General features: G+C 45.9%; 63 protein-coding genes and 1 riboswitch (2 of these 64 cut by a window edge). Of the genes, 42 read left to right on the forward strand and 21 right to left on the reverse strand.

Features of this window, described 5'->3' with window-relative positions:
- The 3 genes from D1B31_RS00280 to D1B31_RS00290 all read left to right on the forward strand — a co-directional run.
- Positions 1-1,202: the 3' portion of a M48 family metallopeptidase gene (locus D1B31_RS00280; RefSeq protein WP_118918760.1), read on the forward strand. 70 nt of this gene lie to the left of the window's left edge; only the last 1,202 of its 1,272 coding nucleotides appear in the window; the start codon falls outside the window, past its left edge; the stop codon is at positions 1,200-1,202.
- 199 nt (positions 1,203-1,401) lie between these two features.
- Positions 1,402-2,592, forward strand: coding sequence for a M14 family metallopeptidase (locus tag D1B31_RS00285; protein WP_118918761.1), 1,191 nt, complete (start codon positions 1,402-1,404; stop codon positions 2,590-2,592).
- Positions 2,593-2,759: 167 nt separating this feature from the next.
- Positions 2,760-3,428: an SOS response-associated peptidase gene (locus D1B31_RS00290; RefSeq protein ID WP_118918762.1), complete on the forward strand. Its 669-nt coding sequence runs from the start codon at positions 2,760-2,762 to the stop codon at positions 3,426-3,428.
- Between the two features lie 157 nt (positions 3,429-3,585).
- Here the strand turns inward: D1B31_RS00290 and D1B31_RS00295 are convergent, their stop codons facing one another.
- The gene (locus D1B31_RS00295) at positions 3,586-3,822 is read right to left on the reverse strand and encodes an IDEAL domain-containing protein (RefSeq protein WP_118918763.1); all 237 of its coding nucleotides are present in this window, start codon (positions 3,820-3,822) and stop codon (positions 3,586-3,588) included.
- Between the two features lie 200 nt (positions 3,823-4,022).
- Between D1B31_RS00295 and D1B31_RS00300 the strand changes: the two genes are divergently transcribed.
- Positions 4,023-4,598, forward strand: a complete 576-nt coding sequence (locus tag D1B31_RS00300) for a competence protein ComK (RefSeq protein WP_275670679.1) — start codon at positions 4,023-4,025, stop codon at positions 4,596-4,598.
- On the opposite strand, the gene D1B31_RS00305 is transcribed toward D1B31_RS00300, so the two are convergent.
- Complete coding sequence (locus D1B31_RS00305; protein ID WP_118918764.1) at positions 4,595-4,978, reverse strand: YhjD family protein; 384 nt, start codon at positions 4,976-4,978, stop codon at positions 4,595-4,597. The genes D1B31_RS00300 and D1B31_RS00305 overlap by 4 nt on opposite strands.
- Positions 4,979-5,191: 213 nt before the next feature.
- Between D1B31_RS00305 and D1B31_RS00310 the strand changes: the two genes are divergently transcribed.
- The 6 genes from D1B31_RS00310 (at position 5,192) to addA (ending at position 16,907) form a co-directional block, all read left to right on the forward strand.
- Positions 5,192-7,183: a S9 family peptidase gene (locus D1B31_RS00310; RefSeq protein ID WP_240035092.1), complete on the forward strand. Its 1,992-nt coding sequence runs from the start codon at positions 5,192-5,194 to the stop codon at positions 7,181-7,183.
- Positions 7,184-7,324: 141 nt separating this feature from the next.
- A complete protein-coding gene (locus tag D1B31_RS00315; RefSeq protein ID WP_118918765.1) occupies positions 7,325-8,257 on the forward strand; it encodes an LCP family protein in 933 nt (310 codons plus the stop codon).
- Between the two features lie 75 nt (positions 8,258-8,332).
- Positions 8,333-8,941: a TVP38/TMEM64 family protein gene (locus tag D1B31_RS00320; RefSeq protein ID WP_118918766.1), complete on the forward strand. Its 609-nt coding sequence runs from the start codon at positions 8,333-8,335 to the stop codon at positions 8,939-8,941.
- Positions 8,942-8,962: 21 nt separating this feature from the next.
- Positions 8,963-9,514 carry a signal peptidase I gene (gene lepB, locus D1B31_RS00325; protein ID WP_275670680.1) on the forward strand — a complete coding sequence of 184 codons (552 nt, stop codon included), beginning with the start codon at positions 8,963-8,965 and terminating at the stop codon, positions 9,512-9,514.
- A gap of 132 nt (positions 9,515-9,646) precedes the next feature.
- Entirely contained in the window at positions 9,647-13,144 is a 3,498-nt protein-coding gene (gene addB / locus D1B31_RS00330) for a helicase-exonuclease AddAB subunit AddB (protein ID WP_118918767.1), read from the forward strand.
- A complete protein-coding gene (gene addA / locus D1B31_RS00335; RefSeq protein ID WP_118918768.1) occupies positions 13,137-16,907 on the forward strand; it encodes a helicase-exonuclease AddAB subunit AddA in 3,771 nt (1,256 codons plus the stop codon). The genes addB and addA overlap by 8 nt, the downstream gene beginning before the upstream one ends.
- 62 nt (positions 16,908-16,969) lie before the next feature.
- Here the strand turns inward: addA and D1B31_RS00340 are convergent, their stop codons facing one another.
- The 6 genes from D1B31_RS00340 to D1B31_RS00365 are packed head-to-tail and all read right to left on the reverse strand — an operon-like array spanning position 16,970 to position 18,879.
- Positions 16,970-17,188: a spore germination protein gene (locus D1B31_RS00340; RefSeq protein ID WP_118918769.1), complete on the reverse strand. Its 219-nt coding sequence runs from the start codon at positions 17,186-17,188 to the stop codon at positions 16,970-16,972.
- A gap of 36 nt (positions 17,189-17,224) precedes the next feature.
- Positions 17,225-17,593, reverse strand: a complete 369-nt coding sequence (locus D1B31_RS00345) for a spore germination protein GerPE (protein ID WP_118918770.1) — start codon at positions 17,591-17,593, stop codon at positions 17,225-17,227.
- Between the two features lie 4 nt (positions 17,594-17,597).
- Positions 17,598-17,777, reverse strand: coding sequence for a spore gernimation protein GerPD (locus D1B31_RS00350; RefSeq protein WP_118918771.1), 180 nt, complete (start codon positions 17,775-17,777; stop codon positions 17,598-17,600).
- Positions 17,774-18,370, reverse strand: a complete 597-nt coding sequence (gene gerPC, locus D1B31_RS00355; protein ID WP_118918772.1) for a spore germination protein GerPC — start codon at positions 18,368-18,370, stop codon at positions 17,774-17,776. Before gerPC ends, D1B31_RS00350 begins: the two co-directional genes overlap by 4 nt.
- Positions 18,371-18,410: 40 nt before the next feature.
- Positions 18,411-18,644 carry a spore germination protein GerPB gene (locus D1B31_RS00360; protein ID WP_118918773.1) on the reverse strand — a complete coding sequence of 78 codons (234 nt, stop codon included), beginning with the start codon at positions 18,642-18,644 and terminating at the stop codon, positions 18,411-18,413.
- Positions 18,645-18,657: 13 nt separating this feature from the next.
- The gene (locus D1B31_RS00365; RefSeq protein WP_118918774.1) at positions 18,658-18,879 is read right to left on the reverse strand and encodes a spore germination protein; all 222 of its coding nucleotides are present in this window, start codon (positions 18,877-18,879) and stop codon (positions 18,658-18,660) included.
- 183 nt (positions 18,880-19,062) lie between these two features.
- Between D1B31_RS00365 and D1B31_RS00370 the strand changes: the two genes are divergently transcribed.
- The 14 genes from D1B31_RS00370 to D1B31_RS00435 all read left to right on the forward strand — a co-directional run bounded on the left by D1B31_RS00370 (position 19,063) and on the right by D1B31_RS00435 (position 29,925).
- Positions 19,063-20,250: a DUF418 domain-containing protein gene (locus tag D1B31_RS00370; RefSeq protein WP_240035093.1), complete on the forward strand. Its 1,188-nt coding sequence runs from the start codon at positions 19,063-19,065 to the stop codon at positions 20,248-20,250.
- The gene (locus D1B31_RS00375; protein ID WP_118918775.1) at positions 20,247-20,741 is read left to right on the forward strand and encodes a DNA topology modulation protein; all 495 of its coding nucleotides are present in this window, start codon (positions 20,247-20,249) and stop codon (positions 20,739-20,741) included. Before D1B31_RS00370 ends, D1B31_RS00375 begins: the two co-directional genes overlap by 4 nt.
- A 118-nt stretch (positions 20,742-20,859) precedes the next feature.
- Positions 20,860-20,946: riboswitch (cyclic di-GMP riboswitch) on the forward strand.
- A 98-nt stretch (positions 20,947-21,044) separates the two neighbouring features.
- Positions 21,045-21,386 (forward strand): DUF192 domain-containing protein, encoded by a 342-nt coding sequence (locus tag D1B31_RS00380; protein WP_240035135.1) that lies wholly within the window; start codon positions 21,045-21,047, stop codon positions 21,384-21,386.
- A gap of 21 nt (positions 21,387-21,407) precedes the next feature.
- On the forward strand, positions 21,408-21,584 hold the full coding sequence (locus D1B31_RS00385; RefSeq protein WP_118918777.1) for a Flp family type IVb pilin: 177 nt from the start codon (positions 21,408-21,410) through the stop codon (positions 21,582-21,584).
- A 153-nt stretch (positions 21,585-21,737) separates the two neighbouring features.
- Positions 21,738-22,253, forward strand: a complete 516-nt coding sequence (locus D1B31_RS00390; protein WP_118918778.1) for an A24 family peptidase — start codon at positions 21,738-21,740, stop codon at positions 22,251-22,253.
- On the forward strand, positions 22,250-22,633 hold the full coding sequence (locus D1B31_RS00395; protein WP_118918779.1) for a TadE/TadG family type IV pilus assembly protein: 384 nt from the start codon (positions 22,250-22,252) through the stop codon (positions 22,631-22,633). The genes D1B31_RS00390 and D1B31_RS00395 overlap by 4 nt, the downstream gene beginning before the upstream one ends.
- A gap of 6 nt (positions 22,634-22,639) precedes the next feature.
- Positions 22,640-23,545: a pilus assembly protein TadG-related protein gene (locus D1B31_RS00400; RefSeq protein ID WP_240035094.1), complete on the forward strand. Its 906-nt coding sequence runs from the start codon at positions 22,640-22,642 to the stop codon at positions 23,543-23,545.
- A 17-nt stretch (positions 23,546-23,562) separates the two neighbouring features.
- Positions 23,563-24,294 (forward strand): Flp pilus assembly protein CpaB, encoded by a 732-nt coding sequence (gene cpaB, locus D1B31_RS00405; RefSeq protein WP_118918781.1) that lies wholly within the window; start codon positions 23,563-23,565, stop codon positions 24,292-24,294.
- 37 nt (positions 24,295-24,331) lie between these two features.
- Positions 24,332-25,171 carry a CpaE/TadZ family protein gene (locus tag D1B31_RS00410; RefSeq protein WP_118918782.1) on the forward strand — a complete coding sequence of 280 codons (840 nt, stop codon included), beginning with the start codon at positions 24,332-24,334 and terminating at the stop codon, positions 25,169-25,171.
- Between the two features lie 134 nt (positions 25,172-25,305).
- Positions 25,306-26,607, forward strand: coding sequence for a TadA family conjugal transfer-associated ATPase (locus D1B31_RS00415; protein ID WP_118919198.1), 1,302 nt, complete (start codon positions 25,306-25,308; stop codon positions 26,605-26,607).
- A gap of 2 nt (positions 26,608-26,609) precedes the next feature.
- Positions 26,610-27,572, forward strand: coding sequence for a type II secretion system F family protein (locus D1B31_RS00420; protein WP_118918783.1), 963 nt, complete (start codon positions 26,610-26,612; stop codon positions 27,570-27,572).
- Positions 27,573-27,629: 57 nt separating this feature from the next.
- On the forward strand, positions 27,630-28,493 hold the full coding sequence (locus tag D1B31_RS00425; RefSeq protein ID WP_240035095.1) for a type II secretion system F family protein: 864 nt from the start codon (positions 27,630-27,632) through the stop codon (positions 28,491-28,493).
- Between the two features lie 88 nt (positions 28,494-28,581).
- On the forward strand, positions 28,582-29,493 hold the full coding sequence (locus D1B31_RS00430; protein WP_118918785.1) for a fumarylacetoacetate hydrolase family protein: 912 nt from the start codon (positions 28,582-28,584) through the stop codon (positions 29,491-29,493).
- 90 nt (positions 29,494-29,583) lie between these two features.
- A complete protein-coding gene (locus tag D1B31_RS00435) occupies positions 29,584-29,925 on the forward strand; it encodes a YisL family protein (RefSeq protein ID WP_118918786.1) in 342 nt (113 codons plus the stop codon).
- Between the two features lie 35 nt (positions 29,926-29,960).
- Here D1B31_RS00435 and D1B31_RS00440 read toward each other — a convergent pair whose 3' ends face one another.
- Positions 29,961-30,527, reverse strand: coding sequence for a DUF2777 domain-containing protein (locus D1B31_RS00440; protein ID WP_118918787.1), 567 nt, complete (start codon positions 30,525-30,527; stop codon positions 29,961-29,963).
- Positions 30,528-30,941: 414 nt separating this feature from the next.
- Between D1B31_RS00440 and D1B31_RS00445 the strand changes: the two genes are divergently transcribed.
- Positions 30,942-32,483, forward strand: coding sequence for an alpha-amylase family glycosyl hydrolase (locus D1B31_RS00445; RefSeq protein ID WP_118918788.1), 1,542 nt, complete (start codon positions 30,942-30,944; stop codon positions 32,481-32,483).
- Between the two features lie 61 nt (positions 32,484-32,544).
- Here the strand turns inward: D1B31_RS00445 and D1B31_RS00450 are convergent, their stop codons facing one another.
- Together D1B31_RS00450 and D1B31_RS00455 are read right to left on the reverse strand one after the other, a co-directional pair.
- On the reverse strand, positions 32,545-33,414 hold the full coding sequence (locus tag D1B31_RS00450) for an SDR family oxidoreductase (protein WP_118918789.1): 870 nt from the start codon (positions 33,412-33,414) through the stop codon (positions 32,545-32,547).
- A 305-nt stretch (positions 33,415-33,719) separates the two neighbouring features.
- Complete coding sequence (locus D1B31_RS00455; RefSeq protein WP_118918790.1) at positions 33,720-34,211, reverse strand: YajQ family cyclic di-GMP-binding protein; 492 nt, start codon at positions 34,209-34,211, stop codon at positions 33,720-33,722.
- 215 nt (positions 34,212-34,426) lie between these two features.
- Between D1B31_RS00455 and D1B31_RS00460 the strand changes: the two genes are divergently transcribed.
- Positions 34,427-35,290 carry a CvfB family protein gene (locus tag D1B31_RS00460; protein WP_118918791.1) on the forward strand — a complete coding sequence of 288 codons (864 nt, stop codon included), beginning with the start codon at positions 34,427-34,429 and terminating at the stop codon, positions 35,288-35,290.
- Between the two features lie 620 nt (positions 35,291-35,910).
- Here the strand turns inward: D1B31_RS00460 and D1B31_RS00465 are convergent.
- Together D1B31_RS00465 and D1B31_RS00470 are read right to left on the reverse strand one after the other, a co-directional pair.
- Positions 35,911-36,042, reverse strand: a complete 132-nt coding sequence (locus tag D1B31_RS00465) for a DUF3941 domain-containing protein (RefSeq protein WP_118918792.1) — start codon at positions 36,040-36,042, stop codon at positions 35,911-35,913.
- A gap of 101 nt (positions 36,043-36,143) precedes the next feature.
- Positions 36,144-37,004: a DegV family protein gene (locus D1B31_RS00470; RefSeq protein ID WP_118918793.1), complete on the reverse strand. Its 861-nt coding sequence runs from the start codon at positions 37,002-37,004 to the stop codon at positions 36,144-36,146.
- A gap of 179 nt (positions 37,005-37,183) precedes the next feature.
- Here D1B31_RS00470 and D1B31_RS00475 point away from each other — a divergent pair, with 179 nt between their 5' ends.
- Both D1B31_RS00475 and D1B31_RS00480 read left to right on the forward strand, forming a co-directional pair.
- Positions 37,184-38,026 carry a YitT family protein gene (locus tag D1B31_RS00475; RefSeq protein WP_118918794.1) on the forward strand — a complete coding sequence of 281 codons (843 nt, stop codon included), beginning with the start codon at positions 37,184-37,186 and terminating at the stop codon, positions 38,024-38,026.
- A gap of 47 nt (positions 38,027-38,073) precedes the next feature.
- Positions 38,074-38,877, forward strand: coding sequence for a BsuPI-related putative proteinase inhibitor (locus D1B31_RS00480; protein WP_118918795.1), 804 nt, complete (start codon positions 38,074-38,076; stop codon positions 38,875-38,877).
- Between the two features lie 126 nt (positions 38,878-39,003).
- Here D1B31_RS00480 and D1B31_RS00485 read toward each other — a convergent pair whose 3' ends face one another.
- The 3 genes from D1B31_RS00485 to D1B31_RS00490 form a co-directional block, all read right to left on the reverse strand.
- Positions 39,004-39,189: a DUF3813 domain-containing protein gene (locus tag D1B31_RS00485; RefSeq protein ID WP_118918796.1), complete on the reverse strand. Its 186-nt coding sequence runs from the start codon at positions 39,187-39,189 to the stop codon at positions 39,004-39,006.
- A 1-nt stretch (position 39,190) separates the two neighbouring features.
- Complete coding sequence (locus tag D1B31_RS24555; RefSeq protein WP_192894714.1) at positions 39,191-39,343, reverse strand: hypothetical protein; 153 nt, start codon at positions 39,341-39,343, stop codon at positions 39,191-39,193.
- Positions 39,344-39,541: 198 nt separating this feature from the next.
- The gene (locus D1B31_RS00490; protein ID WP_118918797.1) at positions 39,542-40,366 is read right to left on the reverse strand and encodes a Cof-type HAD-IIB family hydrolase; all 825 of its coding nucleotides are present in this window, start codon (positions 40,364-40,366) and stop codon (positions 39,542-39,544) included.
- Between the two features lie 214 nt (positions 40,367-40,580).
- On the opposite strand from D1B31_RS00490, the gene D1B31_RS00495 reads away from it, so the two are divergent.
- From D1B31_RS00495 to D1B31_RS00515, 4 genes are all read left to right on the forward strand, one after another.
- A complete protein-coding gene (locus tag D1B31_RS00495; RefSeq protein ID WP_338036444.1) occupies positions 40,581-41,387 on the forward strand; it encodes an alpha/beta fold hydrolase in 807 nt (268 codons plus the stop codon).
- 307 nt (positions 41,388-41,694) lie between these two features.
- The gene (locus D1B31_RS00505; protein WP_118918800.1) at positions 41,695-42,003 is read left to right on the forward strand and encodes a metal-sulfur cluster assembly factor; all 309 of its coding nucleotides are present in this window, start codon (positions 41,695-41,697) and stop codon (positions 42,001-42,003) included.
- Positions 41,975-42,367 carry a sulfurtransferase-like selenium metabolism protein YedF gene (gene yedF / locus D1B31_RS00510; RefSeq protein WP_118918801.1) on the forward strand — a complete coding sequence of 131 codons (393 nt, stop codon included), beginning with the start codon at positions 41,975-41,977 and terminating at the stop codon, positions 42,365-42,367. Before D1B31_RS00505 ends, yedF begins: the two co-directional genes overlap by 29 nt.
- 453 nt (positions 42,368-42,820) lie before the next feature.
- Complete coding sequence (locus D1B31_RS00515; RefSeq protein WP_240035096.1) at positions 42,821-43,978, forward strand: TIGR04053 family radical SAM/SPASM domain-containing protein; 1,158 nt, start codon at positions 42,821-42,823, stop codon at positions 43,976-43,978.
- Between the two features lie 203 nt (positions 43,979-44,181).
- Here D1B31_RS00515 and D1B31_RS00520 read toward each other — a convergent pair whose 3' ends face one another.
- A complete protein-coding gene (locus tag D1B31_RS00520; RefSeq protein WP_118918802.1) occupies positions 44,182-44,886 on the reverse strand; it encodes a Crp/Fnr family transcriptional regulator in 705 nt (234 codons plus the stop codon).
- A 377-nt stretch (positions 44,887-45,263) separates the two neighbouring features.
- Between D1B31_RS00520 and moaA the strand changes: the two genes are divergently transcribed.
- A complete protein-coding gene (gene moaA / locus D1B31_RS00525; protein ID WP_118918803.1) occupies positions 45,264-46,280 on the forward strand; it encodes a GTP 3',8-cyclase MoaA in 1,017 nt (338 codons plus the stop codon).
- 140 nt (positions 46,281-46,420) lie between these two features.
- Here the strand turns inward: moaA and ric are convergent, their stop codons facing one another.
- Positions 46,421-47,116 carry an iron-sulfur cluster repair di-iron protein gene (ric, locus tag D1B31_RS00530; RefSeq protein ID WP_118918804.1) on the reverse strand — a complete coding sequence of 232 codons (696 nt, stop codon included), beginning with the start codon at positions 47,114-47,116 and terminating at the stop codon, positions 46,421-46,423.
- A 228-nt stretch (positions 47,117-47,344) separates the two neighbouring features.
- On the opposite strand from ric, the gene D1B31_RS00535 reads away from it, so the two are divergent.
- The 4 genes from D1B31_RS00535 (at position 47,345) to D1B31_RS00550 (ending at position 50,544) form a co-directional block, all read left to right on the forward strand.
- Positions 47,345-48,610, forward strand: coding sequence for a molybdopterin molybdotransferase MoeA (locus D1B31_RS00535; protein ID WP_118918805.1), 1,266 nt, complete (start codon positions 47,345-47,347; stop codon positions 48,608-48,610).
- Entirely contained in the window at positions 48,598-49,110 is a 513-nt protein-coding gene (mobB, locus tag D1B31_RS00540; protein ID WP_118918806.1) for a molybdopterin-guanine dinucleotide biosynthesis protein B, read from the forward strand. The genes D1B31_RS00535 and mobB overlap by 13 nt, the downstream gene beginning before the upstream one ends.
- 150 nt (positions 49,111-49,260) lie before the next feature.
- A complete protein-coding gene (locus D1B31_RS00545) occupies positions 49,261-49,686 on the forward strand; it encodes a respiratory nitrate reductase subunit gamma (RefSeq protein ID WP_118918807.1) in 426 nt (141 codons plus the stop codon).
- A 135-nt stretch (positions 49,687-49,821) separates the two neighbouring features.
- Entirely contained in the window at positions 49,822-50,544 is a 723-nt protein-coding gene (locus D1B31_RS00550) for a YwiC-like family protein (protein WP_118918808.1), read from the forward strand.
- Between the two features lie 58 nt (positions 50,545-50,602).
- Here D1B31_RS00550 and D1B31_RS00555 read toward each other — a convergent pair whose 3' ends face one another.
- Positions 50,603-51,295 (reverse strand): Crp/Fnr family transcriptional regulator, encoded by a 693-nt coding sequence (locus tag D1B31_RS00555; protein WP_118918809.1) that lies wholly within the window; start codon positions 51,293-51,295, stop codon positions 50,603-50,605.
- A gap of 239 nt (positions 51,296-51,534) precedes the next feature.
- Between D1B31_RS00555 and D1B31_RS00560 the strand changes: the two genes are divergently transcribed.
- Positions 51,535-51,714, forward strand: coding sequence for a YjzC family protein (locus D1B31_RS00560; RefSeq protein WP_118918810.1), 180 nt, complete (start codon positions 51,535-51,537; stop codon positions 51,712-51,714).
- Positions 51,715-52,039: 325 nt separating this feature from the next.
- On the opposite strand, the gene D1B31_RS00565 is transcribed toward D1B31_RS00560, so the two are convergent.
- Positions 52,040-52,222: a YjzD family protein gene (locus D1B31_RS00565; RefSeq protein ID WP_118918811.1), complete on the reverse strand. Its 183-nt coding sequence runs from the start codon at positions 52,220-52,222 to the stop codon at positions 52,040-52,042.
- A 232-nt stretch (positions 52,223-52,454) separates the two neighbouring features.
- Between D1B31_RS00565 and D1B31_RS00570 the strand changes: the two genes are divergently transcribed.
- Positions 52,455-53,186: a hydrolase gene (locus D1B31_RS00570; RefSeq protein WP_118918812.1), complete on the forward strand. Its 732-nt coding sequence runs from the start codon at positions 52,455-52,457 to the stop codon at positions 53,184-53,186.
- A 145-nt stretch (positions 53,187-53,331) separates the two neighbouring features.
- A complete protein-coding gene (locus D1B31_RS00575; protein ID WP_204562965.1) occupies positions 53,332-53,931 on the forward strand; it encodes a hypothetical protein in 600 nt (199 codons plus the stop codon).
- 16 nt (positions 53,932-53,947) lie between these two features.
- Here the strand turns inward: D1B31_RS00575 and D1B31_RS00580 are convergent, their stop codons facing one another.
- Entirely contained in the window at positions 53,948-54,211 is a 264-nt protein-coding gene (locus D1B31_RS00580; RefSeq protein ID WP_118918814.1) for a hypothetical protein, read from the reverse strand.
- 190 nt (positions 54,212-54,401) lie between these two features.
- Between D1B31_RS00580 and D1B31_RS00585 the strand changes: the two genes are divergently transcribed.
- Together D1B31_RS00585 and fabF are read left to right on the forward strand one after the other, a co-directional pair.
- Positions 54,402-55,334 carry a beta-ketoacyl-ACP synthase III gene (locus D1B31_RS00585; protein WP_118918815.1) on the forward strand — a complete coding sequence of 311 codons (933 nt, stop codon included), beginning with the start codon at positions 54,402-54,404 and terminating at the stop codon, positions 55,332-55,334.
- A gap of 108 nt (positions 55,335-55,442) precedes the next feature.
- Positions 55,443-55,448, forward strand: the 5' end (the start) of a protein-coding gene (gene fabF / locus D1B31_RS00590; RefSeq protein ID WP_118918816.1) for a beta-ketoacyl-ACP synthase II. It continues 1,233 nt past the right edge of the window; only the first 6 of its 1,239 coding nucleotides appear in the window; its start codon is at positions 55,443-55,445; the stop codon falls past the right edge of the window.

The following is a 55,448-nucleotide window of genomic DNA, read 5'->3' on the forward strand; positions in this document are numbered from 1 at the left end:
TGTTCAAATTTTCAAGCTCTGCCCTGCCGTTTGAATACCAGGGGACAAGCGCCGATCCGGCAACCTTCCTGAACGGCCGGGAACTTGGGCTTTCGGAAGAGTATTCGAAAACGAGAAATTTGCTTTTCTTCCTGTCTTCGCCGTGGGAATGGCTTTTTTACATTCTCATTATGCTGACAGGGTTGAATAGCTGTTTTAAACAATGGGCCGAGCAGGCAACAAAAAGGAAAATTTTCAGGACGCCGATTTATCTTTTCTGGTTTTCCTTTGTGGGCTACCTCGCCGCCCTTCCGCTCGGTTTAATAAGTTATTCTTTATCAAAAACGTACAATATCTCAACCCAGACATTTCCTTCCTGGATGAAGGATGAGCTGATTGACTTTTGGATCAACTACGGAACGCTGCTGATTATCGTTCCGGTGCTGTACTATCTTTTGAAAAGAAGCCAGAAACGCTGGTGGTTGTTCGCCTGGATGCTGTCGGTACCGTTTACTTTGTTTATGATGTTCGTCCAGCCGGTTCTCATCGACCCTTTATATAATGATTTTTACCCGCTCAAAAACAAAGAACTGGAAGCGAAAATACTCACCATGGCCGACAAGGCTAAAATTCCGGCCGAGCATGTTTTCGAGGTGAATATGGCCGAGAAAACGAACGCAATGAACGCGTATGTGAACGGCATCGGGTCCAACTCGCGGATTGTCCTTTGGGATACGACGCTGAACCGGCTCACCGACGACCAGATTTTATTCATCATGGCGCACGAGATGGGCCATTATGTTGAGAAACATTTGTATATCGGGATTGCCGGCTATCTGCTCCTGTCGCTTGTGGGGTTATATTTAGCCCATGTTCTCATGCAACACATCTTGCAAAAATGGAGCCGGGTACTCAAAGTGCCATCCCCCGACGATATCCGCAGCCTGCCGCTCATTTTGCTGATATTATCGGTGCTCATGTTCGGGTCAAGCCCGTTATCAAATGCCGTTTCGCGCTACCAGGAAGCGCGTGCCGACCAATACGCGATCAATATGACGAAGAACCCGCAGGCAGCCATCGGAAGCTTCCAGGAACTGACCCGTGCAGGGCTAAGCCAAGTAAACCCGCCCTTCCTCGTCAAACAGTTCCGCTACGGCCACCCAACCATGCTCGAACGCATCTCCATGCTCGAAGAATACCAAATCCAACACCGAAAACAATAAAGAAGAGCCGGCCTGAGCCGGCTCTTTCTTGGTGAGGCAGGGGACGGTTCTACTGCTTCATTCGAGAGGCGAAAGAAGCACTGGGACGGTTCTGTTGCTTCCCTCGGATGCTGGCAGTCCAGTCCCTAGTCCCAGTGCTATAAAAAACTGGGTTCTCATATAATTGGATGAATGCCATTTTTAAATGGGTGGTGAGGGCATGGAGGTTATGGTCAGGAGAGGGGATACATTTTGGTACTACAGTCAGTTGTTCAGAACCCCACTCCAGCTGATCATTGATTCAAACCGGGGAATAAGCCCGAATGCCATAACAGTTGGCCAAAGGATTCAGATTCCTGGTTTTGTTGCGACCAGTTATCAAGTCCGGCGGGGCGATACATTGTGGGGAATCGCCCGGTCAAGAAATCTGCAGCTGGATACGCTGCTTCTGACAAACCCAGGTATTAACCCATCAAGGATTCAGATTGGCCAGACAATCCGAATTCCACTTAGAATCACGTGGAGGCTCGTGCAAGGCAGGCAAAATTACGACCATCGAATCATGCTGAATGATGTAAGAAGGCTGCGGAATGTGTATCCATTTTTGCAAGTGCCTTCAATCGGAAGTTCAGTTGCCGGACGGAACATTCCTGAAGTACTGATTGGCCGCGGTGGTAAAAGGGTTCATTATAACGGTTCATTTCATGCGAATGAATGGATTACGACACCGGTGCTCATGACCTTTCTGAATGATTACCTGCTGTCGCTGACAAACCAGACGACGATTCGCGGAAGATCCACGTTGCCAACCTACTTGCAGACGACGCTATCTATCGTGCCAATGGTGAATCCGGATGGAGTCCATCTTGTCATCAATGGCCTTCCCGCAAACGATCCGTGGCGGGCCAGAGTCGTTGCCTGGAACAGGGGAAGCACAGACTTCTCGGGCTGGAAAGCCAATATCAGGGGAGTCGACCTGAATGACCAATTCCCGGCTAGGTGGGAATTGGAAAGGGCGCGTAACCCGAAAGTTCCGGGACCGAGGGATTACGGGGGTGAGCGGCCCCTGTCCGAACCGGAAGCGATTGCGATGGCGAACTTAACGCGAAGGAGAGATTTTACCAGAGTCCTGGCCTTCCATACTCAGGGCAAGGTCATTTATTGGGGATTTGAAAACCATGAGCCGCCTGATTCTGAAAGGCTGGTCAGGGAGTTCGCAAGGGTGAGCGGATATGAGCCGGTAAAAACGATTGAAAGCTATGCCGGCTACAAGGATTGGTTTATTCAGGATTGGCGGCGGCCAGGCTTTACAGTGGAGCTCGGCAGGGGAGTAAACCCGCTGCCGCTTGCACAGTTTGATCAAATTTACCAGGAGGCGCTGGGAATTTTCCTGGCAGGCCTATATAGCTGATGGAGTATGGCCGGACTGCCGGCCTTTTTACTTTTTTGCAAAGATATTCGAGATTCGCATCCGCTTTTTTCCTGCCCAAATCCATGTCGCAGGCGCGGAATGCCGCAAAATTTGTTTTCACTCCCGTTCATGTTAAAATTTTGGCAACATGAAGGGAGGGGTTGCCAATGTGCGGAAGGTTTTCACTCATAACAGATGTGTACGAACTGATGCGGCAATTTCAATTTGAATTCGACGGGGAGCTCGAGCCGCGCTACAATATCGCACCCGGAACCGATATTCTTGCAATCGCCGCCCATGGCGATAAACGGGTAGCGGGAATGCTGCGTTGGGGATTGATTCCATTCTGGGCGGATAATGAAAAAATTGGCTACAAGATGATCAATGCCCGGGCAGAGACTGTTCATGAGAAGGGAAGCTTTAAGCAGCCATTGAAGTCAAAGCGGTGCCTCATCCCTGCCGATGGATATTTTGAATGGAAGAGGGAAGGGAATGTAAAACAGCCTTACAGATTCATCAACCAGGACAACCGACCACTTGCTTTCGCAGGGCTGTTTGACCGCTGGGATCGAGGCGGCAAGACGATTTATTCCTGTACGATTATTACGACTGCTGCAAATGAAAAAACGGCTGCCATCCATGACCGGATGCCGGCAATCCTAGAGCGTGAACAACAGGATATATGGCTTGATCCATCGGTCACGGACCCACTTACCCTGACGTCACTGTTAAAACCTTATCCCCTTGGCAAAATTGATTTTTATCAGGTTTCCACACGAGTGAACTCGGCAAGAAATGAAGACGAGGAACTGATCGCACCACTCAACAGCAAGTAGGAGGAGTTTTCATATCAAAAAAAACCGCCCGGGCAGGGGCGGTTTTTGCCATTATCCTTTGACTTTTCGGTTTGGAAGCCGTGGAAATAAGATTCTGAAATAGAGACGGCTGGCTTCCTGGCTACTTTTTTAGGTGGTGGCCGGGTTGCCGAAAATTTCAGGCACCAAATCGCTTTTCAAGTTCCACAAGGTTTCCAGAAAGGCGCATAAAGTCCTTTTCATTGCGTTGCTCCAATGCTTCATCGATATTGCGCAAAAGTTTCTCTTTTTCAATGTTCAACTGGATTTCATTCAGCAGCATCTCAATGTAAAGTTCCTGCAGCGACGACTTCTTTGCTTTTTCCTTTTTCATTGCGCCGATTTTCATCAGTTCCGCGTAGGATTTTTCCTTCATCCTTCATCCCCCCTGCTGCTTTTTTTAATTATAGTGAATTGATAAAGCAAAATCAAGGGAGTTTTTATAATTTTCTGAAAAAATAATTTTACATTGATGTCAATTTTATGAATAAATTCGTAACATTTTCATATGTTAAGAAAATTATCGGAAAATAATGGTATAATAACTGCGTATCTGACAATTAGGAGTTGAGGTATGTGAAGCAGAAGCAGATTGAAGAATATGAGATTAACCCTTGCACAATGTTTATCAAGCCTTTCGTCTATGGCAGCAAGGTTTATTCGCAAGTGTTTGAAATGGATGACGAATTTATTTCCCCGTTTAAACCCATCGAAATTATCAAAAAAAGCTGTGAATACTTCGGAAGTTCTTATGAAGGCAGAAAAGAAGGGACACGGCAGCTGATCGGCATCACCCATAAAGTTCCCATAGTCATTGACCCCACGAACTTCATCTATTTTTTCCCCACTACATCGCCAAACCGGCCCGAATGCATGTGGATTTCCCATGAACATGTTTTACACCACAGCAAAACAGCAAATGATGACACGCTCGTTACATTTCAAAACAAACAATCCTATCCAGTACCCGTTTCGTTCAATTCGTTCGAAAATCAGCTTTTGAGAACGGCGCTGCTAAGGACAAAACTTATGCAGCGCATCGAGCAGATGGAGAGAAAATCCTTTTATTTCCTAAACAGGCCCAATGCGCTTGAAGCCTCTGAAAGACAGCGCAAGTATGGGCATTTTATGGAATACGGTTCGCGTCCTTAATCACTGTTTGTTCTTGTACGGGACTGGTGCCTGCCGAGGAAATAATGCTCCATCAGTTCCTGGACTTTATTCCGTATGCGCGGATTAAAATAATTATGATACTCCTCGTAGCCTTTATAAAGAAACAGGAACATCGTAAAGGCATCATCCCGTTTCGTTTCCATCACCTTTAACTGATTAGACTTCATATAGGATTTTGCCCCGGCAAGCTCCTTCTGTACAACCTTCATCGTTTCCTCGACCAGTTCCTGATAAGGCTTCCTCAACTTGAAAGGACTCTTTTCAATCACAGTAAGATCACGGTTCAGGACAGTCAGCACCATCGGCAAATAGATGGCCTGCTCCATAATATCCCGGTCTTTTTCAGGTATCCTCGTCATCACATGCGGGCTCCTTTCGCAAAAATAGGAACGTGTGTTCGTAATGCTATCATACGAAATTCCGGCTTCAAAGGCAAGACCGGCAGGTTCGTCCTTTTCATATTTTTTTTATAGGATATGCAGGAAAAATCGCTATATTAAAAAAACAAAGAAGGAAAAACTATTTCTGGTGTCGAAATAGTTTAGGAGCTATTTTATGAAGGTGGGAAAGAAATGGGGTTGGAAGGAATGAAAGCAGAAGATCTATACGAACTGAAGTCCGTTGCGGACCCGCAGATGTCACCGGACGGTACGCTCTGTGCCTTTACGGAAACTGCGATTTGCCGGGAAAAAGGGGAATATTACTCTAATCTATACACGGTTAAAACCGACGGCCAAACAGCACCTGTCCAATGGACTTTTGGCAAAAAGAAAAACCACTCGCCACGCTGGTCACCGGATGGGACGAAGTTAGCCTTCATTTCCAATAGGGAAGGCAAAAATCAGATTTATCTTATGAATGCAAACGGTGGGGAAGCCAGAAAACTGACTGATTTGCCGAATGGAGCCGGTACTCTGGTATGGTCGCCGGATGGCATGAAAATTGCTTTTCAGGTAACAGTGAAGGCAGGAAAGAAGGCAACCGATAAAGAAGAGAAAAAAGAAGAGAAGCTGGAACCGCTCGTCGTCGAAAAAATGAAGTACAAATCAGACGCAGCCGGTTTTTGGAAAGGTACATACAAACAAATCGCCGTGGCTGATGTCGAAACGGGTGAGGTAACCCAATTGACAGATGGAGAAAATGATTATCATCTCCATTGCTGGTCTCCAGACGGAAAAACAATTGCTGCCGGAGCGGATTTCACGACGGAAGACAAGGACGACTCCTTCAGGCTGGACCTTTGTTTTATAGATGTCGAAAGTGGCAAAATAGAAAAAGTTGAGTCAAAAACGGACTACTTCGTGGATGCTTCATGGTCACCGGACGGTCGGACACTCGCCCTTACCGGCAAGAACAGGGAATTTGAAAATGCGACGCTTTCAAGAATATGGCTTTACGATAAGGAATCCGGCCTCTTCTCATGTGTAACGGAAGAGCTAGACGCCACGGTTGGTTCCGTGATGGCCGCTGACTTTCTCCAGGGCGCAACCGAGCCAGGAATCCTCTGGGCCGATGACAGCAGGAGCTTTTATTTTATCGCAAGCGACCTCGGAAACACGGTTGTCTATTACGGGAATACCGATGGCGAATTGTACCCGGCCCTGCTTGACAATCAATATGTGTATGGCCTGTCTTTGGACTCGAAAAGCCAGCGGGCAGTTGTTGCAATCAGCAGGCCGGACGAGCCGGGTGATCTGTATCTGTTATCGATAACGGACGGGGAATTAACAAGGCTCACATCTGTAAACGAAACATTTTTGCAAAATAAATCCCTTTCCATCCCGGAAGCAATCTGTTTCGAGGCGGAGGACGGCGTCGAACTGAACGGGTGGATTATGAGGCCAACAGCGTTTAAAGAAGGGGGGAAATATCCACTCATTCTTGAAATTCATGGCGGCCCGCATGCGATGTATGGAAATGCCTATATGAATGAGTTTCAAATTCTTGCCGCAAAAGGGTACGCCGTTCTTTACATTAATCCGCGTGGCAGCCATGGCTACGGACAGGAATTCGTTAATGCGGTCCGTTCCGACTACGGAGGCGGTGATTACAGTGACCTGATGAAGGCAGTCGACTATGCGCTTGAAACCTATGATTTTATTGATGAGGAAAGGCTTGGGGTCACCGGCGGGAGCTACGGCGGCTTTATGACAAACTGGATTGTCGGCCATACGAACCGCTTCAAGGCCGCTGTCACCCAGCGTTCCATTTCGAACTGGCTCAGCTTTTATGGGGTGAGCGATATCGGCTATTATTTCACGGAATGGCAAATTGGCGCGGGGCTTGAAGATATTGATAGGCTTTGGAAGCATTCGCCACTTGCTTATGTTCAAAACATTGAAACTCCGCTGTTGATTCTGCATAGCGAAAAAGATTACCGCTGTCCGATTGAGCAGGCGGAACAGCTATTCATTGCCCTTAAACGGCTAAAAAAGGAAACGAGGTTCGTCCGCTTCCCAGAAGAAAACCATGAACTTTCAAGGAGCGGCAGGCCGAATTTAAGAATTGACCGGCTCAACTTCATCGTTGACTGGTTTGATGAGCATTTACAGCTGAAAAATTAAACTGAATCAGATTGAAAGGCCGCCGTCGTGCGGCCTTTGCTTTGCCATCCTTTCCCTGAACCTTGTCTCTTTTTGTTTAGTATCAGAATTGGGGAAACATAATGAAGAAAGGAAGACTATACGGGATTGGATGGGATGCGAATGAGGTATGAAGAAAGGCGAAAAAGGAAAACGCACAAATGGAAGCGCGTGCTTGCTGTGGCGGTCCTTTTCATTGCGGCTTTAGGAGGATATACGATTTATCAATACAAGCAAGGGGTAAGGCAGTCGGAGCAGTTAATTGGTGATCAGCCAAAGACTGAATACACGTTTAACGGTAATAAAGACGAGTATGGCGGGACGAATATCCTTTTACTCGGAAGTGATTCCCGCCATGGTGAGCGTGCGAGGGCAGATACAATTATGATTGCCCATTACAATCAGGCGAAAGGGACATACAAGCTGACTTCCATTATGCGTGACAGCTATGTCGATATTCCTGGCTATGGAAAGCATAAAATTAACAGTGCCTTTGCAATCGGGGGCCCGGATTTAATGAGGCAGGCTATTAAGGAAAACTTCGGCCTTGATCTTCAATATTATGCGATTGTTGGCTTTGAAGGCTTTGTCCAGCTGGTCGACGAGGCGTTTCCTGAGGGAGTTGAAATTGAAGTGGAGAAGCCGATGCGCGAAAATATCGGGGTGCGGCTTGAACCAGGGCTTCAAAGGCTCGACGGTGCCCACTTGCTCGGATACGTACGTTTCCGTCATGACGCAGTAGGCGATTTTGGCCGGGTAAAGCGCCAGCAGAAAGTGGTAAAGAAAGTCGCCAATGACATCACCAGTTTCGAAAAGCTTCCCAAGCTCCCTAAATTAATTGGGATTGTTGTTCCGTTTATTAATACAAATATGGAGACAAATGATATGCTTTTTATGGCAAAAGATTTCATCGGAAAAGATAGGGAATCGATTCAATCGCTGCGCATCCCTGTGAATGGCAGTTACACTGACAGAAGAATTAGCGGAGAAGGCGCCGTGCTCGCAATCGACATTTATAAAAACAGGCAAGCCCTCCATCACTTTATTACAGAATGATGATATTTTGCTTCCTAAAGATTAAAACCGCCCGAAAAAGGATATAAAAAAAGAAGTTGCAATAAGGAGATCCGTATGGATACTGAATTTCTGAAATCACTGTTTACACTTGACAATATTATGGACCTCATCCAGGAGTACAGGTCATTCGGTCCATTACCGGGTATCATTCTCCCGATGCTGGAAGCTTTCTTGCCGTTTTTGCCATTGTTTTTATTTGTGATGGCAAACGCAAGTGCATTCGGCCTCTGGCTCGGGTTTCTCTATTCATGGCTCGGTGCCTGTGTCGGTGCCATGCTTGTTTTCACGATTTTCAGGAGTTATGGCCAAAGGCGTTTCCTTTCGTTTTTGCAAAAGCATCCTGCCGTCCGCAGGCTGATGAACTGGGTGGAACGCCACGGATTCGGGCCGTTGTTTCTTATGCTGTGCTTCCCGTTTACACCATCTGCGGTTGTCAATATCGTTGCGGGTCTATCAAAGGTCAGCATTAAGCAGTATATGCTCGCGGTCCTTGCGGGCAAGATGGTAATGATCTTTACTATCAGCTTTATCGGCTACGATTTAAAGTCACTTTTTACACAGCCGATCAGGACGTTGGTCATGATCTTGCTTATCTTTCTCCTTTGGCTGGCCGGCAAGCAAATCGAACGGAGATTGACAATTGCAACAGAAAAACGCGAATGAAAATGTCCGGGGGCGGTATGTTTGCAAGGATGGAAAAAAGAAGCATTTGAATGGACAAAGGCCTTTATGGTAGGCATCATTATTTTTATTCTGATCCGGTCGTTCGTCTTCGCCAATTATGTCGTCGAAGGGGAGTCGATGATGCCAACTTTGAAGGATGGAAATAAACTTGTTGTCAATAAGATTGGCTATCATATCGGCAACTTGGACCGGTTTGATGTCGTTGTCTTTCATGCCAATAAGAGAGAGGATTACGTAAAAAGAATTATCGGACTTCCGGGAGATAAGATTGAATACCGGGATGATCGCCTGTTTATAAATGGAAGGGAATTTGACGAGCCTTACCTTGAAGTTTACAGGCAAAGAACGCCTGCCATTTCTCTTACTGGAGCTTTTACCCTTGAGGAGCTAACAGGAGAAAAGACTGTACCGGAGGGGAAACTGTTCGTCATGGGGGACAACCGACTTGAAAGCTGGGACAGCCGGCATTTCGGCTTCATCTCCTCCAAAGAAGTCGTCGGAAAAGTAAACCTCCTTTACTGGCCAATTAAAGACGTAGCCTTCTCACCGTAAAAAACCCTGACACCTCTCACTCAGGGTTTTTTTATGTAAAAAGGTAAAATCTGAACCATTCTTAGGCAAACATCTGTACCCATTTTTGTGGTAAAATAAAAGATATGCAGTAGAAGGACGGAGGGTACTTGAATGTCATTAAGAATGCTGATTGGAAGGGCCGGAAGCGGAAAAACGCTTACGTGTATTGAAGAAATCAAAAGCCGGCTGATTGACAGTCCCGAAGGCCCGGCCATCATTTATCTCGTCCCTGAACAAATGACGTTCCTGTCAGAATACAGGCTGGCCACAGATGAAACGATCGGCGGGATGATCCGTGCCCAAGTGTTCAGTTTTTCCCGGCTTGGCTGGCGGATCCTGCAAGAGACAGGAGGAGCAAGCCGCTATCACCTAAGTGAAGCAGGCCTGAATATGCTCATCCGAAAGATCATTGATGAGAAGAAGGATGAATTGCGGCTATTCAAGCGCGCGGCCGATAAAAATGGATTCATCCAGCAAGTGGAACAAATGCTCACTGAATTTAAACGGTACTGCATCGAACCGGAACAGCTTGCCGAGAGCCGCGGCATGATCGACGGTACTGGCAAAGGTGACAAGGCGCTCGCCGATAAGATGCACGACCTTGAAATTATATATAAACAGTATGACGAAACGGTGTCGGGTAAGTATCTTAACTCCGGCGACTATTTCGGCCTTCTTGCCGAAAAAGTTGTAAGTTCGGCCTATCTCAAAGATGCTGAGGTATACATCGATGGTTTTTATAGTTTTTCCCCGCAGGAATATCGGGTCATCGCGGAGCTTTTGAAGGTATGCAAAAGGGTGACGGTCACACTGACCCTCGATAAACCTTGCCGGGACATGTATCCTGATGAACTTCATTTGTTCAGAATGTCGGGTGAAACGTGCAAGAACTTTTTCGACCTTGCTAGGAACGAAAGGGTTGAAATGGAAGAACCGCTTATACTTGAAGGCCAAATGCGCTGGACGAACGATTCGCTAAAATCTCTTGAGGACAATTTTGACTCAAGGCCCGCCAAGGCGTTTGAAGGGGAAACGGCTATCACGGTTATTGAGGCTGTCAACCGGCGGGCGGAGATTGAAGGGATTGCGAGGGAAATCCGGAGGCTTGTAAGGGAAAAAGGGTACAGATACAAGGATATTGCCCTTCTGATCCGGAACGGCAAGGAGTATCACGAAATTATTGAACCTGTTTTTTATGATTACGAGATTCCATATTTCATAGACCAGAAGAGGACAATGCTCAATCATCCGCTCGTTGAACTGATTCGCTCCGCCCTTGAAACAGTCATTGGGCACTGGCGCTATGAACCTGTATTCCGTGCTGTCAAAACAGAGCTTCTGTTTCCACCAGCCAGCAATACAGCAAGAATGAGAAGGCAGATGGACAAGCTTGAAAATTATGTCCTCGCGCATGGAATTCAGGGACGGAAGTGGACAGGGAAAGAGGGCTGGAAATACCGGAGAATCCGAGGCCTGGAATTTGTCTCCAGTGTTCAGACCGACGAAGAAATCAGGACAGAGCAGGAATTGAACGAGCTGCGGCTTGTTATTACAACACCGCTGATGAGGCTGTCGAGAAGACTAAAAAAAGCCGCTACAGGAAGAAAGATGTGTGAAGCGGTCTATTTGCTCCTCGAAGAACTGGATATCCCCGCAAAGCTTGAAGCATGGAAAGCAGAGGCGGAGGAGGAAGGTAACCTGATCAAAGGGCGCGAGCACAGCCAAGTGTGGAATGCTGTTATCGACCTGCTGGATCAGTTCGTTGAGTTGCTCGGCGAAGAGGAAGTGGCCCCGAAGCAATTTGCGTCCATTCTCGACGCTGGGCTTGAATCACTTGAGTTTTCCCTCGTCCCGCCTGCGATTGATCAAGTGATGGTTGCGAATCTTGATAAATCACGCCTTGCAGAGGTGAAGGTTGCGTTTGTTGTAGGTTTGAACGAAGGGGTTCTTCCGGCGAAAATTGGGGAGGATGGCATCCTTGGCGACACGGAAAGGGGGATGCTTTCGGCTGCTGGACTTAACATAGCTCCCGGAAGCACGGAGCGTCTGCTTGATGAGGAGTTTATTGCCTACAAGGCGTTCGTGACGCCAGCTGATGCGCTGTACGTCAGCTATCCGCTTGCCAATGCGGAAGGGAAGTCACTCATCCCGTCAACTTATATTAAGAGAATGAAAGACCTGTTCCCGGATTGCAAGGAAGCGGCAGCTTCCTCCGACCCAGCTGATTTGAATGAGGAAGAGCAGATTTCTTTTGTCAGCAATAGAGGAACAGCCTTGTCATTCCTGACGTCACAGCTTCAGCAAAAGCAGAGGAACTATCCCATCTATTCTTTCTGGTGGGATGTGTACAACTTTTTTGCGGGCAGCCCGGCTTTAAGAAGCAAGGCTGGAATGGTTCTGTCAAGTCTTTTCTATACGAACAGGACAGTGAAACTTCCAGAAGAGATTGCCAGTGAACTATATGGAGAGGACATTCAGGGCAGTGTTTCACGGATGGAATTATTCAATAGCTGCCCGTTCTCGCACTATGTCCAGCATGGCTTGAAATTGCGTGACCGCCAGATTTACAAGCTTGAAGCGCCAGATATTGGCGAACTTTTCCACGCCGCGCTGAAATATATTGCTGACACGGTAAACGAACAGAATATTTCCTGGGCAGGCTTGTCGAGGAAGGAATGTGAAAATCTGGCAAGGGAGGCAGTTGAAGCCATTGCGCCTCGGCTTCAGAATGAAATTCTATTAAGCTCGGAAAGGCATCACTATATCAAAAGAAAGCTGCAGCAAATCATTACGAGAGCTTCAATCGTGCTTAGTGAGCATTCAAAATTAAGTGAGTTTGAACCTGTCGGCCTTGAGGTCGGTTTTGGCAGGGGCGGAGAGCTGCCACCACTTTCCTTCAGACTGAAAAACGGCTGCAAAATGGAACTTGCCGGCAGAATCGACCGGATTGACAGCGGGGAAGGGAAAAATGGCGAACTCTATTTGCGAGTCATTGATTATAAGTCAAGCAGCAGAGGCCTGAACCTTTCAGAAGTGTATTACGGAATTGCCCTGCAGGTTTTGACCTATCTCGATATTGCGATTTCGAACTCTGCCCTTCTTGTTGAAAAGCAGGCGGATCCGGCGGGGGTTTTCTATTTCCATGTCCATAACCCGATGATCAATACAGTAAAGCGGCTTTCAGAAGAGGAAATTGAACAGGAAATCCTCAAAAAATTTAAAATGAGCGGCCTCGTCCTTGAAGACGAAGATGTCATTCGCCTAATGGATCGGAGCCTGGAAAGCGGGAATTCACAAATCATTTCCGCCGGTTTTAGAAAAGACGGTTCACTGACGAAAGCATCGAAGACGGCTACGGCCTCGGAAATTGAAGATTTAAGAAAGTTTGTCCGAAAGATATACGAGGATACCGGTAACGCCATCGTCAGCGGGGAAGTTGGGATTGACCCGTACAGGCTGAAGGATAAAAACCCTTGTACGTTTTGTTCATTTAAGCCAGTCTGCCAATTTGACGAGTCAATTGAGGGCAGCGATTACCGCAGGCTCGCCCCGCAAAATGATAGCGAAGCGCTCGAACTGATCAGAAAGGAGGTCCTGGAACATGAGTAAAGTGCTCATACCGCCAATGCCAAACGGCCTTAAATGGACAAGTGACCAGTGGAAGGCCATCGTGGCAAAAGATACGGATATTCTCGTTGCAGCCGCTGCCGGTTCGGGAAAAACGGCTGTCCTGGTTGAGCGGATGATCCGGAAAATCGTATCGGCTGATGATCCGGTCGATGTTGACCAACTCCTCGTCGTTACTTTTACGAATGCATCTGCCGCGGAAATGCGGAACCGCATTGGAGAAGCGCTGGAAAAAGCAATTAACGATGACCCGGAATCCCGCCATTTGCGCAGGCAATTAAGCCTGCTGAACAAAGCGTCCATTTCGACTCTTCACTCCTTTTGCCTTGATGTAGTCAGGAAATACTACTACCTGATTGACGTTGACCCGGGTTTCCGAATAGCCGATGAAACAGAAGCCCAGCTCTTAAGGGATGAGGTCATGGATGCGCTCCTCGAGGAGGAATACGGGACAAAAGGCAACGAGCCATTTTTCCGTCTCGTTGACACATTTACTTCTGACAGAAATGATGAAGCACTGCAGGAAATTACGGTTGCATTATACGATTTTGCCAGATCCAACCCGAATCCCGACAAATACCTTGATGGAGTTGTGTCAATGTACGATACATCCGGGATGGAAAAAATAGAAGAACTGCCCTTTATTGATGCGTTGCTTTTTGATATCCAGCTGCAGCTGAACAGCGCGAGGCAATTCGCCGAAAAAGCGTTGGAAGTGGCGAAGCTTCCTGATGGGCCAGCCGCGCATGCGGATGCCTTTACAAGTGACATCCACCTGATTGACGGTCTGCTCGCTGCTGCCAATGATTCGTGGGAATCGCTCTATACAGCCATGCAGTCCATCAAGTTCGCAGGAGCCGCGACAATCAGGAAAGGCCAATGCGATGAAGAATTAAAGAAAAAGGCAGGCAAGTACCGGGATAAGGTAAAAAGGATTGTTAACGGGCTTGCTTCAGAACTTTTTTCAAGAAAGCCAGAAAGCTTCCTTCACGATATGGAGGAAATGAAACCGGTTATTGAAACGTTGACCGGGCTCGTCCGGAAATTTTCGGACAGGTTCGAAGCGGCAAAGAAGGAAAAGGGCCTTGTTGACTTTTCTGATCTCGAACACTATTGCCTGGACATTCTTGTGCAAAATGAGGACGAAGCAGGTAATCTACTCCCATCGGCCGCAGCCTTGTCTTATCGAGATCAATTCCGCGAGGTGCTTGTCGATGAATACCAGGACACGAACATGGTCCAGGAAACGATTCTGAAACTTGTATCAGGCGGTTCCGGTGAGGTTGGCAACCTATTCATGGTGGGCGACGTAAAGCAGTCGATTTACCGATTCAGGCTAGCAGAACCGAACCTTTTCCTTGGTAAATACAATCGCTTTTCAAAGGATGCTCCCGAGGAAGGGCTAAGGATCGATTTAGCCAGAAACTTCCGAAGCAGAAAGGAAGTCCTTGATGCGACCAACTATCTGTTCAGGCAGATCATGGGAGTACAGGTGGGTGAAATTGAATACGGCGAGGATGCCGAACTGAGGCTGGGGGCCGATTATCCTGCCGAACCGTTTCCGGTCGAATTAATTATGATTGACCAGGGGAGAAATTCCGAGCCGGATGATGCCGAAACGGATACAGACAGCGAACTACTCGATGCGGAAGAACTTGAACAATCCCAGCTTGAGGCGAGGACAATGGCCGCAAAAATTAAAGAAATAATCTCGTCGGGCCAACCTGTCTATGATGCGAAAACAAAAACGTCCAGACCAGTACGCTACCGGGACATCGTCATTTTGCTTCGGTCCATGACGTGGGCGCCGCAAATTATGGAGGAATTCAAGCAGCAGGGGCTGCCGATCTATGCCAACCTTTCAACCGGCTATTTCCAGGCAACAGAAGTAGCCATCATGATGTCGCTGCTAAAGATGATCGACAACCCTTATCAGGATGTTCCATTGGCTGCCGTACTCAGATCACCGATTGTCGGACTTGATGAAGAAGAGCTGGCAATCATTAAACTCCAGGATAAAAAAGGGGCATTTTGGGACAGCGTCATGGCTTTTTGCAAAAAAAACGCGCCGGCTGAGTGGGAAGGCTTGCATGAAAAAGTCTGCCGGTTCACCGAACAGCTGGAGGGCTGGCGAACACTCGCGCGGCAAGGGTCGCTGTCGGAACTCATTTGGCAGCTTTACCGCGATACGGGTTTTTATGATTTTGCAGGAGGGCTTCCCGGCGGAAAACAGCGCCAGGCAAATCTCCGCGCTTTATATGACAGAGGCAGGCAATATGAGGAAACATCTTTCAGGGGACTGTTCCGCTTCCTCCGTTTCATTGAGCGGATGATGGACCGCGGCGATGATCTTGGTGCGGCAAGGGCGCTTGGTGAACAAGAGGATGTTGTCCGCATCATGACGATCCACTCAAGCAAGGGGCTGGAGTTCCCGGTTGTTTTCATCGCGGGGATCGCCAGAAGTTTCAATATGATGGACATCCGGAAGTCGTATATGCTTGATAAGGAATTTGGTTTTGCAACAAAGTATATTAATCCCGAGAAGCGAATTGCCTATCCTTCGTTACCGCAGCTTGCTTTCAAGCGGAAGAAACGGATGGAAATGCTTGCTGAGGAAATGCGCGTCCTATATGTGGCGATGACCCGGGCAAAAGAAAAACTGTATTTGCTCGCCACCTTGAAGGATGCGGATAAAAAACTCAGCCAGTGGGAAGATTTCGCAACTCACCCGCGCTGGCTGCTTGAAGATGCCGACCGTGCCGCGGCAGCCGGATATGTTGATTGGATCGGACCGGCGCTCTTCCGGCATAAGGATTGCGGCATCCTCAGAGGTGGGGCGGAAGGTGTTCATATCCCGGCTGAAATTTTCGGAGATGAATCACATTGGAAGGTTACAATGGTGAATGCGGAAGAAATCAGCAGCTTAGAATCGGAGGAAAGTTCCGGCAGTGACGGACTGTTGGAGGTTGTGAGGGATCTCCGCCCGGTAGCAGAAACATCTCCCCGTGAAGCGGAAGTCATTGAGAGGCTAACGTGGGAATACCAATTCCAGGATGCTGCGAGCCACAGGGCGAAGCAGACGGTTTCGGATATGAAACGGAACCGTGAACTGGCGGATGAGGAAAGCGGGACGGACCTTGTGAAAAAGGCCCGAAAGACAGTTTTGGACCGGCCAAGGTTCATGCAGGAAAAAGCCCTTAGTCCCGCAGAGCGGGGAACTGCCCTTCACGCTGTCATGCAGCACGTTGACCTTTCAGCGCCAATCACCGAGGACTCTATCCGACTGCTCGTTCGCCAAATGGTCGAAGCCGAACTCCTGACTGAGGAGCAGATGGAAGTCATTGAACCGAACCTGATCGTTACGTTTTTTCAGTCAGATCTTGGCCAAAGGCTTCTGTCAGCAAAAAAAGTCTACAGGGAAGTACCATTTACCGCATCCATTTCCTCGAAGGAAGTGTATCCGGATTGGAAGGATGAAAACGAGCAAATCTTCATTCAGGGGATTATCGACTGCCTTTTCGAGGATCAGGATGGCCTCGTCATGATTGATTTCAAATCGGATCAGATTACTGGCCGTTTCTATAGCGGGTTTGAAGGGGCGGCTCCTATTTTGGAGGACCGTTACAGGCTCCAAATAGAACTGTACACGAGGGCGCTGGAGAAAATTTGGAAGCGCCGCGTCAATGAGCGTTATCTGTTCTTCTTTGACGGTGCCCATATTCTGAAACTTGAAAGGGATAGCTAGAGAAAAGGAAGATTGTTAATTCAAAAAGACATGAACCGGTTTCAACATCGGTTCATGTCTTTTTATTTATTTCCGGTCATTGGCTGGTCAAGGAGTTTTGTATCAAGTACATTTGTTCCGCTAATCCCACTTCCGGTTGCAATGAACACTCCTGTATTAGCGCCGCCTGCCCCTAGAAAAGTCTTTGCGGTGCTCTTTGGCGATACATTCAGCGAATCCCCAAAATGGACAGTTCCGCCGCTGACGTTATGGATACTGACCGGTCCAATTAATGCCGGCATAAAAACACGCCTTTCTTTTGCAAAAATAAGTTTTGCTCATCGTGGCTGCAGCTGCCTGATATGCATAATCCTCGACTCCATGGCAATCTTTGGGGTACTGCCAACCTGGACAATGGAGGCAGCTGATAGGCCAGTTACTTCAAGGGTTCCTACTTTGATGACAGGATTCAGCTGAAACGGTGCAATTGTAATGTTTTCGGTGATGGGAGGAATGAATATTGGTTCAGAAAAAACTTTAAATTGGTTAAAATCTCCTTCTTCATCGAAAAAAATTTCTGCTTCGCGTTGTAAAGCGATTGCTCGGGAAAAACCATGTATTCTGGAACTATCGCCAATTTGAATAGTAGAGGAAAACAGCACGGACTTGACGATGACAGAGTCCACTACGGAAAGTCGCTGGAGCATGTAACTAGCCTCCTGAAGCTAAGGGGACAAACGGGCCGACAATCAATGATTCGGCAGGAGTATCAAAAGCGGAGCCAAGCTGGATGGTTTGCGAATCCCCGACAAGTACGATTGAGGAACTCGACACGCCGAGAATCCGTATGCTGCCTACGGACAATTCTCTGTTATAGATGTGGAAATTCATTTTGGTTCCCCTTTCACTGTTCCAGGCAGATTGGTTAAAAAGGCAAGAACTCCATTTTCAATTTCTTTCTTGAGCTCAGCTGCCGTTTTTTCAAGGGCTGATTCATCTGTGTCAGATGAATGTGTAGTTCGTAAGTGATTCTCTATTCTGCCGGGAAGCTGTTTTTTAATGTCATTTTTGATAAATGATAAATATGCTTCAGGCTGCTGCAGGCCAAGCTTTTCTCCGGCAGCTGAAATGAAAGCCGGCAGTTCTGAATCCATATAGGCATTGAGATACTCTTCCACTTTTAAGCTTCGCTGCATCATCTCAATGGGAGGGAGCGGGGTGCCCGGCTGGCCATTTTGGACGGCAAAATCTTCAATCCCCTGGAGATCTTGCGGATTTAAGCCAATGCTTAAAGTTCCCTCAAGTGTCTCTACCTTCAGCTGATCAAATTTATATTGAATGGTTCCAACTTGAATAGGGGGCTTTTCCTTTAGTTTTTGAATTTCTTCCTCTGCACAGCGAAGGGCATTCTCAAGAGCTGCGATCCTTTGTCCGTATACATGCAGCTGCCCAGTCAACCATTGAATCGTTTGATAAAAATCCATGTCTTGCACCTCTTTTAACCGCCCGATGAAAATAGATTATTCACAAAGGGACAGCAGGGGTTTCAAACAGTGGAAGCTTACCACCCTCCCCGGGCGTGGGAATACTGAATGGTTTTTGTGCCTGCGGGGCTGGGCCTGTAAATCCGCCAGTATTTGAAAGGTAGGCCGCGGGCTTGATAATCCCCGCACTGCCAATCTGGAACACAGAGGAATTGGATATTCCTCCTATTCGGATTGTCTGAATTTGGATCGTTTGCTGGATATAAAAATTCATGGCAGCCACCTCTCTAAACATTAAATGCGATTGGCTGGTCAATTCCATCTGTATCATACACGTTTGTTGAGCTTAGGTGGTTCAGGTTATGAACGGCTTCACCGGTATTGAATGACCCGGCACCCGAGAACGTTTTTGCACTGGAAATAGGAGAAAGACTGTACACATCCCCAATATTGAAAACAGCACTGGTTCCTAATGCAATAACCTGTACTGCTCCTACAATTGCTGGCATGGCAGACACCCTTTAGACTTATTCTTCTTTTATCGTATGTAAACTTAAAACGGATGTGAGCCGTTCATTTAAAAAATATTGGACTGAATGGTGCAGAACGCGATTATTTTTAATATAATTACAGGATGTATGAACTGGAAAAAGATGAGAAAATGAAATTCATATAGAGAGGAGGTTAATGGAGTGGTCGAAAAGCAGACGCCCATAAGTAATACGGGAAGGATCATTTCTTTGGATGTAATGAGGGGAGTGGCGATCCTCGGAATTTATCTTGTGAACATGCTGTCTTTTCATTCACCCTATATGATCATTGACCCGTTGGACTACTGGAATCAAGGCATTGACCGGGTAGTCTATATTTTGATTGATTTTTTTGCCCAGGCAAGCTTTTACCCGCTGTTTTCCATGCTGTTTGGCTATGGGCTCATGCTGATGATGGTACGGGCGGCCGGCAAAAAGGGGAGTTTTTTTGCTCTTGCCTTCAGAAGGCTGTCGTTCCTTCTCATAGTTGGAATCGTTCATGCCTTCCTCATCTGGCCTGGGGATATATTAATTACCTATGCCAGCATCGGTATACTAGCTTTAATATTTCTGAGATTGAGTGGAAAGGCACTCATGGCTACCGGATTGATGATGTACATAATTCCAAATTTTCTACTAGGATTGCTTTTGCTGGCGGCCGACATGTCAAGATTGGACGCAAGTTCGGCCATGTTTAATGATGAGCAGGCAAAAACCGCTCTTCAAGTCTACAGCAGCGGAACCTTTTCTGAGATAACTAAAATGAGAGTCTGGGAGTGGAGCGAATCAAACAATTGGGAAACAGCGCCGATTTTACTCTTTTCTCTGCTGCCGCTATTTTTGATAGGGGCAGGGGTGGCAAAATTAAATTGGCTTGCCGACATTCGAAAACACCGTAGAAAATTAAAGGTTTTCTCCGGATCCGCTCTGGCAGCTGGTTTTCTTATAAAAGGTTTGCCGTATTACGGCTGGGAAGGCTACAGTGCTGAATTTTTCCAGGACTTCTTCGGCGGCCCTTTACTGGCAATTGCCTATGGAGGGTTAATCGCTCTGTCTGTCCGAAGACGAGAGGAATTAGCCGGTTTTTTTGCCAATGTTGGCAGGATGTCGATGACGAACTACCTACTGCAATCACTCATTTCCACTTTAATTTTTTACGGTTATGGGGCCGGGCTTTACGGCAAGGTTTCAGTTTTAACCGGAACAGTGCTGGTAGTGGCTGTTTTTATTGCACAAGCTGTAGGAAGCCGTATTTGGCTAAGCAGGTTTAACTATGGACCTCTTGAATGGGTATGGAGAAGCTTTACCTATCTGAAACTTCAACAGATGGTAAAGGGGGAAGTTGCTTGAAAAGAATTATGATCATCGGAAGCGGTGGCGCTGGAAAAAGCACGCTTGCAAAAGAACTTGGTGAAAGGCTTGGAATAAAGGTTTATCATCTTGATTCACTTTTTTGGCAGCCGGGCTGGGTGCCAATGGAACGGAATAAATTCATTGAGTTGCAAAAAGAAATAATGAAAAAAGAAGAATGGATTATTGACGGGAATTATAGCGGCACAATGGAACTAAGGCTTGAACGCGCAGACACCGTCATTTTTCTCCATTATTCAACTATCCGCTGTCTTTATGGAATCGTAAAGAGAAGGCTTGAATATCACGGAAAAACAAGGTTCGATATGGGGGCGGGATGCCCTGAAAGGCTTGATTGGGAATTCGCTATGTGGGTTGCCGGCTTTAACAGGATGAAAGCTCCGAAATTGCTTCAAAAATTGCAAAAGTATGAGGAGAAGAAAACTTTTATATTTACCCGGCCTTCGATGGTTAAAACGCTTTTTAGATAAAAATGGTAATAAAGCACTAGTTATTTTTGGTAAAAATGATAATAAAGGCCTATATTCACACCCCCATAAAAAACCTATGATGTGAGTAAGAGAACAGTCGACAAAAAATGGCACTGTATCTCGATAAAGGCAAAGCTGATGAAAATCAGTGACGCAAAGCTACAGGGGCTAAGGCACTTATGTGCTACGCCAGCCAGTTACCGAAAGATCAGGGCGCATCATAGGTGTGTACTCACAATGATCCCGCTTTCGGTAAAGGCGGGGTCATTTTTATTTTCCAGGAGGTGACGAAGGTTGAAGGTCGTGAATCTGTCGACCGGGACGGAAATCGCAGATTCGGTCAACAGGGCCGACAGCTTTTTCAAAAGGCTGAAGGGCCTGATGTTCACAAAAAATCTGCCCGCAGGACACGGCCTGCTCATACAGCCCTGCCAATCCATCCATACATTCTTCATGAACTATCCGATTGATGTTGTGTACTTGGACGGAAAAAACAAAATCGTCGGCATTGATGAAAACTTCATGCCCTCCAAGATTGGGAAAATCCGCCGCGAAGCTACCTCCGTACTGGAGCTGCCCGCCGGAACCATCAGGAATACGGACATGAAAGTGGGACATTGTTTATCGATCAAATATAACAAATAAAATATAGAGGAGCAATCAAACATGATGAAAAAAATGAAAGCACTACTAACTGAAGAGCAAGGACAAGGTATGACTGAGTACGGTTTGGTATTGGGAGTTATTGCGATTGGGGTAGTAGGAGTTCTAATTACTTTCCGTGGAAAAATAGAGGAATTATTCACAAAGGCTACAACTGCAGTTACAAACGCTGGAAATTAATAAGTAATGTCTTTCCCTAAATCTCGGGGAAATTTACCGGCAATAAAATGATGTTTTCAAGTTTGAATTTTGACCTACGGATTAAGCCTTGCGTTTGCTTTGAAACGTGGGGCTTTTTTAAATCAATAACATCGGCTAGAAAAGAGGGTAGCCATGATTAATACAATAATGCTGTTCCTATTATTGTTGATATGCATCATTACTGATATTAGGGAGCGCAAAATTTACAATAAAGTACTATTTCCTTTTCTGTTGCTTGCATTCGTAGTGAATGGGATAACTGGCGGATGGTCGGGGCTTGCATCAACGGTCCTCGGTACATTGGTTGGTTTGGGAATTTTATTGATCCCTTACTTTATGGGGGGAATGGGCGCAGGTGACGTAAAGTTGCTCGCTGTTATAGGTGCACTTATGGGGGCAAAGTTTGTTGCTTTTTCTGCTATATATATGGCATTTGCTGGAGGCATTTTCGCTTTGCTCATTATTATTTTTAGAAAAAGTCCTAAACAACTTATAAAGAATCTATTCTTCTCTCTAGTAGGAAGAGTGAACGGATTAAGGATACCGTTTTTTTTCGATAAAGATACCATGAAGACTACCTACCCCTACGGCGTCGCGATCGCCGCCGGAGCAGCCATCCAATTCTTCCGGGCAGGGTTGCCGCTATGAGAAAAGACGAGCGCGGCCAGTCACTAGTGGAAACGGCGCTTGTTTTGCCACTTTTATTGTTGTTAATCGTTGGAATACTAGACTTCGGCCGGATCACTTATTCCTATGCCCACCTCCATATGGCCGCACAGGAAACCGTCAGGAAAGGCGGGTTAGGAAAGTCGGATGCCGAGATTACTGCGTTTGCTAGAAACTATGTGCATCTTGGTGATTCCAGCAAGCTAATTGTTGAAATCACTCCACCTGGTACAACTAGAAAATCAGGAGACTATGTGAAAGTTAAGCTGAAATATCCGTTAAAATTATATACTCCGTTGTTATCAAAAGTCTTTCCATCACCGCTGTATGCCGAAACTGACTCCACAATCCGGGTTGAGTAAGGAGGGATGCAGGTGGGAAAATTCGGTCGGGATGAAAATGGAAGTGCGATTGTCCTTGCTGCACTGGCTATGATTGCTATGTTGTGTATGGCAGGGCTCGTAATCGATGGGAGTATGCTCTATATGACAAAGAGCAAGCTGCAGAAGGTTGCAAATGCAGCCGCGCTGTCGGGAGCCCAGGAACTCACGAATTCAGAAACAAAGGTATCCAAGATTGTGAATGATATTTTGGCAGCCCATAAGGAACCCACTAGTTTGGAGAATCTATCAATCATGAAGGATGTAAAGGTCCGGGTGGCTCTTTCTAAAGAAACGCCACTTACGTTTGCGGGTCTTTTTGGTTTCGATTCTGTGAATGTAAAGGCTTCGGCCGCCGCGTCGCTGGCACCGATGGGACGGGCTGTGGGAGCTGCGCCGCTAGGTATTGATGAAAGTATCAAACTGGAATTCTATAAAGTTTACAAACTTAAAACAGATGAATCTTCAAGCGGGAACTTTGGTGTATTGGCTCTTGCCGGGTCTGGCGCGAAAACGTATGAAGAAACTCTCCGAAATGGGTATCAGGAGGAGATTAAAAGAGGCGATATTATTAATACGGAGACTGGTAATATCGCAGGTAAAACAATCTCTGTCGTCAATGAACTTGTCAAAGGATGTACGTACCTTCCTGGAGAACTTAATGACAGGAATTGCTCAAGAGTGATTCTTATCCCTGTCTACAAGCCATATAATCAAACTTCAAACCAAATGAAGCAAGTGCAAGTCACTGGATTTGCCTATTTTTATATTACAGAACCAATGAGCAGCAACGATACATCCATCACCGGCATGTTCATAAAATGGCCAGGGACAGGTTTTTATGAAGAAGGAAGTCCCGATAAAGGAGCCTATAGCATCCGGTTAACAGAGTGAGTAGGTGAAAATAAAACATGAAGTCAAAAACAGTACTGCTGCTGTCACTCGTGATGGGCATCATTACAACAGCATTGTTCTTCCAATACATGTCCAAAGTCGATCAATCCGAATCAGCCTCCGGGGCAGCGGTGCCAATGGCTGAAATACTTGTCGCAAAAGATGTCATTAATAAAAATGAAAAAATTACGGCTGAAAAATTGGAAGTCATTAAAGTTCCGGAAGAAAGTATTTCTTGGAAAGCAATGAAAACTGTTTCCGAAGCAGAAGGGAAGCTGGCCGGGTCCAAAATTGAAAAAGGTGAACCAATCCTCGCCCATCGCCTTCTATCCCAAAAGGATGAAACCATTTACGTTTCCCGCAAAGTAAGGGAAGGGTATCGGGCCGTTACGGTATCGGTCAACCTCCCTCAGTCCGTATCCAATCTCATTGAAGCGGAAGACTGGGTGGATGTCATTTTTTCAAAAGAAGACAAGGAAGCGAAAGTCGATAAACCAAAGGTAAACACTAAAGTACTTCTTGAAAAGGCAAGAGTGCTTGCGGTTGGCCGGAAGATTTCTCTTCCTGAGGAAGAGAAAAAAGAGGGCGAACAGCCGGAGGAGTACACAACCGTAACGTTAGAATTAACGCCTCAGGATGCCTTTAAACTCATTCATTCCTCGCAGGAAGGAAACATTCATTTTATGCTCCATACGAGGCCTGCGATGAACGATGATGGAAGCCCGTTGGAGAATGAGAACGAGGGCTAATTGATTAGAAAGATTTTTTGGGAGGGTATAAGAGAACATGACAACAATAGAAAAAAACTCTCCGGAAACCCGTGGCAGAATGATAGCCGTTTGCAGTGCTAAGGGCGGTATCGGCCGCACAATCCTTTCTGTCAATCTAGCTGTTTCATTAGCTAAACGAAACAACTCTGTTGCGATTCTAGATGGGGATTTCCAATTCGGCGATGTATCCCTGGCAATGGACCTTCAGCATACGTTTACTATTAAAGAGGCCATGGAGGGCATCACTTCACTTGATGAAGATAGGCTTGAGGAATACATGAGCAGCCACAACAGCGGGGTTCGCGTCCTGCCGGCGCCTGACCGTCCTGAATTTGCAGACCTGCTCACGAAGGAAGCCGTTTCTAAGATGGTTAACTTGCTTTTGCTGAAAAATGACTTCGTTGTATGCGATACAGGCGCCGGGTTAAATGAGCATACGCTAAATCTGATTGAAAAAGCGGATGAAATTTTAGTTGTAGCCACACTTGAGATGGCAGCAATGAAAAATACAAAACTCCTGTTGGAGACTCTAGGTATTCTCGGCCTGCGGGACAAAGTGAGAGTTGTCCTGAACAGGGCGAATATGGAAAGCGTTATTAAAGCAGAGGACGGGGCGAAAATTCTCGGGGAAGAGGCGCCTGTTTTTATACCGAATGATTTCCAAATCTGCTCAAGATCATTAAATATGGGCACCCCCTTTGTCATAAGCCATTCCAAATCAGAGATTTCGAAATCCGTATTTAAAATGGCCGAGATGATTGGATCTAATGTTTCCAGCACAAAAGCCATTAGGAAGAAGGGGAAATCATTTTCCTTATTTCCTTGGAAAAGAAGAAAAGGGGGAGTCTCTAAGTGAAACTTCTCGACCGTATTAACCAAAAAAACAAAGCAGCCGCTGGCAGCCCACAACCACAGCCACAGCCGGTTCAGGCTCCTGTCGACTCACTAGTTGTCACCCTTGAGACTGAAAAGGCAGAAAACCCTAAACCAATTGAACTTCCTAAGGAACAAGTGATTGAGCCAATCCGCAAGAAGCAGGCAGATAAGCAGCGAGAATTAAAAAGTGTCCTTCATAAACGAATCCTCCAGGAGCTCAAGGATGAAGAAGTGGAGACAATCATTCCAAAGCTTGATGGGATGGCGATGGAAGCAATTAAAGAGGACGATTCGTTTCGGGGAATCGTGGACCGGAAAATGGTCGTCGAGGAACTGATTAATGATTTGACAGGATTCGGACCGATCAATCCGCTTCTCCTCGATGAAGACGTTTCGGAAGTCATGGTCAATGGACCCAATCAGGTTTACTGTGAAAAAAAAGGGAAGCTGATTCTGACAGACATTACGTTTCGCGACAATGAGCACGTCATGAACGTGATTGAAAAAATCGTTGCGCCAATCGGTAGAAGGATTGATGAAAGCTCGCCAATGGTTGATGCGAGGCTTCCGGACGGTTCAAGGGTAAATGCAATCATTCCGCCGCTTGCTTTAAACGGCCCAACGATTACCATCCGTAAGTTCTCAAAAGATCCTTTCCAGATTGAGGATTTGATTAATTTTGGAACCATTACAAGGGAAATGGCGGTATTTCTCGATGCATGTGTAAAAGCGAGGCTGAATATTTTTGTCAGCGGAGGAACGGGATCAGGAAAAACGACAACACTTAACGTTTTATCGAACTTTATTCCGAATGACGAGCGGATTGTTACCATTGAGGACGCCGCTGAACTTCAGTTAGGCCAGGACCATGTAGTTTCACTAGAATCTAGGCCCCCTAATATTGAAGGTAACGGCGCCATTACAATTAGGGATCTCGTTCGAAACTCGCTAAGGATGCGTCCGGACCGGGTCGTCATTGGCGAAGTCCGCGGTGCCGAGGCACTGGACATGCTTCAGGCGATGAATACTGGCCATGATGGTTCATTGGCAACAGGGCACTCCAACTCACCCCGGGACATGATTTCCAGGCTTGAAACGATGGTTTTGCTTGGTGGAGTTGAACTTCCCATCAAAGCCATCCGCGAACAAATATCGGGAGCACTCGATGTCATTATCCAGCAGTCCAGGCTCAAGGACGGTTCGAGGAAAATAACAAATATTACTGAGGTCCAGGGGATGGAAGGAGACGTCATTGTTCTCCAGGATATCTTCGTGTATGAGCAGACCGGTGTAAATGAAGCCGGAAAATATATTGGAAGGCTTGTACCAACCGGCGTGCGGCCTAAGTTTTATGAGCGGCTAGAGAATTCAGGGATTCATATTCCTCCTAATGTGTTCATTGAAAGGGAGGGCTAACGGTGAAGCTGATTCTCCTGGTACTCGTGCTATTCTCTTCTTTTCTATTATTCTATGCAGTATTTAAAACCTTCTTTTCCCGTAGCCAAACGGTTGAAAAAAGGATTGAGCGGTATCTGGCTTCCCCAGAGAACGTGGAAGTAAACGAAAAGGATCTTGATCTATTTGCACGTTACGCGTCAGCGCGCAAAAACCTCACTAAAAAGCTTGTTACGAAAAAGAAAAATAATAAACTCGAAACGACGCTGGCGAGATCAGGAGTGCCGCTAAAACCGGATGAATATGTATTGTTCCAATGGATAGCGACTGGTTTTTTTGGCATTTTGATGGTCCTGTTGTTTACTCACTGGATATGGGCGGTGCCAGGTGCAATCTTCGGTTATTTACTTCCGGGTTTTATTTTGAAAAAGAAGGAAAAAGAAAGAATTGAGAAATTTAATGAAGGCTTATCGGATATGATTACAACGATTATTGGATCGCTTAGGGCTGGATTCAGTTTTCCTCAAGCGCTGAAATCGGTCGCGGAAGAAGCGGATTCTCCTATAAAGGAAGAAATCGAGTCGGTCATCAAATCGATGCAATATGGCAGCAGTATAGAAGAGGCCCTAAACGAACTAAAGGAACGTATGCCGAGTGAGGATTTGGATTTAATGATTCAGGCCATCTTGATCCAGCGGCAAGTGGGTGGGAATCTGGCAACGGTTCTTGAAAAAATAGTCGAAACGATTCGGGATCGAACAAGAATCCAGCGCCAGATTAAGACACTGACAGCCCAAGGGAGGATGTCAGGAATGGTCATCGCCCTTCTTCCGTTTTTTCTTGGGATCGCTCTTTATTTCATTCAGCCGGAGTTCATTTCTTCTTTGTTTACTCATCCAGTAGGCTTGGGAATGGTGGCAGCCGGTGTGACTTCCAGCGTTATTGGCTTTATCTTTATTAGGAAAATAACGCAGATTGAGGTGTAGCGCTTGATTTATCTTTCATTTTTCTTGACGATTATGCTTTTTATAATTGGTCTGCTGATGGCAAAACCATCAAAAAAGTCAACCGTGGAAAAACGTGTAGCAGTCTATATTACTGGAGAAATGGACAGCGACGAGTCCGACAAGGAAAGAGAAGAGCAGCTTTCCTTTTATCAGCGTTTTTTCAAGCCAATCGTCAATGATTTTAAAAAAAGCTTTAAAAAAAGGATGCCAGGTGAAAAAGAGGCTAAGCTTGAGAAAAAACTGCAGCGTGCTGGGAATCCGTTTGGTATGTTGCCGGTTGATTTCCGTCTTTTCCAGGCAGCCTCTGCCGTATTGATCCCAGGTTTTTTTGCGGGTTACGCCGCTTTAATAAAGTTGGGTTCATCAGCTATTTTCTTCGCAGTTTTTGCGGGATTGGCATTTGGCGCGTTCATGCCGCATTTTTACTTAAAGCAAAAAACGAAGGCTCGCGAGAAAATGGCCTTAAAGGAATTGCCCGACACACTGGACTTGTTGACAGTCAGCCTAGAAGCAGGGCTCGGATTTGACGCCGCGATCAGCAAGCTCGTGTCAAAAAAAGAAGGCGTCCTTGCTGACGAGTTTCAGCGCTCGTTAGAGGAAATGAGGCTCGGGAAAGTTCGCCGGGAAGCCTTAGGGGGAATCAGAGACAGGCTGGAAGGCGTGGATGCAGTCAAGAACTTTATTAGCAGCATTCTTCAGGCGGAAAAGCTTGGAATCGGAATGGTCCAAGTGCTTCGCGCCCAATCGGTAGAAGTACGAGAACAGCGAAAACAGCGTGCCGAAGAAGCAGCGATGAAAGCGCCAATTAAAATGCTGTTCCCACTCGTCCTATTTATTTTTCCAAGCCTTTTCATTGTCCTCCTCGGCCCAGTCGTTATCCAGTTCATGAAAGGATTTTAAAATGCTAGACACAAATCCCTTTCCTTTAAAGAGGAAGGGGGTTTTCTGTATACTAAAGAAAATCATTCCAAAAGGAGCAACCACTCTTATGAAACTAGCCACCATCCTTCTACACGATGAAACTATTTCTGTTTTAGTAGATACAGGCATACAGTCAGTTTTACCGCTAAAAGAAGCCGCAGCCGTAAGGTTTGGTTCTGCTGGAGATTTTCCTGAAAGTGTCCTCGAAATTATTAACGCCGGCAGCGACACCGCCAATCAAATCCGTGACCTTGCCCAATGGGCGGAAACGGATGAAACAGGAAGGGGTTTATGGGTTCCGCTCGAGGAAGTAAAGCTGCTTGCGCCAATCCCGAGGCCCGTTAAGAATATTTTTTGCGTGGGCAAAAATTATGCCGACCATGCGATTGAAATGGGAGGTCCTGAGGATATTCCGGAACACATTATGGTTTTTACAAAGCCTCCAACCGCCGTTATTGGCCCGGATGCGGAGATTCCTTCCCATACCGGACTGACGGATCAGCTTGATTATGAGGGGGAATTGGCCGTTGTAATCGGAAAAAGGGGAACGGGCATTAAAAAGGAAAATGCTCTTGAGTATGTATTCGGTTATACCATTCTGAATGATATTACCGCCAGGGACCTTCAGAAGCGGCACAAGCAATTTTTTCTTGGTAAAAGCCTTGACGGCTCTTGTCCGATCGGGCCGTGGATTGTAACGGCCGATGAGGTCGAAGATGCTGGGAATTTGAATGTTACAACAAAGGTGAATAATGAAGTCCGCCAGAACTCAAATACAAGCCATTTCATTTTTTCGATAGAGCAAATGATAGAGGATCTTTCAAGGGGACTAACTCTTGAACCAGGTGATATTATCGCAACTGGGACGCCGGCGGGGGTGGGGAAAGGCTTTAACCCGCCTAAATTTCTCAAGCCGGGGGACACCATCGAAATAGAAATTGAGAAAATTGGCACACTCAAAAATACTATAGTGAAATAGGCTTGTTTTTCTACGATTGCTACCTTAAATTTAGGATTTTCCAAGCCCCTATGATATGATAAGAGCGAATAATTTAAAGGAGGCAAAGGGATGACACACGCCCATATTACTACCTGGGTATTAGCCGGAATCCTTTTTTTCGTTGCCAGAGCCCTGTATAAAGGCGGAAATGAAAAAGGGGCAAAAATCACCCATATGATCTTAAGGGTTTTATACCTGCTTATACTTGCAACAGGTTTTATGCTTTTATTCTCAGGAATTAACATTGGACTTCTTTATATTTTAAAAACGGCAGTCGGACTATGGGTCATTGCCATGATGGAATTCCTTTTGATGAAGACAGGAAAAAGGGAACCCACAAATGTTCTCTGGATTCAACTGGGAATTGCTTTTGTGCTCGCCCTGGTCCTGGGCTTCAAATTACCATTGTAAAAAGTGAAAAAGCTGCCATTCGGCGGCTTTTTCTCTTACGATGAGGCAAGTTTTTCAATAACTAGTCTTTTTCCGGTATTTAGCGTAAATTCAAATCGGTCACTTTCTTTTTCAAAATAGCAAAAATGATGCTGGACGCTGCAAATTTCCTCTTGATTATCAAAAATCATGAAGTTGACCCCGCTTTTAGGGCTATTCCCATTCAAGAAGTTCAAATGGTTGTAACAGTAAAGACAATCATAAATGGAAAATTTAAGGGAATTCAAAGTTGTTAGGAATTGAATGAAGGCATCTCCATGGAGCCTTTCCAGTAGCCTTTCAAGTGAGTAGATCAGATGCTTTCTTACTCTAACCCTGTCTGAATCCCGTAATAGGACAGTATCATCACCGATAGACACTTTACCGGAATCGGTTAAAATTCCCCTTCTCCATCGATTGATCCGAAAAATTTCTACTTCCTGAAGGAGGTAGTCCTCCATAAGTGATGCTTCTTCCGTTTCCTCTTCAAAAAAGACCCACTGATCATTCATGTTTTCGACTGAGCCTTCTGTATAGGCCCTGTCCTGAGTTTGATAAATTTTTTCACGTTGCTGTCGATTCATCACTTTTTACCTCCGTGAACGGTGCTATTTCCTTTGTAGACATAAACACGGAAAATTATAACTGCTGCTATCTCCATTAAATAGGAGGTTGCAAGAAGCTTACATAGTTAAGTCGAAACGAAAAAAGAAAAACACCTTGTAACATACTATTCTCCAGTAAAAAAATCTGATACGGGCCGGTTTATTACTTGAAGTTTATTTTTGCAAAAAAATTAGTTGTTAGTTTGGATATAAGCCTAGCGGACAATGAAGCGGTTCGAATAGCACACAATCAGTTCCTTCGATTCAAAAATCAAACCAATCGACATGGTCGTAGCGATTCGCTGCATATGATACAATACTATGTGAAAATAAAGCTTTTTTTGCAAAAACGTGGCGGGTGAAACGCCTGCTACTTACTAGGGGGATAGAGGCATGAAAGCCAAGCTGACAGTATATTTTCTAATCCCGCTGCTCCTGATCGGAAGCTTGCAGGTGCAGGCACTCGAGAAGGATGAGGGGAAATGGCAGGACGAAATCATTTATTTCCTGATGGTTGATCGTTTTAATAACGGCGATTTAAAGAATGATGCAAATGTAAATGCGAAGGACCCTGAAGCATTTAACGGCGGGGACTTTCAGGGAATCCTTGACCGGATTGACCATATAAAGGGTATGGGCTTCACCGCGATTATGCTATCGCCGATCTTTGATAATGTTGACGGGGGCTACCATGGTTACTGGGTCAATGACTTTTACAAAACCGAGGAGCATTTCGGAACAATCAAGCAGTTAAAAAAACTAGTGGACAAGGCACATAAATCCGGCCTGAAGGTCCTGATTGATTTTCCTGCTAACAGCACTGGACCAGACAGCAAGCTGTTTTTAGAAAAAGGGGCTGAATGGTTCCATGAAAAAACAGAAATCAGCGATTCTTCAAGCAGGGATGAACAGCTCAATGGCTGGGTTGAAGGCCTTCCCGATTTAAATCATGAAAATCCCGAAGTGCGCGCATACTTAATTGATGCCGCAAAGTATTGGATGAAGGAAACGAATATTGACGGATACCGGCTAAGCTCGGCTGAGCATGTGCCGGCCGATTTCTGGCGTGAATTTACCGAAGCTGTAAAAGCTCAAAAGGAAGAGTTTTATCTAATTGCCGATTTGGGGCCAACTAGCGCTGAACTAAAGGACGAGTACAAGGACGCCGGTTTCAGTGGAATGTACGATTACGAACTGAACGGGGAAATGCGTTCTTCATTCGCGCAGACGAATCAGGGGACGGGGGCCATTTTTGCAAAATGGAAAGAAATTGAGTCGGCCGCAAAAAAAACATATGAGACGGCAAGCTTTTATGATGGCCCAGGCATGGACCGTTTCACCCGGGATATGCTTGAGGCGAAACAGTATCCGGTCAGCCAGTGGAAACAGGCACTCAATTACCTGTATACGGCTCCTGGGATTCCGATTGTTTTTTATGGAACCGAGATTGCCGTAGATGGAGGCAGCCGGCCCGACAACATGAAGTTGATGGATTTCAGGACCGAGAAGGAATTGATTGATCATTTGGCAAAACTGAGTGAGCTACGCCATACGCTCCCATCGCTGACAAGAGGAACGATGGAACTGCTTTACGATAAAGACGGCATGACTGTTTTCAAGCGCGAATATGAGAAGGAAACGGCCATCGTTGCCATAAACAATACAACGAAGACACAGACTGTCCAGCTCACACCTGAACAGCTTGACTCGGAAGGAAAAGAACTGCGGGGCATGCTGGGTGGGGATAAATCAATCGGAGAGAAAGAAGGATTCACTCTCGTCCTTGACAGGGATGAAAGTGAGATTTATGTGCTGGCCCCAAAACTGGGACTGAACTATCTCTTTATTGTAACAGTCGTTGCCATTTGGATTTTCTTTATTAGTTTCTTTATTTTCCTTGCACGGCGCGGGAAGAAGAGAAGAATGGCTGAATAATTTCTTTTTTTAAAAAACCGGATTCCGCATAACAATCGCGGATCCGGCTTTTTTTAGGCTTTTATCCGTTTACAACTTTGCCGCCATTAATATGAATCATCTGCCCGCTGATATAGGCTGAGTCATCGGAAGCGAGAAAAACGTAGGCTGGCGCCAGTTCAAATGGCTGACCGGCCCGGCCCATCGGCGTATCTGCCCCAAACTTTTCAACCTGCTTCTCGTCGAATGTTGACGGAATGAGCGGCGTCCAGATCGGACCAGGAGCGACGCCATTCACACGGATGCCGTCCTTTGCCAGGGACATGGATAACGAGCGCGTGAATGAAACAATCGCTCCCTTCGTCGCCGAATAATCGATGAGTGTTTGATGGCCGGCATAGGCTGTGATGGATGCCGTGTTGATAATCGAGGCGCCTTTTTTCATATGCGGTAGGGCTGCCTTTGTCAAATGAAACATCGAGAAAATATTCGTACGGAAGGTTTTTTCTAATTGTTCTGTACTAATGTCCAACAGGCTGTCCTGTGGATGCTGTTCTGCGGCATTGTTTACAAGCACATCCAATTTTCCGAGTTTCTCAATTGTTTTTTCAACGGCTGTTTTGCAAAAAGATTCATCCCCGACATCGCCAGGAAGCAGGAGACATTTTCTGCCCTCATCCTCAATTTGCCGCCTTGTGTCGTCGGCGTCTGTATCCTCGTTCAAATAAACGATGGCCACATCTGCCCCTTCTTTGGCAAAATAAATCGCTGCTGCTTTCCCAATGCCGCTGTCTCCACCGGTAATGAGCGCAACTTTATTTTCAAGCTTGCCGCTCCCTTTGTACTTAGGGTCAACATGGATTGGCTCAGGTTTCATTTCGCCAGTCAGGCCGGGCTGTTCATCCTGTTGCTGCGGCGGGAAACCGCCTTTTGGTAGGTCTTTTTCATTCATGGAATCTGCCTCCTCTATTATTCAGTCTCATCAACATAATTCCTTGTTTCGGCTGGAAACTAACATGTGAAAAAATGGAAGGGTGTTTTTAGAGAAAAAAAACCGGAAGTTTTGGCTTCCAGTCTTGGGTCGTTCATGGTTAGTGAGGCCGATAATAGAGTAGAGCATTTTTCAGAGTTTGATGATTCGGATTCCCCTCCCCGGTCTTGAAAAAGTGGTTGAGAGTCCGAATACTGGGGTGATTCGGACTCTCAGAGCTCGAAAAAATGGTTAAGAGTCCGAATCGGTACCACATCCGAGGATAATTAGCGGTAGTTCATGAATTGAACATCGACAGTCAAATCGGCTTCCTTCACAGCGGCGATAATCCGCTGCAGATCATCACGGCTTTTTGCAGTAACACGGATTTGGTCATCCTGGACCTGGCTTTTTACCTTCAGGCCGCTGTTTTTAATCAAAGTATTAATTTTCTTGGCATTTTCTTTATCAATACCCTGAACCAACTTTGCGCGCTGGCGGACTGTCCCGCCGGAGGCACCTTCCAGTTTGCCATAATCAAGGTTCTTAATTGGAACCCCGCGCCGGATTAATTTACTTAGCAAAACATCCTTCAACTGGTCAAGCTTGTACTCATCATCCGAAACGAGGACGAGCTCCTCCTTATCCAGGGTAACTTCGCTCTTTGATCCTTTAAAGTCATAGCGTGTGCGGATTTCCTTCATCGTTGCTGTAACTGCATTTGTAACTTCAGAAAAATCAACTTTGGATACAATATCAAATGAACTCTCTTTAGACATGGGCAACCTCCGATACAGTTTTTCTTTAATCCGGCTTCAGCGCCTAGCCCCTCGAGGACTTAAGCCAATCCGTCAAGAAGGCAAAAACCGCCTTCTGGACGTCTCGTCTTAAGCTTGTCGGGGCTGAACAGGCGCTTCCGCTTTTTGTTCTTCACCCTCCATTATAGTAAAATAGAGAAAGTGAAACAACAAATGGCAGGACGGAGGAAATAAAAGTGGCATTGATTGAACAAGTAGGGCAGAAGGTGACGCTTGAAGTGGCGCGCACAGCCGCATACGGATATTTTTTGACAGACGGTGAAGAAGATGTGCTTCTTCACAGCAATGAAGCGGCAGAGGAGGTTGCGGAAGGGGATCAAGTTGAGGTTTTCCTTTATCCGGATGCGCACGGCCGGGTTGCGGCAACATCGAAAATGCCTTTGATTACAGCTGGTGAATACGGATGGCTGAAGGTTGTTGATACAAAGCCGGGAGTGGGCGTGTTCCTGGATGTCGGGATACAGAAAGATATCCTGCTCGGCGAAGAAGATTTGCCGGTCCATAAAGAAATCTGGCCGGCCGTAGGTGATACGCTTTACGCAACAATCAGGGTGAACAGGCAATACCGCCTTTATGCCAAGCTTGCAACCGATCCGGTCATTCAGGACATTTCAGAAAATGCTACCCGGAATGACTTCAATAAAAATGTGACAGGCCATATTTACAGGACAGCGAAGGTTGGCAGCTGGATTTATACACTTGAAGGGTTCCGCGGCTTCATTCATGAATCCCAGCGGGCTGGGGAGCCGAGGCTGGGTGAGAGGGTTGAAGGCAGGGTCATTGATGTAAAAGAGGACGGGACCGTTAACGTTTCCCTGCTTGCAAGGAAGCAGGATGCGCTTGAAGAAGATGCGGCTTCTATTTATGATTATCTGCTTTCAAGGAATGGCGCGATGCCCTACAGTGACAAGAGCATGGCCGAGGATATAAAGGAACGGTTCGGGATGAGCAAGGGAGCCTTTAAAAGGGCACTCGGCAAATTGATGAAAGACGGCAAGGTCTACCAAGAGGGAACCTGGACGTATAAAAAGGAAGAATAGAAGATTGTTGCGGGCGCCTTGAATGGGCCCGTTTTCTTTTACCAGAACCGATACATTCTACACTGTGGATAACTCGAAAAAACTTTCAGGAATCTGGCGCACGTGGCTTAGATTCGCGCCAAAGATTCGTCTAAAACCGGTTTGAATGCCGCGCAAGTCTTGGATTCGCGTCAAAGCCTCGTATAACTCGGTTTGAATGGCGCGCAAGTCTTGGATTCGCGTCAAAGCCTCGTATAACTCGGTTTGAATGGCTCGCAAGTCTTGGATTCGCGTCAAAGCCTCGTATAACTCGGTTTGAATGGCGCACAAGTCTTGGATTCGTGTCAAAGTCCGGTCTAAACTCGGTTTGAATGGCGCGCAAGTCTTGGATTCACGCCAAAGTCCCATCTAAAACCGGTTTGAATGACGCGCAAATCTTGGATTCGCGTCAAAGTCCCGTCTAAAACCGGTTTGAATGGCGCGCAAAGTGCGACTAGCGATTTCTACCGCCTCGTAGATACGCTTACCTGCTTTTTTTAGAGACTAATGCTCCGATTCTTTTCTTAGACTCCCTGAATGTTTTCCTTTGCAAAGTGGATAGCGATTATCCGACTTATAAAAAAAGACCCTGGGTGGGTCTTTTACAGGTGATCCGTCTTCTTAGAATAAGCATGTTTGCCGGCTTTTCTATTCTTCTCGCGCATCATGTTTTTTTCATGGCGAAGCGCGTTGTTGTCTTTCGCTTTTTTGTCGTTATCCGAAGTTTGAGGCATATAAAAAACTCCTTCCCAAATTGTACAGTTTTAGTTTCTGTAGTCTGGGAAGGAGTATGCAAGACAATTTTTTTGCCAAAAGAAGTGCTTTGGGTTATGGCTTATTCAGGCAGCTCGTTTAAAAAGAAAATTGCAATTGTTCCTGGTCCGGTATGGGCGCCGATGACTGCGCCGATTTCGGAGATATACACATTCTTCGGTGAAAGTTCATCGATGATCATCTGCTTCATTTCTTCAGCCGTTTCAAAGTCGGCCGCATGGCTGATGCCGATTTCCTGAGAATCGAAATCCTTGCCCCGCTCTTTCATGATCTCAATAACCCGGCGCAACAGTTTCTTCTTGCCGCGGAGTTTTTCAAGTGGAACGAGTTTCCCATCTTCCACATTCAGGAGGGGCTTGATATTCAAAAGGCCCCCAAGAAATGCGGATGCTTTTGAAACACGGCCGCCTTTCGCGAGATAATCCAAATCCTCAACAGTGAATAAATGTTCCATATGCTGGCTGCGGAAAAGGACATCCTTAAGGATTTCTTCTTTAGATGCACCGGCTGCGGCAAGCTTCGCGGCTTCCTTGACGACGAGTCCGTAACCGAGCGAAGCGCATTTCGTATCGACTATCGTTAATCGAAAGTCGGGATATTCTTCCTTTACCTGTTCAAGGACCATGACAGCCGTTTGGTATGTTCCTGATAATTCGGATGAAAAAGCTATGTAAATGCCATCTTCGTTGTTTTTGGCTAATTCTGTAAACGTTTTTTCAAAACCGAGCGGCGATGCCTGCGACGTTTTCGGCATTTTGCCCGCCTTAATTGCCTCATAAATCTTTTCAGGAGAAATTCCCTGCAAATCTTCGTATTCCTTGTCATCCAAATGGACCTTTAAAGGAAAAAGGCCAACCCGATTCTCCTCATAAAATGCAAGCGGCATGTCGCATGCGCTGTCGGCAAATAATTTAATCGCCATAAAACTCACCTGCTTTCCAATCTTCTCTCTGTCCTCAGTTTATCGGTTTCACCATAAAAATACAATGACGTACGGACATATTTGAGTAAAAAGGGGAAATATAGAAGTATCAGGGCACTCCATGGGATAAAGGAGAATAAACCTACGGTGATTTGTGTTTTTGAAAGGGGGACGCGCGGATGGTTTGGCTCCATACGAGGAAGTTTCTGATTGTTTTGCTGGGGGCATTATTAAATGCTGTTGCTTTTAACTTATTTTTGATTCCAGCGAATGTGTATGCCGGCGGCTTTGCGGGAGCTGCGCAGCTTTTATCAAAAATCTTGACCGATGTTACCCCGCTGACTGTGTCGACTGGATTTTTATTTTTTATATTAAATATTCCGGTGACCATTTTGGCATGGAGGAAGGTCGGGAGGGCATTTACAATTTACAGTTTTATCAGTGTTGCGTTCCTGTCTTTGTTTCTTGAAACCATTCCTGTCCGGCATATTTCCGAAGATATTCTGTTGAATGCCGTTTTCGGAGGAGTGATTTCGGCTATTGGGGTCGGCATTACCCTAAAATGGGGAGCTTCCACCGGCGGATTGGACATTGTCGCCATGATCCTGTCACGTATGAATGATAAGCCAATTGGGACGTATTTTTTTGCCTTGAATGGGATCATTACACTGACAGCGGGGTTATTATACGGCTGGGAAAAAGCGCTGTATACTTTGGTTAATCTATATGCTTCAACACGGGTCATTGATGCGATCCATACACACGCCCAGAAATTAACGGCTTTTATTGTCTCGAAAAAAGCAAATGAATTAAAGAAGGTCATTCAGACAAAGCTTGTCCGCGGCATGACTTCCATCCCTGCCAAGGGGGCGTATACGAATGAAAATCAAGAGGTTCTGATGATTGTCATTACTCGCTATGAGTTATTTGACCTCGAAAGAATTATTAAGGAAACAGATCCACAAGCATTTACGAACATCGTTCCGACCACAGACGTGATCGGTTTGTTCAGACGGGATTAATTTGCTTGAAGTCCGAATGAACGTAAAAGGATTAGGAGGAAAATCCAATGAATTTAGTTGCTGCTTCAATGCTGATTTTATCTTTATGGATGCCTTTATCACAAAATGGAGCCCAACCCCAGAGTGGTCTTGTTTTTTCGGTGGAAGTGGAACCGGGGGCGGATCAGGCGGAAATCCGCTTGAAGGTTGAAAATAAGGGGCAGGAGGCAATAAGTCTTGAGTTTCCAACCTCACAATTTTACGATGCAGTCGTTCTCGATCAAAACGGAAGTGAGGTTTTTTCTTTTGCAAAAGGCCGTTTCTACCTGCAGGCCTTTCAAACGGTAACCGTACCTGCCGGAGGGGTGAAGGAATGGAAGGAAACATGGAACTATTCTTCAGACGGAATCAGAGTGCCGGCTGGACCGTATAAAATTGTGGCCGCAGTCCGGGCGGTGAAGATGAATGGGAAGGAAGCAGGCCTCGGTACCCTTGCTGCTGAAACAATCGTTAACGTACCTGGTAGGCAGGAAGATGGATTGGGGGGAGAAGTAAAGGAGGACGCGATTTTCACGGGCATCCATACCGAAGGCTCGGGCGGTACTTATACAGTGACCGGGAAAGCCCGGCCGCGGACCGGAAGTTTTTATTACACAGTGGAAGACGGCCATAATCAGCTTGTTCCCGAAACGAAAGTAACCCCGGGGACAAACTATCCGGATTGGGGAGAGTTTAAAATCGAGATTTCCCTCTCAACTAATAAACTTCCTTCATCCGGGACACTTATTTTAAATATTTATGAAAAAGAGGGAGGAACGATTACAGGCGAGCCATTCGCAATTGTACTTGAGCAATTCAGAGGGAAGGAATAAGGAAAAGGCCGGAATCCCGGTGCGGATTTCGGCCTTTTCTTGCTCATACAGTGGGCAGGCTCTGTGCCAGGCCGTAGACCGGCTGTCCCGTTGCTTTGAAGCAGTGGAACCGTCCCGCTGCTTCATTCAGCTGAGCTGGTCGAGCTGCTGTTGCATTTCGCTTAGCTGCTGCTGTTCTGCTGGTGTGGTGTTGGCGTAGGCAGAGCTTAGTGCGTTTTTGGCTTTTGCCAGGGCTTCGCCGCGCTGTTCAGGGGGTGCGGCGAGTGCTAGTGCTGTGTATTTCCTGGCTTGCTGGTAAAGTTGGTTGGCCATGTTAGATCCCTCCGTAAGAGGAATTCCCGGCATCTTCCAGCTTTTTCGCTTCGGCTTCTGCATACGTCATACGGTACGGGATGCGCTGGCTGTGCCTTGCTACTGAATCTGCCCCCTGCTGGACAAATCGTTTCGATTTGGTACGTCTACCCATTCGAAATCCCTCCATTTATGAGCAATAGTGGTGAAACAGGCGAACTGTTTCATTTGCTAGTATGCTCTTATTGAAAGGAGGATATGAAGAAAAATGGCAGGTGGTTTCCGGCAGGCCCCATTATTGCCAAAAGTCCAGGTGAATGGAAAGAACCCTGGAAGGCAAGGCCATCCAGGGTTCTATTTTGCAAAACGGCTCTTAATAAATCTTTTTCTTCAGGTTTAGGGCTTCTTCTAGGTAGACGCCGATACCGTCTTCTTCGTTTGTCAGCGTGATGTCGTTGGCAAGGGATTTCAGTTGGCTGATCGCATTGCCCATGGCCACGCCGCGCCCGGCATACTCGATCATTTCCAGGTCATTGTCTTCGTCCCCGAAGGCGATGATCCGTTCTGTTGGAATCCCGTAATAATCGGCAACCCGCTTGACGCCGACGGCTTTATGAATTCCGCTTCTTACAATTTCAATGACGTGCCAAGGATCTGCCCAGCGGCGGTGGTCAATCACCTCGGCGTGGACATCGCTTAAATGGCCCCGGATTGTTTTCACATGTTCTTCATCCGTGTGAATGAGCATGGCGGTTGGCGAATCTTGCAAGTAGTCTGCCAGGTCGCCTGACGTAATTTTCGGGTTGCCGAAGCTGAATATGTCGAGCAGCTTTTCATCATGATAATGAAAATAAACATCATCCATTATTTCCGCGATAATATTATGCAAGGTGAACGAACGGCACGCTTCAACAATATCTTTTGCCACTTTAATATCAAGGGGGGAATGATAGACTCCCCAATTCGAATCCATGGGATGATGAACAAAGGCACCGTTGAAGTTGACAATTGGCGTCTCCAGCTTCAATTCGTGGTAGTAAGGCTCGCTTGAGCGGTAAGGGCGCCCAGTCGAAATCATCACCACGTGCCCTTGCTCCTTTGCTTTCATTAGCACACCCTTTGTTTTTTCTGAGATTACCTTATCGTCAGTAAGTAATGTGCCATCCAAATCCAGCGCAATCAAGTGTTTTTCTGTCATGGTCTCTTCCTTCCGTTTGTGATTTCCCCAACCCCAAGGGTTCCTTTTATGAATAATGGCGCAAAAATGGTAAACTAAAACTACACTATTTTTTGCAATTCCATAAACACATGTTACCAATATTACAGCTGTGCTGTAAAAAATATCACACCGCTCGATTGTTTATTGGATTAAACTAAATGTTGAACGGTTCAGGAGGTTAGAATCTTTGATTGTGATCCGCAATGAACGAATAGGCCGAATTCCCGTCCTCGAAGTTGTGAAGGAAGAAAAACAGAATGATCAAATGCCGATGGTTCTATTCGTCCATGGCTTTACAAGCGCAAAGGAAAATAACTTGCATATCGCCTATTTGCTGGCAAGAAGCGGGTTTCGCGCCGTTCTCCCCGATGCGCCCTTCCATGGTGAACGCAGCAAGGGCCTCAGCGAGGAAGATTTATCAGCAAGGTTTTGGGATATTGTAATAAAAACAATAGAAGAAGTAAATACGGTCAAGAACTATTTTGTGCAAAAAGGGCTCGCTTCATCAGGACAAATCGGCCTTGCCGGTACTTCGATGGGCGGAATTGTCACACTCGGCTCCCTGACCCAATATGATTGGATCAATACAGCCGTCAGTCTGATGGGTTCGCCAAACTATCACGGTATGGCCGGCTGGCAAATTGACGAACTGCGAAAGCAGGGCTATCAGCTGCCGTATTCAGAGGAAGAAATTCATACGCAGCTAGAGGCCCTCAAGGCTTACGATTTAACATTAAAGCCAGAAAAGCTGGCGGGAAGGCCGCTTATGTTCTGGCATGGCGAAGCGGATACGATTGTTCCGCACCACTATGCGTGGTCGTTCTATGAAACGCTTCTTGCCGACCCGGAAAGGGAAGGAGACTTAGCTTTCGTCTCCGAAAAGCATGTCGGCCATAAAGTTACCCAGAAAGGGATATACGCATTAGTCGACTGGTTTACAAGTCACCTTGGTGCACGGAAAGAGAAAGAAGCACTAGTGGCTGAAGCAAAACACGGATAATGTTTTGCCAGGTAGTTGTTAAAGCTCAAATTGTTTCAACTACGTTGATTGAAGCGGAGGGCACCGACTCCGGCGGGATGCAGCGGCAAGGTGGAGACCCCATGAAAAGCGGAAGCGCATTGGTTAGGTCAGGGGCGGCAGGCTTAAGACCCCGAGCCCCTAGAGGCGCTGCAGCTAGACTGACAGGCGCTAAGGCACCGAGGAGGCTCCACTGACGCTCCGCGGAAAGCGCATGCCCGAAGTGAAAATCAACAACCAATTTTGAACACACTTTTTTGCAAAAAATATAATAGAAGGAGCGATTATGATGGATAAAGAACTAAAAGATAGCATGATGGGCGCATTGGAGCTTGTCATTGACCCGGAATTGGGCGTTGACATTGTCAACCTGGGACTTGTTTATGATGTGGAAATGGACGAGGAAGGCAAAGCACTTGTCACCATGACCCTAACCTCTATGGGCTGCCCGATGGCGGGAACCATCGTTGACCAGGTCAAGCGCGCGCTTGCCGATATCCCTGAAGTGAAAGATGTGGATGTCAACCTAACGTTTAACCCTCCATGGACAAAGGAAATGATGTCCCGCTATGCGAAAATTGCGCTCGGGGTCAGATAAGATAAAGTCATTGGAGGAGAGTATGTTGAAAAATAAAGTTATTCTCGCCAGTTCTACACAGCTTGGCAGGGGAGATGAACAGCTTGGTGAAAATGTTCTTGAAACCTTTTTTACTTTGCTGAAGCAGAGAGAAGACTTGCCCAAGGCTGTTTTTTGCATGAACTCGGGCGTCTATCTCATGACGGATGAATCTTTTGTATCGGTCCACCTTAAAGAGCTTGAGGAAAAAGGAGTCAACATCCTCGCCTGCAAAACCTGTGTTGACCATTACGGCCTCCAGGAGAAAATCACTGTGGGCGAAATCAGCACAATGGGCGACTTCATCAATCTCGCCGCCCAACACGAAGTACTCACCATATCCTAACAAACCGCAGCACTTTGGCCACTACTTTGCCAAAGTGCTGCTTTATTTTATGGGTTCATAGTGCTAGATGAGCACTTCATGACAAATTATCAGTCCACGATTATACATATGCCCGCAAAATGAAGACTTAGTGGACGAAGTGGAGCATTCAACGGTTCCTTCGGTCACTAAACGAAGACTTAGAGCTCGAAGCGCAGCAGGCAACCTGTCCTTCGGGCTCTAAACTGTTTTGTACACGGCCGATAAAATTATTTCGTGTTACGAATGAAGCACTGGAACCGTCCCCTGCTTCACTCTTAACCATATACGTACGTTACTTATATTATTTACATTCACAAATAAGTCATAGAAACTCTCTTATATGTGATGTACCTCACTTTTTGCTTTCCTTTGCAGCTCTATAATACTAGTTAACAAGGCTAGTGAGAGCCAGCCGTTTAGGAGGCGTTTTTTATGGCTTTTGACCCAGAGATGATGATGAAGAAGAATCCTTATGCGCGGGATTTTAATGAGAATCCGTTTATTGTGATTTGGGAGCTGACGAGGGCCTGCCAGTTGAAGTGCCTGCACTGCAGGGCTGAAGCACAGTATATGCGTGATCCGCGTGAGCTTTCTTTTGAAGAAGGAAAACAGTTGATTGACCAAATATATGACATGCAGAATCCGATGCTTGTTTTCACAGGCGGGGATCCATTGATGCGCAAGGATGTTTTTGACATTGCGAAGTATGCGGTTGAAAAGGGTGTTCGCGTTTCAATGACGCCAAGCGCAACGCCAAACGTGACAAAGGAAGCGATTGAAAAAGCGAAGGAAGTGGGATTGTCGCGCTGGGCATTCAGCCTGGATGGACCGACAGCTGAAATCCACGACCATTTCCGCGGAACGGCAGGTTCGTTTGATTTAACGCTTGAACGGATCAAATACTTGCATGAGCTTGAAATCCCAATCCAGATCAATACGGTTATTTCACGCTACAATATCGATTACCTCGAAGAAATGGCCAGTTTAATGGAAGAATTGGATTGTGTGCTATGGAGCGTATTTTTCCTTGTCCCTACAGGCCGGGGCCAGGAAAGTGATATGATTTCCCCTGTTCAGCATGAGCATGTGTTCCGCTGGCTGTACGATTTGAGCAAGCGTGTGAAGTTTGATATTAAAACAACTGCCGGCCAGCATTATCGCCGGGTGGTCATCCAGCAAAAAATGCGTGAAGCGAAGCAACAACAAGGTGAAATTGAGTATTTGAACGCATTGACCGCCCACGGGCTGACAGGTTCAATTGATGGGCTCGGCCGCGCGCCAATGGGCGTAAACGACGGCAATGGGTTCGTGTTCATTTCGCATATCGGCGATGTTTACCCAAGCGGCTTGCTGCCAATCAAGGCTGGCAATGTCAGGGAAACTCCGCTCGCTGAAATTTATCGTAACTCGCCAATCTTTAAGTCGCTCCGTAATCCGGATGAGTACAAGGGAAAATGCGGTGTTTGTGAATTCCGCCATGTGTGCGGAGGATCCCGTTCTAGAGCCTATGCAATGACAGGCGATTATCTTGAAAGTGAACCGTTCTGTGTGTATATCCCGAAAGCGCTGAGGGAGAAGCAAGTAAAGTAATTGGTCGTGTTTCAAGGGCAAGTTGGCAAAAAAACAGGCGGCCCTGCGCAACGGGCAGCCTGTTCATATAGAAGAAAGGCCGGAACTCAAAAAAGCTCCGGCCTGTTTTTTCGACTGATCTCAATCGCGGTTGGCAAGATAATAAGGATGTAAGAAGCCATCCTTTTCAGTAATCGCTGCCAATGCGCTTCCGCTTTTTAGTACTAATCAATGCTGCAATAAACGGCCGGGCAGTTTTCACAGCCGATTTCTTGTTTGAGGTATTCGAGGTTATGGACGGTGATTTTACCTTTTTTAATTGAAATCATTCCGTCACGCTTCAGTTCGCTCAAAATGCGGTTCGTGCTTTCCCTCGAGGTTCCGCAGAAGTTGGCGAGGTCCTGGTTCGTAAGCGGCAGGTCAATGAGAATGCCGTCGTTTTTATGGATGCCGTAGCTGTTGGTCATGCGAATCAAAGTTGAGAAAAGGGCGCCGCGCTTTCCGTTCAGCACGAGGTCACGGAATTTTGTCTGTGTTTTACGGAAGTGGTCGCTCATCCACTTCATGAATTCAAAGGCAAGCGCGCTGTTCTGGAAAATTTCCGTTTCGATGACCTCTTTCCGGATAGCTGCGACTTCCCCAGCCTCAAGGACTTTTGCGCTCAAGAGATACTTTGGATTGGAAGTGAAAAGAGTCAATTCACCGCAAATGTCATTTTCTCCGCAAATCCTTAGTGACAATTCACGGCCGTCGGAGGTAATCTTGCTGATTTGGACTTTGCCTGAAAGAATGATGTACAGTTCTTCAGCTTCCATTCCTTCCTGAAATAAAAAAGTACCGCGTTCTGATTTGAATGTTCTGTCGGCAAAATGCAAAAGTTCTTTTATTTCAATGGAGTGGGTTGGTTTCATTGTTTTCTCTGCTACCATTTAAGCCACCTCTTTATCATTAATGGGAATTACTGTCTGTCTGTGATTTTTGTTACTATTATTGTACTGCAGGCGCAAGTGTCAAAACTTCGTTAACAATGACAATATAGTGAAAACTAAGGTTAAGCTCATAGAATATGAACTTTCTATGAAAATTGACGATAGGCTGGGTGACTTTTGCCAAATGCCTTCAAATATGTGCTAGAATGTATAGAAATAACAATTAACAATATGGATATGTAGGTTATTGCTTTTTTAACTAGTAATGTGAGTAATGAAATGATGCATATTGGCGTGTTATGGAAACAGCCGGTTTTTGTAGGTTCCTTACCTCTGGAAGTGGTGGTTGCCATATCCTGAATATGGGAGTTGATACTATGGAAAAGTCCATTATTAAAGATAAGTTAAACAGGCCGCTGAGGGATTTGAGGATTTCGGTTATTGACCGCTGCAATTTCCGCTGCCAATACTGCATGCCTGCAGATAAATTTGGGCCAGACTTTGTATTTTTGCCGAGGAGTGCCCTATTAACATATGAAGAAATTGAAAGAGTGGCGAAAGTTTTTGTCGAACTTGGCGTCGAGAAAATTCGCCTGACTGGCGGTGAGCCGCTTCTACGCAAGGATTTGCCGATTCTTGTTGAAATGCTTTCGAAGATCGAAGGGCTGAGCGACATCGGCCTAACGACAAACGGTGTGCTTTTGCCGAAATTTGCCGATCAGCTAAAAGCGGCAGGCTTGATGAGGGTGAATGTGTCTCTCGATACGCTTGATGACGAGCTTTTCGGACAGATTAACGGACGGAACGTCGGCACGAAGCCAGTCCTTGACGGCATTGCCGCAGCTAGGAAGGCTGGGCTTGGCGTGAAGGTCAATATGGTTGTCAAAAAGGGCCTTAATGATCATGAAATTCTTCCGATGGCGGAGTACTGCAAGGAAAATGGCCTCCAGCTTCGGTACATTGAATATATGGATGTCGGCAGCACGAATGGCTGGAAAATGGACGATGTTGTAACGAAGAAACAGATTTACGATCTGTTGAAGGAAAAGTACGAGCTGGAGGCTGTCGGGCCCGCTTACTACGGTGAGGTGGCCAAGCTGTATCGTTATAAAGGGACTGACATGGAAGTCGGGTTTATTACATCTGTTTCCGAGTCGTTCTGCTCAAGCTGTACACGCTCGCGCTTATCAGCAAACGGCCAGCTGTTTACGTGTTTGTTTAATGGCAACGGCCATGACATCCGCAACTTCATGCGGAATGGTGCGACAGATGAGGAGCTTGCCGAGCGCGTCACGTCGATTTGGGAAGGGCGCCGGGACCGTTATTCCGATGAGCGGACCGAGGAAACCGCCGCTACCCGCAAGAAAATTGAAATGTCCTATATTGGCGGATAATGAATACAAAGAGGCTGTTCCGAATTGACCGGGCAGCCTTTTGTTTTGTCAAGCGCTCAGGCTAAATTGCCTAAGCTTCATGCCAAAAAGCCTGCCAGCATGGAGCCGGCAGGCCGTAACTAAATCACCATAAATGTCTATTAGAAATACCTAGGGAACAGAATGTTGTTCTCAAGATGCACGTGCATGAATGTTTGTGCTTCAAGCATTTCCAGGCGCTTATAGACGAGGCGGTACGTTCCGCACGCATCGGCTGGAGGAATAAAGTCGGATGTGATGTCACGAAGCTGCTTCAGGATTGCGCCAGCATGGTCGTGCTCGGCCTCTAATTCCTTAATGTAGTTGAGCGCCCCATCGCGATCTTCAACGGTGTTGTCGTCAAGTTGCTTGATTAATGGGAAGACAGTTTCTTCTTCTTTTGCGACATGCTCAAGCATTTCTTTTTTTAGCTCATAATAGAGCTCATACACTTTCAAAAGCTCAGGGCGATGGCCGCCGTGGACGCGGGAAACCTTTGTAACATATGGGCTCAGGTTTAAAAATTCCTCGCGGAGCGGGTTGTGGTATTCGCTGATGACATGGTCGATAATTGTATTGGAATCGGAATCGATCCATACTTTCATATCGTCTTCGCCATTGCTGCTCTTTTCAATAACCTCGGTCAAGTTTGCCATGAGAACGCCCAGGTCGACGCCGCCTGTCGCGGCTGCCTCTGCAATCGGAGTGGCGCCGCCGCAGCAGAAGTCGATTCGGACACTTTTAAATACATCAGCTGTTTTCGGGAAGTCATTGACGAGATCTCTGACGAGTGTTTGTTCTGAATAAGTTTTAAGCATTGTTATATATCCTCCTTGTTAAAGGTAATAATCTCTTCTTACCTCTTAGGATAAACCATCCACAAATGAAAGATGGTGACCTGCATCACACTTGAGAATATTTTTCAATGAAGACATTCTTTAGCCAAAAATTGTCCACAATTCACAATTTGCCAATAAATCGGGTTTCAGCTACCCTTATAAGGGAGAAGGAAACCCTATACAGTCGATTCTGCGGGAGATGATAAGATGCTGGAAATGAGGAAGCCAATCTCTATTGGCGAAGCGGTACAACGGATTATGGATTGGAAACGAACGGGTCAAACCGAACGGATATCCATTAATGATAGCTATGGAAGATTTTTATCGGAGGATTTAATTGCCACAAGCGATGTCCCTCATTTTACAAGGGCACCCTATGATGGATTCGCGGTTCGGTCGATTGATTCACAGGAGGCCGGGCTGAACAATCCGGTCGAATTTGAGGTCATTGACCATATCGGTGCAGGACAAACCACGTCGAAGGTCCTTGGCGAAAAGCAGGCTGTAAGAATCATGACTGGGGCAATGATGCCTGAAGGAGCCGACGCGGTCATGATGCTTGAGTTGGTGAAAACATCCGAGCGTGATGGCAAAAACTATATGACGATTAAGCGGAAAATCAAAAAAGGGGAAAATGTCTCCTTCCGGGCCGAGGATGCGAAACAAGGTGAGGTTCTCGTTAAAAAAGGAACGCTGATCAATCCGGGTATACAGGCGATGCTCGCGACTTTTGGTTATGGGGAAGTTCCTGTTGCAAAAAAGCCGATCGTTGGCCTATATGCGACCGGAACCGAGTTGCTTGATGTCAATGATCCGCTTGTTCCCGGCAAAATCCGCAATAGCAATTCCTATATGATTGCTGCCCAGATAGAGCGGGCCGGAGGAGAAGTAAACTATTTCGGCACCCTTCCCGATGATTTCGATACATGCTTTGATGCGATAAGAAATGCCCTTGCGAAAGTGGATATGCTCGTGACGACAGGCGGGGTGTCTGTAGGAGACTTTGATTATCTGCCGGCTATTTATGAAAAGCTTGGCGCCGAAGTGTTATTCAATAAAGTGGCAATGAGGCCGGGCAGTGTCACCACGGTGGCCCAATTTGAAGGGAAGCTTCTTTTCGGCCTTTCGGGAAATCCTTCCGCCTGCTACGTCGGTTTTGAACTCTTTACACGGCCGGTCATCCGGACAATGCTATGCTCGAACAAGCCGCATCTCCGCAAGGAAAGAGCAGTCCTTGACACCGATTTTCCGAAAGCCAATCCGTTTGCCCGGTTTGTCCGCAGCACGACATTCTTTCAAGATGGGAGGCTGATGGCAACGCCAAGCGGACTTGATAAATCCAATATTGTTATGAGCCTTGCAGGTGCAAACTCACTCATGATCCTTCCAGGCGGGACGAGAGGCTTTGAAGCAGGAAGGGAAGTAGACGTGCTCCTGCTAGAAGACCAGGAAGGAAGCGAATGGCCGTGGTAAGGCCATTCATTTTTCAGATTGTCGGCTTTCAAAACAGTGGGAAAACGACTTTGTCTGAATCTCTTATTACAATCTTTAAAGAAGCCGGCCTGAAGGTGTCATCTATTAAGCACCATGGCCATGGCGGAAAACCGGAAGTGCATGAACAAAAAGATTCAGCCCGCCACTTGTCTGCAGGAGCTGAAGCGGTACTGGTTGAAGGTGGAGGCCGGCTCCTGATCCATTCCGAGAAAGAGGAGTGGACCCTGGAAGAACAGTTGGCTATGTTGTCCGCTTTTTATCCAGATGTCATCTTAATAGAAGGACATAAAAATGCAGCCTACCCGAAAATCGTCCTTCTGCGAAATGAACAGGATGAAATCCTTTTGCAGCAACTGGAAAACATACTCGCTCTGGCCTATTGGCAAAACAAGCCGGAAACCAGCTATCCGGCCTTCCCAATAACAGGCAGTCACACAGCACCAAAACTTGTCGAACTACTAAAAGGACACCTATCATAGGCGTCCTTTTTTAGTGCCGTTTGACGATTGCCCAGCAACTTAACAACCCGGATTGTATAAAAACCTTGTGAAAAGTTACTTTTGTCACTGAATTGTCACGATTACTTCGTTAAAATGATAAATGGTTGTGAAGAGTGAGGAGTGATTTGAGTGGGATTGTTTCATTGGTTTGCCTGGCTCGTCTATCCGTATACAGTAACTGCAGTTTTAGGCATGGGAATCGTATGGCAATATGATTCACCGGACAGGTTTGAAGAAATACAAATGAAATCAGGTCTCATTTTAAATAGAGTTGTAAAACTCCTTTGGCTCTTTACGACTTTGACAGGGATTGGGCTGATTGCTTTTTACCGTTCCACAGACGAATTGCCGAACATGTTTGAATGGCTGATTGGCTTTCTCCATTTTAATCCCGATTTAACTTTGCTGAAACATGCCTCTGTTTTGCTGCAAGTCCACTTAATGCTCTTATTTACTTTTTTGTTATTTTTCTCGTTCACGAAATACGTTTCAATTATGTTTAAACCAATCCATATACTGAAAGCGCTTAACAGACGGAAAGCGAAGATTCGCTAAAAGCTCTTTTTTTGCAAAAACCAACTTGTTGCCAATTCTGACACTTTTCTTCTATATTAATGTGATGCATTTCACACTATGTGCAGATGGTTTCCACTATAGTGATGGTAAGATGCTAACAGAGAGGTGTTAAGAATGAAATTATTTATGCCGAAGCAGCACGGTGCGTGGGCGATGGTCATCATTCCATTCTGGCTGGGAGTCGTTTCAGGCGGTTTTGTTTGGGAGCACATTCCGTTCTTCTTTGGATGGCTGCTGCTTTATTTAGCCACTTATCCAATGCTGCTCCTTTTTAAGAAAAAGAAGTTGCAGTTTCATGTGAAATGGTCACTGATTTATCTTGTCCCGGCAATCTTGCTTTTGCTGTTCCCACTTTTCGAACGGCCATCCGTCGCCTGGTTTGGCGTTATGATGATTCCGTTTTTTGTGATTAATGCTTACTTTTCTGCACAAAATAAAGACCGTGCCATAATGAACGATTTTTGCGCGATCTTTGCATTCTCCCTCGCCGGGATTGCCAGTGCTTACTTGGCCGCAGGCAGTGTGACGAAGGAAGCAGCCCTTGTCTTTATCGTTTCATCCCTATTCTTTATCGGCAGTACCTTCTTTGTCAAATCCATGATCCGGGAAAAGAAAAACGCGAATTTTAAATGGCTTTCATGGGTATTTCATGTCATTAATCCCGTTCTGTGGCTAATCTTCGGCCAATGGATTGTTGCCCTCGCCTTTGTCCCAAGTGCCTTCAGAGCAATTTACTATTACGGAAAAGGGCTGACACCAAAGCAAATCGGAATATATGAAATCATCAACTCAGCACTCTTTTTTATCATGATTGTTACCCATCTAGTCCTAAACTAGGCGACGCACATAGAAAAAATTAAGCCTGCCAGGCATGCCCGGCAGGCTTTACGATTCGTCAATCGATATTGCAGATTTCTTTCGGGCAGTTTTCGCAGTCAATTTCCCTTTTCAAATAGGCGAGCTGGTGAATTGTGATAATGCCCTTGTTAATTGAAATGACTCCCTTTTTCCTTAAATCACCGAGAAGCCGGTTTACAACTTCCCTGGAAGTCCCGCAGAAGTTCGCCACTTCCTGATTTGTCAGAAGAAGGTCGATCATGATGCCTTGACTCGTCTTGACCCCATAACTATTTGCCATGCGGATTAGCGTAGAATATAGGGCGCCTTTTTTGCCATGAAGAACGAGGTCACGGAACTTCGTTTGTGTTTTCCGGTAATGCTGGCTCATCCATTTCATGAATTCCAACGCTAAAACACTGTCATGCGCAAGCTTGGCTTCGAGTTCGTCTTTCATGATGACAGCGACTTCACCGCTTTCAACGACTTTTGCACTTAATAAGTTCCTGGGAGTTGCGCAAAAGATATTCAACTCGCCAATCAAATCTCCCTCGGAGCAAATCCTCAAGGTCAATTCCCTGCCATCAGGGATGATTTTGCTGACCTGAATTAATCCGCTTAACAAGACATAAATTTCCCGTGAAGGAGATCCTTCTTGGAAAAGAAAATGTCCCTTTTCAACCTTTTGAATATGATGGGTATGCTTTAACAATTCTGTTAATTTTGCCGGTGTTCCTGCTAATGATTGCATGGTTGCCACCTACCTTTTTCAGCTGATATGTAAGGCGCTTGTAAGATATTACTATTATTATATTGCTAAAGGAGGAAAAAAACTATAAAACCATGTGAATATTCATACAATAGTCACATTCGACAAACATTTCCTTCTAGCTCCTTGCGGTTATTTTTGCTAAAAATTGCTCCTTATCAAGTTTGCTTGAACGGTGAAAAGTATAGAGGAAAGAATCAATTGAAAGAGGAGTGAGTAGGATGGGCCAGAATCATCAGTTCAAACCGGGGCAAAAAGCACCGAATAATGGAACATATATCGAGATTGGTGACACGGGGAGCCCCGTCATGAATCCACGGAAACTGTATTTAAAAAAAGGGCAGCCGTTTCCGGAAGCATCCAATCATGAAAGAATTTGGGCATACACAAGAAAACCTTAAAATTATGGATTTTATATTTTTTTGCGTTGATTGAAACGGAGGGCACCGACTCCGGCGGGATGCAGCGGCAAGGTGGAGACCCCACAGGCGCTAAAGCGCCGAGGAGGCTCCACTGACGCCCCGCGGAAAGCGTGTGCCCGGAGTGCAAATCAACTGCAATTTTAACAGAACGTATCGCTATCCAATAAAGAATTTTGAGGTTGAACACATCCCAGGTAGGGTAAATGGAGAAAAAACGGGAAATGAATTATAATCTATGTATACGGGCTGCTTTTTAGGCCAAGAAAAAAGGTCATCCGGTAAGGATGGCCTTTACTAAATGGTTTTAATGCTGATCAGCCGAGTCATTTGGAAGAATGGCCGGAGCAATCAGAATCAATATCGTCGCCAGCACCCCCAATAAAGCCGCGACTTTGTAATCAAAATTAGCACCGATCATTGAAGTTACCACATAACTAAGCATTTCCACTAAAAGCAAAACCCAAAAGAAAGTCCAAAAATATCGCATTTCAGTCACCTCAACCTATATTCTCTCATTTTATCTTACCATATAGACAAAAAAGAAGAAATGCAAAACCGAAGCTCAAAGCCTAAAATGTGACAAGCGCTTATTATTTTGCCGGCAGGTGATCGAAGGAAACGGAATGGCAAGTTTCACACGGTTTTGGCGAAAGTCCCTATTTCATTATTTGTGAGCATACATACAATAATAGTGGAGAATGGCAGAAGGAGTTTTTTGTATGGAGAACAGGAATTTTCAGCTTGAAGGCCAGTGGAGTGCCGTTTACTACCCGGAGAAGCCTACAGGGTTTGGGGTGATCATTTTTGGGGATGAACGGCACTATGTAGATGAAAGGACAAGTTTCTGGAGTCAAAATGCCGGCAAGCGGCAAATTGTAACCGATTTGAAGGAAGCCGGCTATACACTGTTCACCTCCAATTTTTACGGGAAAAACTGGGGGGCTGAAAATGCTGTACGGCTAGCTTCCACCCTGTATGAATTCGTAATGAAAAATGAAATATTGAACAGAAGGATCCACATTCTGGCAGAAGGGATGGGAACACTTGCCGCACTTGCCTTTGCAAAAGAAATGAACAGCCAAATACGTTCGATTGTCCTGCTCAACCCAATTCTTTCAATCAAGCACCATTTGGAGCAGGAAAAGGAGAATAAGTTTTTTTACAGGAAAATCACGAGGGAAATTGCACATGCTTATGAAATAAAAATGGAAACAGCCGAAAAGGAAATTGCCTGCTTGAAAGAACCAGTTCTGGATCTATCTATTCCTATTATGGTCGTTCATATTCTTTCAGGTGGAAGAAGCTATAGCCATGCAAGGACGAGCAAAAACATTCTTTCTTCCTCGAGAACGAAACCATCAATCAGCGAAATGTATGTCATGCCTGAGAAGGCAGGTCAACTTGGAGGGGATATTGTCAGGTTCATGTCGAGATATGAAAAGAACCTCTAAAAGGAGGTTCGGGGGGAATATGCTGCTGGCTCTGGCATAGGATACAGTGAGACTGGCGAGATGGGGGCGATGAACCATCGGAAAAGCAATCATCATTGGTGCATTTGAATTGCTTGGCTTCCGGATTTGCAAAAGGCTGCTTGAAATGGGATATGAAGTTATAGGCATCTCACCAAATGAACAATCAGACCCAACCGAAGAGGAAATGCTTTTGGAAATTGGACGGAATAGCAATTTTGCAAAAATGAGCCTGAATACACTTGGAAATAGAGATTTTAAAGGAGAAGTTTTAATTTATTCCTTCTTCGATTTTTACCTGGCCGGGAAGGAATACCTACTAAAGGAAAATGGCGATTTGCACGTAATTTGCGAAAAACTTTTTAGCGATAATTGCGCAGAAAGGATTGTTCTTTTGCTGCCAAAGGAAATGGAAAAGCAAGAAAAACGCGTAGGAATAGAAGCGTTTGCGTGTGCAGTCCTCCCTGAAACAGAAAAAACTAAAAATATTTTAATCATATATATGCCGCTTGATGTCAGTCAGATTGAGACGCAATCGAGTGGGCGGGAAAAAATAGGCTTGGAAAAGGGAATGGGTGGCGAGGAAACGGTTAAGGAAAATACTCTGAAGATGTTGAACTTAGCTGAAGCTGCCGATTGGATAGCTGAGGCAATTGAAAGGGAGGAAGATGGCATCTGGCGGCTCGAGAGAGGAAGGAGAGCCAGCAGAGCTATAAACGAAAGGTAGCTGCCTGAAGTGGCAGCTACCTTTTTTTCAAGACTTGTTGAATATATGGATATACCTCGGCAACGACCGGCTTTAGCTTATCCGCTATATCCGCGAGACTATCGATGACCTCCATTAACAAAACATAATCTATTTGCTCCAGCGCAGGATCTATTCCTTCCTTCGAAGGTTCGTGCGATTTATGATTGTCCAGAGTTTCGCTACTTCTCCGGTTTCCAAACATCATTCTCGTGAATGAATCCTGTCCTTTTCGATCCATGCTGTGAAGGTTATCATCCATCCGCCGTCACTCCTTTCTATCATCACTCATTCCTACTATATGATGGAAAACTGAAAATGGTTGTAAGGAGTTATAGGCTTTCCGGCAAATAACTGTTGCAAAAGCCCTTTTCTATTTGATAAAATTAGTACCAAGTCATAATATTAGATAATAAGAGAAATTTATTATTAATAATAAGGAGTTGGCCGCCATGCGAGCTGGCATAATTGGATTAGGAAAGTATGTACCAGAAAATGTAGTAACCAATTTTGACCTTGAAAAAAGGATGGATACATCGGATGAATGGATCCGGACCCGGACTGGGATTGAAGAACGGAGGCTTGCCAGGGAAAATGAGGATACCTCCGACATGGCTTATAAGGCTGCTTTAAATGCAATTGAAAATGCGGGCATCACTCCAGCTGACCTAGACATGATCATAGTGGCAACCGTCACCCCTGACAGGCCGTTTCCCACCGTGTCATGCATGCTCCAGGAAAAGCTGGGCGCTGTAAATGCTGCCGCAATGGATCTTAGTGCAGCATGTGCGGGATTCATGTATGGCATCGTGACCGGCAAACAGTTTATTGAAACCGGCGTTTATAAAAACGTCCTAGTAGTAGGCGTTGAAAAGCTTTCGAAAATTGTTGACTGGAGCGACCGGAATACAGCTGTCCTGTTCGGCGACGGTGCTGGCGCGGTTGTCCTCGGCCAGGTATCCCCGGAGAAAGGTGTCCTTTCATTTGAGTTGGGAGCGGACGGCACTGGCGGAAAGCATCTTTATCAAGATGAACACCTCATTATGAACGGTCGGGAAGTCTTTAAGTTTGCGGTCCGACAAATGGGTGAAAGCAGCGTGAATGTACTTCAAAAGGCAGGCTTGACAAAGGATGATGTCGATTTCCTCGTTCCCCATCAGGCAAATATCCGAATCATCGAAGCGTCGCGCCAGAGGCTTGAATTGCCTGTAGAAAAGGTATCCTATACAATTAGTAAGTATGGAAATACATCTGCGGCTTCTATCCCAATTTCATTAGTGGAAGAAGTAGAAGCAGGTAAAATCAAGGACGGCGATGTAATAGTCCTTGTTGGCTTCGGCGCGGGACTTACTTGGGGAGCCATTGCGATTCGCTGGGGAAGATAATAATTTGAAAAAGAACGAACCTTTTTGGCAGATGCTAGGAGCAATGCCGTAAAAAATACTTGCAAACGAACGGAAATCATTTTTCAGGAAAAAAGGAGTTGGCTTTGCGTGACA

The organism is Neobacillus notoginsengisoli (assembly GCF_003515685.1).
GTDB classification, from domain to species: Bacteria; Bacillota; Bacilli; order Bacillales; family Cytobacillaceae; genus Bacillus_D; species Bacillus_D notoginsengisoli.

What these genes read in the sequence shown, in the direction of transcription:
- D1B31_RS00285 (WP_118918761.1), top strand. Translation starts at nt 1,402, where the DNA reads ATGGAGGTTATGGTCAGGAGAGGGGATACATTTTGGTACTACAGTCAG.
- D1B31_RS00290 (WP_118918762.1), top strand. Translation starts at nt 2,760, where the DNA reads ATGTGCGGAAGGTTTTCACTCATAACAGATGTGTACGAACTGATGCGG.
- D1B31_RS00295 (WP_118918763.1), bottom strand. Translation starts at nt 3,822, where the DNA reads ATGAAGGAAAAATCCTACGCGGAACTGATGAAAATCGGCGCAATGAAA.
- D1B31_RS00305 (WP_118918764.1), bottom strand. Translation starts at nt 4,978, where the DNA reads ATGACGAGGATACCTGAAAAAGACCGGGATATTATGGAGCAGGCCATC.
- D1B31_RS00310 (WP_240035092.1), top strand. Translation starts at nt 5,192, where the DNA reads ATGGGGTTGGAAGGAATGAAAGCAGAAGATCTATACGAACTGAAGTCC.
- D1B31_RS00315 (WP_118918765.1), top strand. Translation starts at nt 7,325, where the DNA reads ATGAGGTATGAAGAAAGGCGAAAAAGGAAAACGCACAAATGGAAGCGC.
- D1B31_RS00320 (WP_118918766.1), top strand. Translation starts at nt 8,333, where the DNA reads ATGGATACTGAATTTCTGAAATCACTGTTTACACTTGACAATATTATG.
- addB (WP_118918767.1), top strand. Translation starts at nt 9,647, where the DNA reads ATGTCATTAAGAATGCTGATTGGAAGGGCCGGAAGCGGAAAAACGCTT.
- addA (WP_118918768.1), top strand. Translation starts at nt 13,137, where the DNA reads ATGAGTAAAGTGCTCATACCGCCAATGCCAAACGGCCTTAAATGGACA.
- D1B31_RS00340 (WP_118918769.1), bottom strand. Translation starts at nt 17,188, where the DNA reads ATGCCGGCATTAATTGGACCGGTCAGTATCCATAACGTCAGCGGCGGA.
- D1B31_RS00345 (WP_118918770.1), bottom strand. Translation starts at nt 17,593, where the DNA reads ATGCTCCAGCGACTTTCCGTAGTGGACTCTGTCATCGTCAAGTCCGTG.
- D1B31_RS00350 (WP_118918771.1), bottom strand. Translation starts at nt 17,777, where the DNA reads ATGAATTTCCACATCTATAACAGAGAATTGTCCGTAGGCAGCATACGG.
- gerPC (WP_118918772.1), bottom strand. Translation starts at nt 18,370, where the DNA reads ATGGATTTTTATCAAACGATTCAATGGTTGACTGGGCAGCTGCATGTA.
- D1B31_RS00360 (WP_118918773.1), bottom strand. Translation starts at nt 18,644, where the DNA reads ATGAATTTTTATATCCAGCAAACGATCCAAATTCAGACAATCCGAATA.
- D1B31_RS00365 (WP_118918774.1), bottom strand. Translation starts at nt 18,879, where the DNA reads ATGCCAGCAATTGTAGGAGCAGTACAGGTTATTGCATTAGGAACCAGT.
- D1B31_RS00385 (WP_118918777.1), top strand. Translation starts at nt 21,408, where the DNA reads ATGATGAAAAAAATGAAAGCACTACTAACTGAAGAGCAAGGACAAGGT.
- D1B31_RS00390 (WP_118918778.1), top strand. Translation starts at nt 21,738, where the DNA reads ATGATTAATACAATAATGCTGTTCCTATTATTGTTGATATGCATCATT.
- D1B31_RS00395 (WP_118918779.1), top strand. Translation starts at nt 22,250, where the DNA reads ATGAGAAAAGACGAGCGCGGCCAGTCACTAGTGGAAACGGCGCTTGTT.
- D1B31_RS00400 (WP_240035094.1), top strand. Translation starts at nt 22,640, where the DNA reads ATGCAGGTGGGAAAATTCGGTCGGGATGAAAATGGAAGTGCGATTGTC.
- cpaB (WP_118918781.1), top strand. Translation starts at nt 23,563, where the DNA reads ATGAAGTCAAAAACAGTACTGCTGCTGTCACTCGTGATGGGCATCATT.
- D1B31_RS00410 (WP_118918782.1), top strand. Translation starts at nt 24,332, where the DNA reads ATGACAACAATAGAAAAAAACTCTCCGGAAACCCGTGGCAGAATGATA.
- D1B31_RS00425 (WP_240035095.1), top strand. Translation starts at nt 27,630, where the DNA reads ATGGCAAAACCATCAAAAAAGTCAACCGTGGAAAAACGTGTAGCAGTC.
- D1B31_RS00430 (WP_118918785.1), top strand. Translation starts at nt 28,582, where the DNA reads ATGAAACTAGCCACCATCCTTCTACACGATGAAACTATTTCTGTTTTA.
- D1B31_RS00435 (WP_118918786.1), top strand. Translation starts at nt 29,584, where the DNA reads ATGACACACGCCCATATTACTACCTGGGTATTAGCCGGAATCCTTTTT.
- D1B31_RS00440 (WP_118918787.1), bottom strand. Translation starts at nt 30,527, where the DNA reads ATGAATCGACAGCAACGTGAAAAAATTTATCAAACTCAGGACAGGGCC.
- D1B31_RS00445 (WP_118918788.1), top strand. Translation starts at nt 30,942, where the DNA reads ATGAAAGCCAAGCTGACAGTATATTTTCTAATCCCGCTGCTCCTGATC.
- D1B31_RS00450 (WP_118918789.1), bottom strand. Translation starts at nt 33,414, where the DNA reads ATGAATGAAAAAGACCTACCAAAAGGCGGTTTCCCGCCGCAGCAACAG.
- D1B31_RS00455 (WP_118918790.1), bottom strand. Translation starts at nt 34,211, where the DNA reads ATGTCTAAAGAGAGTTCATTTGATATTGTATCCAAAGTTGATTTTTCT.
- D1B31_RS00465 (WP_118918792.1), bottom strand. Translation starts at nt 36,042, where the DNA reads ATGCCTCAAACTTCGGATAACGACAAAAAAGCGAAAGACAACAACGCG.
- D1B31_RS00470 (WP_118918793.1), bottom strand. Translation starts at nt 37,004, where the DNA reads ATGGCGATTAAATTATTTGCCGACAGCGCATGCGACATGCCGCTTGCA.
- D1B31_RS00475 (WP_118918794.1), top strand. Translation starts at nt 37,184, where the DNA reads ATGGTTTGGCTCCATACGAGGAAGTTTCTGATTGTTTTGCTGGGGGCA.
- D1B31_RS00480 (WP_118918795.1), top strand. Translation starts at nt 38,074, where the DNA reads ATGAATTTAGTTGCTGCTTCAATGCTGATTTTATCTTTATGGATGCCT.
- D1B31_RS00485 (WP_118918796.1), bottom strand. Translation starts at nt 39,189, where the DNA reads ATGGCCAACCAACTTTACCAGCAAGCCAGGAAATACACAGCACTAGCA.
- D1B31_RS24555 (WP_192894714.1), bottom strand. Translation starts at nt 39,343, where the DNA reads ATGGGTAGACGTACCAAATCGAAACGATTTGTCCAGCAGGGGGCAGAT.
- D1B31_RS00490 (WP_118918797.1), bottom strand. Translation starts at nt 40,366, where the DNA reads ATGACAGAAAAACACTTGATTGCGCTGGATTTGGATGGCACATTACTT.
- D1B31_RS00505 (WP_118918800.1), top strand. Translation starts at nt 41,695, where the DNA reads ATGGATAAAGAACTAAAAGATAGCATGATGGGCGCATTGGAGCTTGTC.
- yedF (WP_118918801.1), top strand. Translation starts at nt 41,975, where the DNA reads ATGCGAAAATTGCGCTCGGGGTCAGATAAGATAAAGTCATTGGAGGAG.
- D1B31_RS00515 (WP_240035096.1), top strand. Translation starts at nt 42,821, where the DNA reads ATGGCTTTTGACCCAGAGATGATGATGAAGAAGAATCCTTATGCGCGG.
- D1B31_RS00520 (WP_118918802.1), bottom strand. Translation starts at nt 44,886, where the DNA reads ATGGTAGCAGAGAAAACAATGAAACCAACCCACTCCATTGAAATAAAA.
- moaA (WP_118918803.1), top strand. Translation starts at nt 45,264, where the DNA reads ATGGAAAAGTCCATTATTAAAGATAAGTTAAACAGGCCGCTGAGGGAT.
- ric (WP_118918804.1), bottom strand. Translation starts at nt 47,116, where the DNA reads ATGCTTAAAACTTATTCAGAACAAACACTCGTCAGAGATCTCGTCAAT.
- D1B31_RS00535 (WP_118918805.1), top strand. Translation starts at nt 47,345, where the DNA reads ATGCTGGAAATGAGGAAGCCAATCTCTATTGGCGAAGCGGTACAACGG.
- mobB (WP_118918806.1), top strand. Translation starts at nt 48,598, where the DNA reads ATGGCCGTGGTAAGGCCATTCATTTTTCAGATTGTCGGCTTTCAAAAC.
- D1B31_RS00550 (WP_118918808.1), top strand. Translation starts at nt 49,822, where the DNA reads ATGAAATTATTTATGCCGAAGCAGCACGGTGCGTGGGCGATGGTCATC.
- D1B31_RS00555 (WP_118918809.1), bottom strand. Translation starts at nt 51,295, where the DNA reads ATGCAATCATTAGCAGGAACACCGGCAAAATTAACAGAATTGTTAAAG.
- D1B31_RS00560 (WP_118918810.1), top strand. Translation starts at nt 51,535, where the DNA reads ATGGGCCAGAATCATCAGTTCAAACCGGGGCAAAAAGCACCGAATAAT.
- D1B31_RS00565 (WP_118918811.1), bottom strand. Translation starts at nt 52,222, where the DNA reads ATGCGATATTTTTGGACTTTCTTTTGGGTTTTGCTTTTAGTGGAAATG.
- D1B31_RS00570 (WP_118918812.1), top strand. Translation starts at nt 52,455, where the DNA reads ATGGAGAACAGGAATTTTCAGCTTGAAGGCCAGTGGAGTGCCGTTTAC.
- D1B31_RS00575 (WP_204562965.1), top strand. Translation starts at nt 53,332, where the DNA reads ATGGGATATGAAGTTATAGGCATCTCACCAAATGAACAATCAGACCCA.
- D1B31_RS00580 (WP_118918814.1), bottom strand. Translation starts at nt 54,211, where the DNA reads ATGGATGATAACCTTCACAGCATGGATCGAAAAGGACAGGATTCATTC.
- D1B31_RS00585 (WP_118918815.1), top strand. Translation starts at nt 54,402, where the DNA reads ATGCGAGCTGGCATAATTGGATTAGGAAAGTATGTACCAGAAAATGTA.